44 protein-coding genes and 1 other RNA gene are annotated in these 44,227 nt (G+C 55.2%); 13 read left to right on the plus strand and 32 right to left on the minus strand.

Going from position 1 to position 44,227, the window contains the following annotated elements; translation table 11 throughout:
* Positions 1–246: 246 nt before the first annotated feature.
* Positions 247–4,596, minus strand: coding sequence for an activase (locus HQL65_09110; protein MBF0136385.1), 4,350 nt, complete (start codon positions 4,594–4,596; stop codon positions 247–249).
* Between the two features lie 190 nt (positions 4,597–4,786).
* Between HQL65_09110 and HQL65_09115 the strand changes: the two genes are divergently transcribed.
* On the plus strand, positions 4,787–5,320 hold the full coding sequence (locus HQL65_09115) for a hypothetical protein (GenBank protein MBF0136386.1): 534 nt from the start codon (positions 4,787–4,789) through the stop codon (positions 5,318–5,320).
* Positions 5,321–5,384: 64 nt separating this feature from the next.
* Positions 5,385–6,746, plus strand: coding sequence for an ImmA/IrrE family metallo-endopeptidase (locus HQL65_09120; protein MBF0136387.1), 1,362 nt, complete (start codon positions 5,385–5,387; stop codon positions 6,744–6,746).
* 33 nt (positions 6,747–6,779) lie between these two features.
* On the opposite strand, the gene HQL65_09125 is transcribed toward HQL65_09120, so the two are convergent.
* From HQL65_09125 to HQL65_09160, 8 genes are all read right to left on the minus strand, one after another.
* Positions 6,780–7,610 (minus strand): M48 family metalloprotease, encoded by an 831-nt coding sequence (locus tag HQL65_09125; protein ID MBF0136388.1) that lies wholly within the window; start codon positions 7,608–7,610, stop codon positions 6,780–6,782.
* Between the two features lies 1 nt (position 7,611).
* Positions 7,612–8,175: a YqgE/AlgH family protein gene (locus HQL65_09130; GenBank protein ID MBF0136389.1), complete on the minus strand. Its 564-nt coding sequence runs from the start codon at positions 8,173–8,175 to the stop codon at positions 7,612–7,614.
* A gap of 3 nt (positions 8,176–8,178) precedes the next feature.
* Positions 8,179–9,582, minus strand: a complete 1,404-nt coding sequence (gene mpl / locus HQL65_09135) for a UDP-N-acetylmuramate:L-alanyl-gamma-D-glutamyl-meso-diaminopimelate ligase (protein MBF0136390.1) — start codon at positions 9,580–9,582, stop codon at positions 8,179–8,181.
* Between the two features lie 281 nt (positions 9,583–9,863).
* Entirely contained in the window at positions 9,864–10,115 is a 252-nt protein-coding gene (locus tag HQL65_09140; protein ID MBF0136391.1) for a SemiSWEET transporter, read from the minus strand.
* A 25-nt stretch (positions 10,116–10,140) separates the two neighbouring features.
* Positions 10,141–10,881, minus strand: a complete 741-nt coding sequence (gene hisA, locus HQL65_09145) for a 1-(5-phosphoribosyl)-5-[(5-phosphoribosylamino)methylideneamino]imidazole-4-carboxamide isomerase (GenBank protein MBF0136392.1) — start codon at positions 10,879–10,881, stop codon at positions 10,141–10,143.
* A gap of 1 nt (position 10,882) precedes the next feature.
* Positions 10,883–11,518: an imidazole glycerol phosphate synthase subunit HisH gene (gene hisH, locus HQL65_09150; GenBank protein MBF0136393.1), complete on the minus strand. Its 636-nt coding sequence runs from the start codon at positions 11,516–11,518 to the stop codon at positions 10,883–10,885.
* Positions 11,515–12,111 (minus strand): imidazoleglycerol-phosphate dehydratase HisB, encoded by a 597-nt coding sequence (hisB, locus tag HQL65_09155; protein ID MBF0136394.1) that lies wholly within the window; start codon positions 12,109–12,111, stop codon positions 11,515–11,517. The genes hisH and hisB overlap by 4 nt, the downstream gene beginning before the upstream one ends.
* A gap of 344 nt (positions 12,112–12,455) precedes the next feature.
* Positions 12,456–12,728, minus strand: a complete 273-nt coding sequence (locus tag HQL65_09160; GenBank protein ID MBF0136395.1) for a hypothetical protein — start codon at positions 12,726–12,728, stop codon at positions 12,456–12,458.
* A gap of 252 nt (positions 12,729–12,980) precedes the next feature.
* Between HQL65_09160 and HQL65_09165 the strand changes: the two genes are divergently transcribed.
* Entirely contained in the window at positions 12,981–13,124 is a 144-nt protein-coding gene (locus tag HQL65_09165; GenBank protein ID MBF0136396.1) for a hypothetical protein, read from the plus strand.
* 159 nt (positions 13,125–13,283) lie between these two features.
* Here the strand turns inward: HQL65_09165 and HQL65_09170 are convergent, their stop codons facing one another.
* The 7 genes from HQL65_09170 to HQL65_09200 form a co-directional block, all read right to left on the minus strand.
* A complete protein-coding gene (locus tag HQL65_09170) occupies positions 13,284–14,507 on the minus strand; it encodes an EAL domain-containing protein (GenBank protein ID MBF0136397.1) in 1,224 nt (407 codons plus the stop codon).
* A gap of 148 nt (positions 14,508–14,655) precedes the next feature.
* Positions 14,656–15,795, minus strand: coding sequence for an ankyrin repeat domain-containing protein (locus tag HQL65_09175; protein ID MBF0136398.1), 1,140 nt, complete (start codon positions 15,793–15,795; stop codon positions 14,656–14,658).
* 154 nt (positions 15,796–15,949) lie between these two features.
* Positions 15,950–16,522 (minus strand): [NiFe]-hydrogenase assembly chaperone HybE, encoded by a 573-nt coding sequence (gene hybE, locus HQL65_09180; protein MBF0136399.1) that lies wholly within the window; start codon positions 16,520–16,522, stop codon positions 15,950–15,952.
* Entirely contained in the window at positions 16,515–17,039 is a 525-nt protein-coding gene (locus HQL65_09185; GenBank protein ID MBF0136400.1) for a molecular chaperone TorD family protein, read from the minus strand. The genes hybE and HQL65_09185 overlap by 8 nt, the downstream gene beginning before the upstream one ends.
* Before the next feature lie 10 nt (positions 17,040–17,049).
* On the minus strand, positions 17,050–18,006 hold the full coding sequence (gene nrfD / locus HQL65_09190; protein MBF0136401.1) for a polysulfide reductase NrfD: 957 nt from the start codon (positions 18,004–18,006) through the stop codon (positions 17,050–17,052).
* Positions 18,007–18,015: 9 nt separating this feature from the next.
* On the minus strand, positions 18,016–18,615 hold the full coding sequence (locus HQL65_09195) for a 4Fe-4S dicluster domain-containing protein (protein MBF0136402.1): 600 nt from the start codon (positions 18,613–18,615) through the stop codon (positions 18,016–18,018).
* Between the two features lie 15 nt (positions 18,616–18,630).
* On the minus strand, positions 18,631–21,399 hold the full coding sequence (locus HQL65_09200) for a molybdopterin-dependent oxidoreductase (protein MBF0136403.1): 2,769 nt from the start codon (positions 21,397–21,399) through the stop codon (positions 18,631–18,633).
* Between the two features lie 356 nt (positions 21,400–21,755).
* Between HQL65_09200 and HQL65_09205 the strand changes: the two genes are divergently transcribed.
* The 8 genes from HQL65_09205 to HQL65_09240 all read left to right on the plus strand — a co-directional run bounded on the left by HQL65_09205 (position 21,756) and on the right by HQL65_09240 (position 29,201).
* Positions 21,756–23,183, plus strand: a complete 1,428-nt coding sequence (locus HQL65_09205) for a sigma-54-dependent Fis family transcriptional regulator (GenBank protein MBF0136404.1) — start codon at positions 21,756–21,758, stop codon at positions 23,181–23,183.
* Between the two features lie 125 nt (positions 23,184–23,308).
* Positions 23,309–23,707, plus strand: coding sequence for a hypothetical protein (locus HQL65_09210; GenBank protein MBF0136405.1), 399 nt, complete (start codon positions 23,309–23,311; stop codon positions 23,705–23,707).
* 271 nt (positions 23,708–23,978) lie between these two features.
* The gene (locus HQL65_09215) at positions 23,979–25,001 is read left to right on the plus strand and encodes an RDD family protein (GenBank protein MBF0136406.1); all 1,023 of its coding nucleotides are present in this window, start codon (positions 23,979–23,981) and stop codon (positions 24,999–25,001) included.
* Positions 25,002–25,020: 19 nt separating this feature from the next.
* Positions 25,021–26,070: an Rpn family recombination-promoting nuclease/putative transposase gene (locus HQL65_09220; protein ID MBF0136407.1), complete on the plus strand. Its 1,050-nt coding sequence runs from the start codon at positions 25,021–25,023 to the stop codon at positions 26,068–26,070.
* Between the two features lie 179 nt (positions 26,071–26,249).
* Positions 26,250–27,233 (plus strand): hypothetical protein, encoded by a 984-nt coding sequence (locus tag HQL65_09225; GenBank protein MBF0136408.1) that lies wholly within the window; start codon positions 26,250–26,252, stop codon positions 27,231–27,233.
* A 134-nt stretch (positions 27,234–27,367) separates the two neighbouring features.
* Entirely contained in the window at positions 27,368–28,237 is an 870-nt protein-coding gene (locus HQL65_09230) for an SDR family NAD(P)-dependent oxidoreductase (protein ID MBF0136409.1), read from the plus strand.
* 71 nt (positions 28,238–28,308) lie between these two features.
* Positions 28,309–28,608 carry a hypothetical protein gene (locus HQL65_09235; protein ID MBF0136410.1) on the plus strand — a complete coding sequence of 100 codons (300 nt, stop codon included), beginning with the start codon at positions 28,309–28,311 and terminating at the stop codon, positions 28,606–28,608.
* A gap of 242 nt (positions 28,609–28,850) precedes the next feature.
* On the plus strand, positions 28,851–29,201 hold the full coding sequence (locus HQL65_09240; GenBank protein ID MBF0136411.1) for a nucleotide pyrophosphohydrolase: 351 nt from the start codon (positions 28,851–28,853) through the stop codon (positions 29,199–29,201).
* A gap of 57 nt (positions 29,202–29,258) precedes the next feature.
* On the opposite strand, the gene HQL65_09245 is transcribed toward HQL65_09240, so the two are convergent.
* The 9 genes from HQL65_09245 to HQL65_09285 all read right to left on the minus strand — a co-directional run bounded on the left by HQL65_09245 (position 29,259) and on the right by HQL65_09285 (position 37,660).
* Entirely contained in the window at positions 29,259–29,978 is a 720-nt protein-coding gene (locus tag HQL65_09245) for a phosphoribosylaminoimidazolesuccinocarboxamide synthase (protein ID MBF0136412.1), read from the minus strand.
* A 19-nt stretch (positions 29,979–29,997) separates the two neighbouring features.
* Positions 29,998–30,843 carry a TIGR00282 family metallophosphoesterase gene (locus HQL65_09250; GenBank protein MBF0136413.1) on the minus strand — a complete coding sequence of 282 codons (846 nt, stop codon included), beginning with the start codon at positions 30,841–30,843 and terminating at the stop codon, positions 29,998–30,000.
* A complete protein-coding gene (locus HQL65_09255; GenBank protein MBF0136414.1) occupies positions 30,840–32,597 on the minus strand; it encodes a UDP-N-acetylmuramoyl-L-alanyl-D-glutamate--2,6-diaminopimelate ligase in 1,758 nt (585 codons plus the stop codon). The genes HQL65_09250 and HQL65_09255 overlap by 4 nt, the downstream gene beginning before the upstream one ends.
* Positions 32,594–34,783 carry a penicillin-binding protein 2 gene (locus HQL65_09260; GenBank protein MBF0136415.1) on the minus strand — a complete coding sequence of 730 codons (2,190 nt, stop codon included), beginning with the start codon at positions 34,781–34,783 and terminating at the stop codon, positions 32,594–32,596. Before HQL65_09260 ends, HQL65_09255 begins: the two co-directional genes overlap by 4 nt.
* Positions 34,780–35,058, minus strand: a complete 279-nt coding sequence (locus HQL65_09265) for a cell division protein FtsL (GenBank protein MBF0136416.1) — start codon at positions 35,056–35,058, stop codon at positions 34,780–34,782. Before HQL65_09265 ends, HQL65_09260 begins: the two co-directional genes overlap by 4 nt.
* 61 nt (positions 35,059–35,119) lie before the next feature.
* Complete coding sequence (gene rsmH, locus HQL65_09270; GenBank protein ID MBF0136417.1) at positions 35,120–36,109, minus strand: 16S rRNA (cytosine(1402)-N(4))-methyltransferase RsmH; 990 nt, start codon at positions 36,107–36,109, stop codon at positions 35,120–35,122.
* A 254-nt stretch (positions 36,110–36,363) separates the two neighbouring features.
* Complete coding sequence (locus tag HQL65_09275) at positions 36,364–36,726, minus strand: clan AA aspartic protease (GenBank protein ID MBF0136418.1); 363 nt, start codon at positions 36,724–36,726, stop codon at positions 36,364–36,366.
* A gap of 102 nt (positions 36,727–36,828) precedes the next feature.
* Positions 36,829–37,251 carry a nucleotidyltransferase domain-containing protein gene (locus tag HQL65_09280; GenBank protein ID MBF0136419.1) on the minus strand — a complete coding sequence of 141 codons (423 nt, stop codon included), beginning with the start codon at positions 37,249–37,251 and terminating at the stop codon, positions 36,829–36,831.
* Positions 37,244–37,660 carry a nucleotidyltransferase substrate binding protein gene (locus HQL65_09285; protein MBF0136420.1) on the minus strand — a complete coding sequence of 139 codons (417 nt, stop codon included), beginning with the start codon at positions 37,658–37,660 and terminating at the stop codon, positions 37,244–37,246. The genes HQL65_09280 and HQL65_09285 overlap by 8 nt, the downstream gene beginning before the upstream one ends.
* Positions 37,661–37,767: 107 nt before the next feature.
* On the opposite strand from HQL65_09285, the gene HQL65_09290 reads away from it, so the two are divergent.
* Complete coding sequence (locus HQL65_09290) at positions 37,768–38,172, plus strand: adenylate/guanylate cyclase domain-containing protein (GenBank protein MBF0136421.1); 405 nt, start codon at positions 37,768–37,770, stop codon at positions 38,170–38,172.
* Positions 38,173–38,198: 26 nt separating this feature from the next.
* Here HQL65_09290 and HQL65_09295 read toward each other — a convergent pair whose 3' ends face one another.
* The 6 genes from HQL65_09295 to HQL65_09320 form a co-directional block, all read right to left on the minus strand.
* Positions 38,199–38,990, minus strand: coding sequence for an adenosylcobinamide-GDP ribazoletransferase (locus HQL65_09295; GenBank protein MBF0136422.1), 792 nt, complete (start codon positions 38,988–38,990; stop codon positions 38,199–38,201).
* Between the two features lie 126 nt (positions 38,991–39,116).
* Positions 39,117–39,737 (minus strand): histidine phosphatase family protein, encoded by a 621-nt coding sequence (locus HQL65_09300; GenBank protein MBF0136423.1) that lies wholly within the window; start codon positions 39,735–39,737, stop codon positions 39,117–39,119.
* On the minus strand, positions 39,730–40,794 hold the full coding sequence (gene cobT, locus HQL65_09305; GenBank protein MBF0136424.1) for a nicotinate-nucleotide--dimethylbenzimidazole phosphoribosyltransferase: 1,065 nt from the start codon (positions 40,792–40,794) through the stop codon (positions 39,730–39,732). The genes HQL65_09300 and cobT overlap by 8 nt, the downstream gene beginning before the upstream one ends.
* Complete coding sequence (gene cobU, locus HQL65_09310; protein MBF0136425.1) at positions 40,791–41,312, minus strand: bifunctional adenosylcobinamide kinase/adenosylcobinamide-phosphate guanylyltransferase; 522 nt, start codon at positions 41,310–41,312, stop codon at positions 40,791–40,793. Before cobU ends, cobT begins: the two co-directional genes overlap by 4 nt.
* Before the next feature lie 207 nt (positions 41,313–41,519).
* Entirely contained in the window at positions 41,520–41,801 is a 282-nt protein-coding gene (locus tag HQL65_09315; GenBank protein MBF0136426.1) for a pyrimidine/purine nucleoside phosphorylase, read from the minus strand.
* 199 nt (positions 41,802–42,000) lie between these two features.
* The gene (locus HQL65_09320) at positions 42,001–43,098 is read right to left on the minus strand and encodes a hypothetical protein (protein ID MBF0136427.1); all 1,098 of its coding nucleotides are present in this window, start codon (positions 43,096–43,098) and stop codon (positions 42,001–42,003) included.
* 403 nt (positions 43,099–43,501) lie between these two features.
* Between HQL65_09320 and rnpB the strand changes: the two genes are divergently transcribed.
* An RNA gene (rnpB, locus tag HQL65_09325) (RNase P RNA component class A) lies at positions 43,502–43,907 on the plus strand.
* Between the two features lie 45 nt (positions 43,908–43,952).
* Here the strand turns inward: rnpB and HQL65_09330 are convergent.
* Positions 43,953–44,227: SUMF1/EgtB/PvdO family nonheme iron enzyme (locus HQL65_09330; protein MBF0136428.1), on the minus strand; the 275-nt coding region annotated here is incomplete at its 5' end.

The raw sequence follows: 44,227 nt of genomic DNA on the forward strand, positions 1-44,227 counted from the left end.
TCGGGACCATACCTGACTGGGCCAGAGAAAAAGTGGCCAAGGCTGGTTTGTCATCTTTGGAAGAATGGAGCCTGCGGCTGTTGGATGCCCAATCGCTGGATGAGGTATTCTCCGAAAACAATGAGGATACCATCTAAAAAATCCCCTGGTGGCCTGACACCGTTTCCTTCGACCAATACCTTGTGATATAAAGGTTTCTTCGGTCCGTCAGGCAAAATGTTTGACTTGGCGTGATAGATATGGCAATCAACAACGCATGCGTCGATGCAACCGTTCGGCCTGGAGATAAAAAGCCTCCAGCCTGGCATGGACCACCTGCGCAAAAGGGGCACCATCGGTCTCGATGGCCAAAAAAGGCAAAGAGGGGTGATCCGCCAGCAGGTCCGCCAGGTGGTTTTCACCAGAACAGACCGCAATCTTGTTTTCCGGGGTCATGGCATCACCCAGCACGGCCTCGGCAATCCGGTTGGGAAGACAACCAAACGGGGCAATGGCAATCACCCCACACACCCGTGAGGCCATTTCCAAAACGCTGTTGCCAACCGTGAGAATCGCCTCACCGGCCAGGTTGGGGGAGATGAACTCCTGACCGACCCGCAAAATTTCTGCAATCGGAGGCGGATTCACGGCAATCAGGCCGGACTTTCCCAATATCCGCCGCAAACGGTGTTCATCCCGGGCCATGATTTTTTTGCGCAGGTAAAATACCCCCTTTTCCCAGACCGACATGCGATAATCCACCTGACCGGTCTCCACCAGGGCATCGGAATAGTGGACCCATTCGGCAATACCGCTGCACAGGGTGGCAAAGCCCCGTTCGGCGAGACGTTCGACCAGATGACCACGGGAAAATGGATCACGACGCACATAGATCTCCCCGACCAGGGCCACCAGGGGAACCTCGGACGAAGGCCGCCGCAAAGGAATGGCGGCAAGGACCTGGGCCGTGACCGCCAACTGTTTTTCCAGGGCGGCCAAGGTGCCGGTCGCCAAAGCGGTCAGAATGGCCTGCCACTCCTGTTGCAATATATCCAGGCCGGCTTGCGGATCCCGGGCATTGGCCAGGAGCATGGCGCGGATATCTTCCAGCATGTCGGCCAGAATGATCCCCCACCAGGTATACCGACTGAAGCGCGTCCCCAGACCCCCATAAGAGTTTTCCGAAGTGAGCGACAGCAGGACCACATTGGGCAGGTTGAGACGCCGGATCAGGTCTTCCATGAACACAGAGTATTGACCAAACCGGCAGGGTCCAGAGGCCGTCGGCATGAAGTAGACCAGAATTTCATGCGGATCCGTGCGGGTTTCCAGGTAGCGCAACAGCATGCCGGTGGTCAGGATCAGGGGCAGACACTCCCGCCCCGAAACCTGGGTGCGCCCCTGTTGCAACACCTCCGCATCGGTGGCCGGATGGCTGATCGCATGGAAACCGGACAGTGTCAACGCCGTGGTCAAGGCCGCAGTAAAATACGGACCAACCCAGGGAACAAGTACCTTGACCCGGGGATCCCTGGCTGGAATTTCCTGGCCGGCAGAGGTTGTGATCCAGATCTGGCCGCGTTGAAAATACAATCGTGCCTGCTGGAAGGAATTGACTGGAATTTCAATTTGTTTTGTGTGTTGTTTTGATTTTATCAGCGGCATTTTCAGATGAGTTGCCACAACATCCAGAAATGCCTCGATGCGCGTCTCCAACCCGGCGTCCGCCGTATGTCCATCCACCTCCAGGATGAGGGTCGGCTTGCCCGCCTGCGCCATGATCTCCTGAAAATAACCCAGAATGAATGAATCCGGACCACAGCCGAAACAGGTGACGAACACCCCAAACAGGTGCGGATGCCTGGCCGTCAATCGGGCTGCCTTGACCAGCTTTTGCCCAAACCCCCAATACATGTTTTCCCTGGACAGCTCTTGAGCGGCAGGGAGCATGTCAAAGGGCAGAACGCTGACCCCACGGCTGGCAAACTTGCCGGAGATACCCAGGTTGGCATCCGGAGTCAAGCCGGCATAGGGGCGGGAGAACAGCACGATCCCGATCTGTTCTGGCCGGGCGGCCAGTTCTGCCAATGTCCTCTCCCCGGCATCGAGCAGGCTTTGTTCCCAGGCACGTTGTTTCTGCACGGCCCCCCGTGCAGCCAGTCTGGCATCGGCAACGGCAATTCCCATCTCCCGCGCCATCTCCATCAGGGGAGCAACAGCCCCTTCCACCCCCCCCGTCAAATCCAGAAGCGGCGACAGGAGACCGACGCCCTGCTGTTGCAGCTTCTGCAACTCCTGCCGAAATGCCGCCTGAAGATAAAACGGTTCGGCCTGCACGATGGGACATACCTGGGAAAAGGTATGTCCCGTCTGGGCAGGTACCGCCCGCACATGGGGCAGAAACAGATATTCCGGAGGTGGATCGAGGGTCAACAGCGCATGCAGATAACCATGTGCCAGCTCTGCCGGATGACAGAAAGTGGCCTTGCGTTTGCCGATACCGGCCTCTGTCACTTTTTCCGGCACAACGGGTTGCCAACCCAGGGCCGCAAAAAAATGCGTATAAAGGGGCAAGTACTGATGGACCAGAAAACTCCGGTTCAACCCCACCCGACCACGCGGCACACCCGCCACCTGGCCACCTGCCGCAAGCCGGGTTTCATGACGCCACAGGACCCGGTCAAGGGCCACCTGATCGACCCGGGTTTTATGCCTGGCATTGACATATTTGTTGCAGGCCCCACCAAACGGTACCCGGCGACCCTCCACTTCAAATACGGCGATGGCACAATGCCGGTCACAAACTTCCTGCGTCCCCGGGCAGTTGAATGAACGCCGCCAGATGACATCCTTGGCCACCAACGCCTGCAAGTCATAATGCCGGGCTGCCATCACCCCGGAATGGAGGCGTTGCGCCACTTGCAGGGCCACCCCCAGGGCACCCATGAGGCCGGGTTCCGGCGGCACCACGATGGGTATCCCCAACAAGCCGGCCATGGCCAAAGGCACGGCGCGGTTGTAGCAGACCCCCCCCTGCATGAACACCCGCTGCCCGACCGGACGCTGTCCTTTGACTCGCTGGAGATAGTTGACACCGATGGCATAAACCAGACCGGCCATGATCTCTTCGCGGGTAGCCCCCATGTGAATCGCATGGTGGATATCGGCGGCGATGAAGGCGGCGCATTGATCACTGAACTCCGGAATGCGTTCCCCCTGCATGGCCATGGTGGCGATTTCCGCCAGGGGAATTCCCAAAGTTTCCCAGGCCGCCTCCTCCAGAAAGGAGCCGGTTCCGGCGGCACAGGCCTCGTTCATGGCATAATCGACGGGCATCCCATGGAGCAGACGGGTATATTTGGCATCCTGGCCGCCGATTTCAAACAGGGTTTCCACCTCGGGATCAAAAAAAGCCGCCGCCGTGGCATGGGCGACAATTTCATTGATGATGCCGCTGGTATCGGCATGCAGCCCGGCCAATTGGCGACCGGAACCCGTAATCCCCAGGCCGATGATATCGACCTGACTTCCCATGGGCAGGGCTTCACTCAACCGGGTCTGGATTGTGCGATAGCAGGCCCGGGCCGCCCCGACCGGATCCCCGTTGGTGCGCAGATAGACCGATGCCAACAAGGCCTGATCTTTTTGGCGCAACAAGACCGCCTTGGTGGTGGTGGAACCGACATCCAGACCCAGGAGGCAACGATCTCCGGCACACGGCTCTTGTCGCTGCCAGGTCTTGAACTCCACCCTTGAAGCATGGGTTGCCAATGGCGGGAGATGCCCTCGGGAATGAATGTGCGCCTGGACCACATTGTCCCGAGGCGGCAGGGGCAGCGTCCGTTGTGTCATGGCCCATGCTGCGGCTCCCAACGCCTCGAAACAATGCGCCAGGGGGGCCACTTCCACCTGCGGGTAGTCCTGTCGCAGATAAGCCAGCAACAATCGATTGCGCGTCACCCCGCCCGTCAGCAACACCGGCCCATCCACCCGCGCCTTGACGAGCAGTTCCATGACCTTGCCGGCCATCATCCGGCACAGGCCGGCGACAATTCGTTCCCGTGACACCCCTTTGTTGGCCGCATGGGTGCAATCGGATTTGCAAAACACCGAACACCGTCCGGAAACTGGATAGGAATCTGCCAGTGGTGCCATGGCCACCGCATCTTCCAGGGAAATGCCCAGACGGCGGATTTGCTGCAAAAAAAACTCTCCGGTCCCGGAGGCACATTTGTTGCCGGTCACCACGCCGGCGATTTTTCCATGCTTGTCGAGAGGATAGGCCAGAAAACCTTCGCCACCCAGGCTTACCACGGCCCTTTGGCGTCCTCCCTGCAAACCAAGATAAATCAAGGCCTCTTCCACGGCCCGGGGTTCGGAAATATTCGTTAAATTGACCCGCCGGGAAAAACCGCCGCCGGTGATCGCCACCCCGGCGAAGGGTTCCTTGTGCCAGATGGCCAACAGTTCCTGTAGATGCGCTTCCGGTTTGCCTTGATGGGCTTGTGACGAGGAAGCAAGCACCTGCCACCCCGACTTTCCCGACCCGGCAGCCTGGCGCTCCAAAACTACCGCCGACAGTGTCGCCGCACCGATACAAATTCCCAGACTCTTCATGACATCCTGCGCAAGACTTCAGCAAAAAACGACCCGCCAATGAATCAAGGTCGCGATCATGCCAAATTCCCCTGCCAGGGTCTACTTGTGAATTGATGATTGCTGCGTCAGACGCTCACCCCGATGTGACAATCCTTTTCCACGTCCGTGGCTCCATTGACATATCGTTCCAATCTGCACACAATGCGTTATGAAACCGGGTATTATACCTTTCAATAGATTGATAAAAGACAGAAAATATGGTCTGGATATGGACAGAAACAACCATAAATGGGAATACGATCCTGGAGAACGCAGAAACAAACATAAATGGGATTCTGACCAACCCGGTTTTGTACCTCTGGATGAAAAGAACGCTATCGGAAAATGCCCAAACACCATCACCAACTCTCCTGGTTTGGCAGAGAGGCTGCTGAACGAGGGGGTGGCTTACCCGCCAAACATGTCAGTCCCCGACGAAATTTTCAATGTTTACCAAGGGGTCGTGTATCGGGCCAAACCGACCGTTCCGGGTAAGTCCTATCATGGTTTTCCCGAGAAAGAAGGTAAAGGTCGCAAAATTGCTCTTGAAGTGCTTGCTGAACTGGACAAACGGGCAAAACGAGACGGAATGTATCCTGAGTTCGAAAATTGGATGAAAAAATACCTCCCGGAAGGTTGGAAACGGCTGTTCAAGACCAGACTCAAGAGACGGGCAAGAGACGATGAACCACCTGGATTTTAAATTTACTCCCGATCTGGTCCATTCCGAAAAAAATTTGCCTGTTTTTTCTGGGAAAGGCCGGCTGTTGGTACACATCCTTGGTGATGCCATCTGGAGTGAAGATGGTCATGACGGCGTGACAGGGATTGACGAACATTGGGACGGTTTACTGGATCATCTGGCAAAAAACTGGCATGCCCTTGGCATGGAACAAACTTATCCTCCAGGTCACAACCCGCTCTCCCCTGACCAGTTTCTTGATGAAGCCTTGGCAAGCCTGGACTGGTCATCCGAACCCACGGAAATACTGTACCCTCGGGAGAGAGAAATCATGGCCTTCGCGGACCGCCACAATCTGGCATCTGGAATGCGTGAAATCCATTTAGACCCGATTTACCTGCTGCGTGAGGGCAACACAATGCGGGTGGTTGCAGATGATCACGACTTGTCCATGCCCATCTGGAATGCCGTGCAAACCCTCGAAAACCTTGGCAACAACATCGCCAGATCCGTATCTTCCCACTCTCCCCGGGGAGCAATCATTCTGGAAAATTGGCACAACCGTTCCCAACCCCTGCCAACCGACAGGTGGCTTGCCCTGGTCACAGGCATGTCAAGTGAAAGAATCAATCGCATGACAGTCCATGATAATGTCACTTCGGAATATCTTCATCTTCCATCCATGTCCGAACCGGGACCCGTACAGATTGCAGCCCGAATGACCCATCATGTACTCCTGGATCAGGATTTGAAGGAAGTCTTGAAACTGGTTGCCACACTCAACATGACACCCCTTGGCGGACAATTGTTACAGCTTCGTCAGCAGGCTGAAAATCACCTTGCCAGACTGGCCGGGGAAAAAGCCTACGTGCAAGGGTATGAATTGGCCCGTCTGCTGCGTGAAAAACTGGAACTACCCGATCACGAACCGGTTGACCCGGAGACATTACTAAAACAATGGAACGTATCAATCGAAAAGACCCGAATGGTGGAAGATGTCGATGCCATTGCCCGCTGGGAAGATGACCACGCCGTGATTCTGGTCAATCAGAATGGAAAACACGCACAATACCCCTGGGGACGCCGGACAACCCTGGCCCACGAAATGGCCCACCTGCTCGTTGACACGCTCTCCACCTTGCCAGCCATTGAGGTTCTGGGTGGGCGGGTACCTGCCAGGCTGGAAAAGCGGGCCAACGCTTTCGCGGCAGAGTTCCTGCTTCCCGTCAGTCATGTCGAAACGTTGGTAGCGAACGACAGCAACCCGGAAATTCTCAAGAAATGGCTCGATTCATTGACTCAACAATTCATGGTCAGTCGCACCTTGGCGGCCCGACAAATAGAAAATTTTCTGGCCAAACAGGAAAAACTTTCGCAGGAGTGCCGTCAGTTTCTCGACCGTGAAGCAAACCGTTACCAGCAAGGCAATAACTGGTTGACGGCTTGACATCTTGTAAGCATCTGCATCAAGAACACCACCTCAGCGAAACAATTCTTCAATAACAATGGGAACATCCGGTTCCGTGGCGGAATTCGGTTCGGTTGGCAACCCGGCCTGGGAAAGAAGGGTTTTCAATTGGGCAACCCGTTCCTGACCCGAAGGATGGGTACTCAGAAAGGGAAGGGAACGGTATTTTTCCGGCAGGCGGGCCAGTTTTTCATGAAACAGCACGGCATCGTAGGGGGAAAAACCGGCATCTTGCAGGTAGGTCAGAGAGAGGCGGTCGGCATCCATCTCCTCTTCCCGGGAGTAGGTTCGCTCCAGGGTGAAACCACCCAGATAGACCAGGGCATCCCCCAGGGGAACGCCGGTGAAATTCAGGAGAACCCCGACCAGTCCGAGTTTATCCGCGCTCTCCCGGCGATCCTGGCGGACAGCATTGTGACTCAGCTTGTGATGGGCAATCTCGTGCCCGATGACAAACGCCATCTGACCGGAATGGCCGCGTAAAAAACGGACCATGCCATAATTGATTCCGATTTTCAGCCGGTTGTCATCCACCCAGGCGAAGGCGTTGGGACTCCAGTCGCGCAGGATGGAGAGTTCCACATGAATACCGGCAACCTGCTCGATGCGGTTTTGCACGGATTTGATGTCGTTGAAGGCTTTCTCTCCGAACAAATCCCTGATCTCACTCGGGGCAGCGGCGGAGACCGTGCGGCTGGACGTGGATGGGGTTTTGCGGTTGTGCCGGGGAGCATCCTCGATTTCGACGACGACACCCGAGCAGCCCTGGAGAACGACCCACAACCACAAAGCAATCCAGGCCCACCCATCCCCCACACGGAGCTGGCGCGGTCGGATGATCACCTCAGTTGGCGGTCTGCCCGGCATCCACCAGCAAGGCGGGATCGATGCCCATGCAACGAATGGCGGCATACCAGCGATCTTTGGGGGGGAGGTCGAAGACAATGCGACGATCCATTTGGCCAACCAGCCAGGAGTTTTGGCGCAGCTCCACTTCCAACTGCCCCGTTGCCCAACCGGCATATCCCAGGGTAAACAAAAACCGACCGGTATCTTCGGATTTGGCCAAAAAATGAAGAATTTCCGGATTGGTGGCCATGTAGATATCCGGTGCCACCCGCAGGGAACCGGGAATATCGATCATCCGTTCGTGGAGAATGAACCCCCGCTCGGGCGAGACCGGCCCTCCCTGAAAAACGATGGGCTTGTCGGTCCGATTCCAGGGCAGGGACAATTGGTTGATGACATCGTCCATGGAAGCGGGATGGGGGTGATTGATCACCAGTCCCAGGGCACCTTCCACGGAATGGGCACAGACGAAGATGACGGATCGCTCGAAATTGGGATCCCTCAGGCTGGGCATGGCAATCAGGAATTTGCCAACCAGATTTTGTTCCTGAAGCATCACGGTTCACTCCTTTTGACCAACCCCGGTCAATGTTTCCTGGAGCCGCTTGTGAATACCATCAAAACCACCATTGCTCATGATGACCACATGATCGCCACTGCCAACTCTCTCCCCCAAATATTTCACTGCCTGCCCGGCGTCGTCAACAACAACCGCAGTCCCGGGTGAAAATTCATTCAAACGACGGGCGACGGCCTCCACATCGAGGAGATTGTCCGCGCTCAATCCGCGGGCCGCTGGGCGAGCCAGGATAACATGGTTAGCTGTTTGCAGAGCCCCCGGGAGTTGATCCTGGTGGACACGGGTGCGCATGGTGTTGGAGCGTGGTTCGAGGATGGCCCAGATGCGGGCCTGGCCCACGGCGGCCCGCAAACCCTGCAACGTCGTGGTGATGGCCGTCGGATGGTGGGCAAAATCATCATAGACCGAGACCCCACCGGTTTCATGACGCAATTGCAGACGGCGAGCCACCCCCTCAAAAGACTCCAGACCCCGATGAACCCCCTCTGCGGCCAGACCGTGACTCAAGGCCATGGCGGCGGCGGCCAAGCCATTCATGACATTGTGCCGACCCAGCAGATTCCAGGTTACCGTAAAAAGGGGTCTTCCCTCAACCAGAACCGTCCAGACCCGGCCATCGGGTTGTTCCAGACGGGCCGTGAAGGGAAAGTCGCCCTGGATGCCATAACGCACCACCGGACCAAAAGCATGGCGGGTCAGGGATTCGATTTCCGGATCATCGCCGTTGGCCAGAATGCGCCCCGCAGGCGGCACGATGCGCAACAGCAGGCGGAATTGCCGCCGAATCGCTTCCAGGTCCGGATAAATGTCGGCATGGTCGAATTCCAGATTGTGCAGAAGCAGGGTCTTGGGATGATAATGCAAAAATTTGGGGCGTTTGTCGCAAAAGGCAGTGTCGTATTCGTCCCCTTCCACGACCACCCAGGCTTGCCGGGGAAAGCGGGCACCGACGCCAAAATTCAACGGAATGCCCCCGATCAAAAAGCCGGGTTGCAGGCCGTTACACTCCCACAACCAAGCCGTCAGGCTGGCGGTGGTGGTCTTGCCGTGGGTGCCGGTCACCACGATGGGATGGCGTCCCTCCAGGACATGATCAAAGAGCCATTCGGCACCGGAACGAAATGAGATACCCCGATCCAGGGTGGCTTCCAGTTCCGGATTGCCCCGGGAAATGGCATTGCCGACCAGGACCAGGTCCGGGGCCGGGTGAAGATTTTCTGCCCGGTAACCATCGGCGACGGGAATCCCCCGTTCGGCCAGAAAATCGCTCATGGGCGGGTAGACCGCCGCATCGGAGCCGGTGACGCGCCAACCGCTCTCCTGGGCGTGCGCAGCCAGGCCGGCCATGGCCGTGCCGCAGATGCCGATGATATGCAAATGTTTCATGCCCATGCAAAACCTTCATCAAAACCGTTATTTATGGAACAAGCCGCCCGCAACCCCCTGCAAATGTTTCATGCCCACGCAAAACCTTCGTAAAAACTGTCACTTATGAAACAAGCCGCCCGCACCCCCCCCGGCAGTTGCCACCATACTGTACCAGGGCGTTGGATATTGTGCGCCACAGCAGCCGAACCAACGTCACGTTTGAATCCACGGATGCACGGCAGAGCTGCGGCGGCGTCCCGCTCAGACCGTGCCTGACCGAAACATTCCTTGCCGATCCTTCAATCCGGGGGGCGGCTGAACCTGATTTTCATGATCAACATGGCCGCTGACAGCAACAGAATGACGCCGTTGGTACCGATGATGGGGATGGACCTGACCTGGAAGCCATACCACAACCACAGCCCCGTACCGAGACAGTTGATCAGGAACATGCCCAGGGAAATGTCCTGGACCGAGCGGCTACGCCAGGTATGGACCACCTGCGGCAGAAAGGCGCTGCACGACAACACGCCGGCGACGTACCCCACCATCTCCAGTCCGGAAACCACCCGGCTGTCATCCTTTGGTCAGGGCGACGGCATCGGCCAGATCGAGACCTCCATCATAGATGGCCTTGCCGGTGATGACGCCGGCGATTTTGCCACCGTTGGGGAAGGGGCCTGCATTGGCCATGACCTCACGAATATCCTGGAGGGAGGAGATGCCCCCCGACAGAATCACGGGCACGGAGACGTGACTGGCCAGGGAACGGGTTGCCGGAATATTGGGACCTTTGAGGACGCCATCGCGGCTGATGTCCGTGAAGATGATTTCCGTGGCACCGGCATCTTCGAGACGATGGGCCAGATCCTGGGCGGAAATATCGGTGGTTTCCGACCACCCTTCCACGGCCACGCGCCCGGCGCGGGCATCGATGCCGACGGAGATGCGTCCCGGAAAAGTCCGGCACGCCTCGCGGACAAAATCTGGATTGCGACAAGCCACCGAGCCGAGTATGGCGATGGAAACCCCCATGGCAAAACACTCTTCGATGGTTTGCATGCTCCGCAGCCCTCCTCCCAGTTGCACCGGGATGGTGACGGCGTTCAGGATGGCGCGGATGGCCTCCATGTTGACCGGGCGACCGGCAAAGGCTCCATTCAGATCGACGACGTGCAGTCGTTCTGCGCCGGCTTCCTGCCAACGGGCGGCGGTGCCGCCTGGATCATTTGAATACACGGTGTCGAGGTCCATGGCCCCCTGATAGAGGCGCACACAGAGTCCGTCCTTGATGTCGATTGCGGGAATGACGATCATGTTATATTGACCACTTTAGAAAGTTGTGAAGAAGCCGCAGGCCATGTTTTTGGCTTTTTTCCGGATGAAACTGGGTAGCGAAGAGGTTCTCCCTGGCTGCTGCGGCGGTAAAAGTGATGCCGTGGACGCTTGATCCGGCAACATCCGACGGGTATGTGGTCTGACCGTGGAAGGAGTGGACGAAATAAAAATGGCTGGCGTCCGGAATGCCATTCCACAGGGGATGATCTTTTTCCTGGCGAACTTTGTTCCAACCCATATGGGGTACCTTGAGGCAACGATCCGGGTCAGTGGGATCCGGCATCTCCCGGGAAAAGGGGATCACGGTACCCGGAAGCAGATTCAGACCCGGATGATACCCGAATTCTTCGCCAGCCGCAAAAAGCAGTTGCATGCCGACGCAAATTCCCAGAAAGGGCTTGCCTGCCCGGATGTGGTTCAGGACCGGTTCGGTGAGGCCTCGGGCATCGAGGTTTGCCCGGCAATCCCCGAAGGCACCCACACCGGGCAACAACAGGTGCCCGGCCTGAGGAATATCGGCTGGATTGGCCGTGACCCTGACCTGGCCACCGACGCTTTCCAGGGCCTTGGCCACGGATCTGAGATTGCCGGAACCATAATCCACGACAACAATCATGGGTTCAATGTCCCCTTGGTACTCGGAACCCGGTCTCCCTGGGCTGGATCCGGGGCACAGGCCTCGCGCAATGCCCGCCCCAGGGCCTTGAAGCAGGATTCAATGATATGATGATCATTTTGGCCATAGAGGCTGGTCACATGCAAGGTCATGCCGACATTATTGGCAAAAGCCATGAACCATTCCCGGAACAGTTCGGTTTCCACATCACCCAGACGCGCATGGGAGAAGGTCACTTCCCATACCAGGGTGGGACGGTTGGAGAGATCCACGACCACCCGTGACAGGGCCTCATCCAGGGGAACATAGGCATGACCGAAGCGGTTGATGCCACGTCGTTCCCCCAGCGCCTTGCGAAAAGCCTGACCCAACACAATACCGACATCTTCGGCGGTATGGTGACCATCCACATGGAGATCCCCCTTGGCCCTGATCGTCAGATCGAAGAGTCCATGCCGACCGATTTGATCCAGCATGTGGTCCAAAAATCCCAACCCGGTGTGAATGTCGGTGAGACCACGGCCATCCAGATTGACCTGTACCTGGACCTCGGTTTCACGGGTCTGGCGTTCCACGGTGGCTGTGCGGTTCATGTCATGTCTGCCCCACGCAAAGGTTTCCTTTGTTTGTTTGCGATTTTGACCTGGATGTTGGATTCGGGGATAGGGAAAAAAATTCCCCGTGGCCATTTGTTCCGCCCGATTGCCAAACCGGATGTTGACGAAACACTTTGTCCCACACGTCAATTGACCCGGACCCATTACGGGACAAAATGTCTCATTATTCCTGGCAAAAGTGTCTCACGAGACAAAATGTCCCAGCATTTGAGACGCTCATCCGTTCTGGTGCCAGAATCACGACATGCGCTGCCAGAATTCTGGCAGCGATGTGCGGGGCATGGATATAATAATCTAAAAATAAATCAAACAGATGGATGCTATTCGCTCCGGGTCGCGGCACTTTTTTCGGGCAGCGACTTTTGCTGTTCCATGGTGGCCACCAATTGATTGGCAAACTCCAGGGACACGTCGTGATCAATCCAGAATTGCAGGGCTGCAATGGAACTTTCTGTTGGATTTTCATGGATATCCCGAAACTGATCCACCACCCAGTTTTCGGCATTCAGGCGATAGGAATCGATCATGTCACGGATCAAACCGTGCAGGATGCGGAAATTTTGATCACAGACCGTTATGCCGCGTCGCTTCATGGCTGGTCACCTTGATAATCATAAATAAAAACATTTTGATAGATCAGACAGGCCGCATTTTTTCCCAGGCGCGGAAATCCTGCCGGGTGCCTGTCTCCAATAAATGGCCCACCTATTGCATAATATATTTTCAAATATAACTTTCACCGCCAAGTCCTTCCGTTCGTCTGGTCAGCCGGGGGAGGCACAAGTAGGACAATCTTGAGATCAAGCCGATTGATTCCCAATCGGATCTACAATAGGAGTGAAGCCATGGACACACTGAACGTCAGCAAACCAAATCTGGGTGAAAAAATTTTGGAAAACGTTGGCCTGATTACCGTTATGGGATTGGTGTTTGCGGCGGTGCCCTTGCTGACGGCCTGGTCGGTCAACGGACTGATCCAGATTTTCTGAGTCGCCCATCTGCCACCAGGCAAGCTTTTCCAAACTTCATTCTCCGCATACGATACAGATTGTATGCGGAGAATGCGTTTCAGGGGTTCCATTTTGGTACTCATTCGATCTTTTCCTGTTGGGATTGCAAGTGAATCTTGATATGCCTTATTTCAAGGTTCAGTCATTATATTCGTGGCGGGGTTTTAATGAATTCCGATGCACTTCGTTTTCCAGGTCCTGAAGAAGGCGGATCATTTCTCCTGACAGGGCATTCAAACGCTCCAAAAGACCAAACAGGCTTTCATCGAATCTGTCAATAATAACTTTTCTGAGCAGTTCATTACCGATCCTGTGCAGATTTTTATGGTATCCCTCAAGCTCCTTGTACGATTTATATTCCGAATAATCCATTCCATCACTATAATACCATCTGCCAAGATTGCACTCGGTGTGATCCCCGAGCATTTCCTTGAACTCCTGTTCATTTTCGATATCATCCAAAAATTCATTGTTTCTCACATGGTAGAACAGCTCCATCATATCCTTGCGCCATTGGATGTGATCCATCTGCGCCTGGTACACCAGGCCGATGGGCTTGCCTTCCCACCTTTTTCCGGATTTCACCAGGTCGATAAAACCGTTGAGGGGCAAAGGCCTGGACATGAAAAAGCCCTGACCCTGGTGGCATCCGCTATACAACAATTTTTTGTAGGTGCATTCGTCTTCAATGCCTTCGGCAACGATCCGCATACCCAGTCTTTGGGCCATTCTTATGTTTGAATTGACAATTTTGTTACCCTTGCTTGCAGTCACCCGGTTTCCTGTACAAATATGATTGACCAGGCTTTTATCCAACTTGATCGATGAAAACGGGAACGTGGAAAGAACTTCCAGGGAAGAATAACCTGTACCAAAATCATCCAGAGACAATTGAATTCCCAGCCCGTGCAAATCGTGCATCATGTGAATGGACTGTTGCGTCATATCAACCAAGGTTGTTTCTGTCAATTCAAATATAACCTTATTCTTTTCAAGCATACCTGCCCCGAAAATATCTGCCACCTGCCGGTAAAAACCGGCCACTTTCAAATCGTGACTGGAGACGTTGAAGGAGTAACTCAAGTCGCCGCATTGAGTATTGGCCTCGACGATGTCTGCAACAAACCTTGGCAACATTTTTTCTGTTATTACAGTAATATAGCCTGTACTCTCCGCCAGGGGGATAAAATCGTTCGGCTGGATGAACCCGGACTCTTTCCTCCATCGGATCAGGGCCTCGGCACCAATGACCCTCCCGGTCATGAAAGAAATTTTCGGCTGGTAGTAAAATATGAATTCGTCATTATCCAGACCATTTTTTATGTCATGCAACATGAAACGGTTGTCATCTTGATGGGACATCGCTCTGCTCCACGTCTGTATTCCAGACAGCGTCTGCATCGTTTTCAACGTTCCAGAGAACATGAGGAAGGGCCGAGGCCCTTCCTCCCGGACATGCATTCTGGATTATGACTCAGAAATTTTCCGGTACTTCTGAAGTCTGGGCGTGTCAGTAACAGGTACCGCCAGCCTCCTGCAAGATCATTTCCACCTCATCACGATGATTTTCCAGCGCCATCAGACGCGCCGTCACACCTTTATTGTTTTTTTCGTTCACGCGCGCCCCTTTGGACAATAAAAATTTGACAATATCGATATGACCACCGATTGAGGCAAACATCAAAGCATTCAAACCGTCTTCATTTTTGACATGAATATCCGAACCATGTTCCACCAACAGCTTGACAATTTCCGTATGACCCTTATCGGCTGCGATCAACAGGGCCGTACATCCGCATTGATGATTGCGTTCGGTACTGGCCTTTTTTTCGATCAACAGACGCACGGCGGCAACATCCCCATACTGGGCGGCCACCATGAGGGGGGTATTGCCTTCCTTGTCCTGGGCATCGATTTCAGCCCCGGCGGCAAACAAGGTTGGCAAGAGATGCGCGTTGCCATACTGGATGGCCAGGTGCAGTGCCGTGCGCTGCTTCTGGTTGACGGCCTTGAGGCTGGCCCCCTTGGCAAGCAACATGTCCAGAATTTTCTGGCGCGTCGCCTGCTCGGCGGGATCCTTCAGACGCACAGCAACCAGCTTCAGAAGTGGCGTCCATTGACCCTTGGTTTGAAAGTTGACATTCGCACCATGCTGGATCAGGGTTTCAACCAGTTTGGGATGCATCCACTCGGCGGCAAGAAACAGGGCGGTACATCCTGCACGCTGGTGTTCGGCATTGACATTGGCCCCTTTTTTCAGCAGCAGGTCGACGATCTCTTCATTCCCTTCCTGGGCAGCCATCATCAACAGCGACATGCCGACCGGATTGTACAAATTGGGATCCGCTCCCTGGTTCAGGGCATCGCGAACGACTGACCACTCTCCCTTGTTGGCCGCATCCCAGATCTGGGCATTCGAGATTGCGTAAGCCCCCTGGAATACTCCTGGCTTGGATGCCCCCGGCTGGGAGGCTTTTGGTCGGGAGGCACCCGGCTGGGCAGCACCCGGCTGGGCAGTACCCGGCTGGGCAGCACCCGGCTGGGCAGCGACTGGCTGGGCAGCACCCGGCTGAGCCGATGCCTGGGTGGTCGCAACAGCACCCCCCACCAGGACCGACAACATGCAAACCATGGCAACGTTCTTTTTCATGACGGACCACCTTTGATTGAATGCCCTTTTCCCGGGCAATAACTGCCAAACTCCTCCCAACCTGACCAGATCTTGCCACCGGTTACCCTGGATGCAAGATTTTTTTCCAGAACAATATACTATCCCTCGCTTCCTGACGCAGCGAGTCATCTCGCTACTCTCCCCTGGTGGACGCCCCTCTTCCTGGACGAAAACTGCCGAACATTTCCCGTCGGGTCAGGTCCTGCTGCCAGCGACAGGTGAGGGATCGTTCCCTGCGGACGTTTTCACGAAACTGGATGACATCGGTCCAGGCCGCAAATACCTGATCGGCGGTTTGATATTGCGCCAACCCGATCACCAGTGGCTGGACAAGGAAAAATCCTTGCCGGGCATCATACTGGGCATGGGCCTCCCGGGTCTCCTCCAGCACGGTAACGCTGATTCTGGGACCCAGGGTTGGCAACAAAACCTTTTCCAGACGTTCCATGGCCATTTTTTGCGCCGCATCCGGGACCAGAACCCGGCACAGCATCCAGGGTGTCAGTTGCAGGAACAGGATCCAACCCGCGAGCCGTCGGAAAGACCTCATTTCATGGCCCAGAGCCGGGTTGAAAAAATCCCCGGTCAACCCAGGAACCCCCTGCTCCTGTTGCAGGCGTTCCGAGGCCGCAGCAAAGAGAGTACCATATTCCCGGAGCAGACCCGCATCGTCCGGCACCTCAGCCTCCTGTCCGGTTTCATGCATGACTCCCTCCAAACAAATCCCGAAGCCTGGATCCCAGCATGCCATACAATGCCAGGGAAGTGGAACTGACAAGTCTTGCTGCAAATTGGGGCACCCAGACGGCCAGATGATCTTCCCACAATTCGCGCAGCAGGTCGGCATGCTCCGCAGGCTGCTGGCGCAGGTGAACCACCAGATCCAGCATGGAACCCAGATAATCCGGCGGAATTTCCGGGTTTGCCTCGACACCGGCACGCTGGAACAGGCCGGCTATGACGGGTACGAACTCTCCGCCCATGGACCCCTGCCGCCAGTAGCTCTCAAAAGGCGGACAGAGTGTCCTGGGAATGCCGTTGACAAACAGACGGGTGTGTTCGGCCTGCCATTCTGTCAACGGTGTTTGACGCAATTCCGGCAACGCGGACTGGAGCCAGGGAAACTCAGAGGCCATCTCTTCGACTGCGGCCAGAGACTCTGGCTCGGGTTGCCCCAGCAACCCGGCCAGTACAGTCAACTCATGTTCCAATGATGTCGTCATGGAGCGAATGTTACCATGGATAGGCGTAAACGCCAGCGGCCATGAAATAATGCCGCAGGAGGTACCCTCCAGACAACACCAGCACGGATGCGGTGACAATGGGCACCTTGCCACCCCATTTGCCAAAGACGCATTTCAATTCCATGGCCAGCGGAATCATCAAACCGCACACCACAAACCCGATGAACCAGCCGGAATCGTTCCACAACAACGCCGCCGACCGGTAACCAGCTTCCGAGCCGGAGAGGGTGAAGTTGAAGAACGAGTAGATGACAACCAGTTCCGCCGTGATCAGGCCAATGTCCACCCGTTCATAGAGGGCACGAATGGAGTGATCCACCCGATGGTAGATGAACATGTACATGACGATGAGCAGCCAGGCCATGGAGGTGGAAAAAGCAGAGACCGTGAACAGAATGGGCACACCCGGATTGTGCCACAAGACCACTGCCGGAAAACTTTGCAGCAACAACCCGGTATAGACAGCCGTTCCCAGTCCCGTGATGATGGCGATCCAGCCCAGGATGGGTTGAAATTTCTGGGCTGTTTCCGCCACATCGCGGGTGATTTTCATTTTCAGGAAGGCACCCATGACGGGCCAGTTCAGAAGGCGGGGCTTTTCCACCATGAAGGGCAACGCAAACAACACGGCGGTCAGTTGGAGCCAGAGGATGAACTGGGAACCCCAGGCAATCCAGGAGTCGGGTTTATGGAAGATGCCCCAGGGGGTCAGAATGTAAATGGCGGCCCATTTGTGGAGCAGATGGAGAAACAGCAGCCCCGACCCCAGCGCCAGCATGGCCGTGCCAGAGAGCGCCCCCCACATGACCAGCTCTTTTTCCTCACGCAGATACATGTGGGTCAGAAAGCTGACCACAATGACGGCAGCGCCCATGCCGCCCAGAAACAGATACAACGCAAACCACCAGGTCCACATATCCTGAGTGGCATAAGTCATGATTTCCATGCGACTCTCCTACCTTTGGGGAATATAGTAGACATTGGGACGAGTCCCCAGATGGGCCATGAGAGGCTTGGCCGTACCATTGCGGACCAGTTCCGTGGCCGGATAGGCCGGGCTGTCCAGGTCACCCAACATTCTGGCCTCTCCCGGGCAGGTACGCACACAAGCCGGCAGTTCACCCAGTTTGAGCCGGTGATGACAGAACGAGCATTTATCCATGCTGGGTGCCTTGCGTTTCAGATCCCCGTAATACTCTTTGCCGGTCTTGATGTCGTCATGCGTGTAGGGAAAACGTGCCTTGTAGGGACAAGCCAGGGCACAGGCCTGGCACCCCATGCACAAGGTTTCATCCACCAACACCACCCCATCCGAGGTCCGGTAGGTTGCCCCCGTCGGACAAACGGTCATGCACGGCGGGTTGCTGCAATGGTTGCACAACCGCGGAATGAAATGCCGCCGTACCTTGCTGCCGGTTCCTGTTTCCCGGTCGTGAACATAGGTCCGCCAATGGTCGGACCAGACTGGCGTTTGATTCTCCAGTGAACAGGCCGCCATGCAGGCATTGCAGCCTACACAGGTGTTCATATCGATTACCATGACGTAATGGGTCACGATGCCACTCCTTTTTTAGATTTTTTGGATCCGCACGGTAAATTCCTGAGAACGGAATCCCGCAACAACAGGTTCTACCAGATAGGGGATCAGTTTGTTGGTGGCCGTGCCAATACCCACGCTGAGATGCAGAGCCTTGTTCTCCACCCCGAACGAGGAGTGCAGAAAGATGGAATCCGGATGCAATTGGTTGGTCACATAGGCCGTACCCTCGGCCTGCTGCGCAGAGAGGGTGTTGGTCAACAAAATCCGATCACCGGTGCGAATTTCCAATGCTTCAGCCCGGTCAGGATGGATCCAGACGCCGGTGTAGATATCCTTCTTGAAACGGTTGATGGCCGCCAGCACCGGGTTGTTGCTGTTGGTTGAACCATAGGAAATCGTTGGTGTCTTCCCGTAGGTGAAATAGAACTCGTCCTTGTTCAGGGGCTGGTCCATGGTCTTGCCGTGCCGACAGGTGGCCGGAATGGATGCCGCCAGAACGTTGAAAGAAGGACCTTTTCCACCCATGCCATCCCGGAGCCAGACAAAGAGGGTGCCAAAAAACTCCAACCGGCCACTGGTCGTGGGCAGGGCCATCTGGCGCGGCATGGAGTGATGCGCCAGAATCTCCTCGGCAGGAATTTCCAAATGCACACCATGCCGCTTGAGACTTTCATGCAACTCCTTGGGCGTGGTATGAATTCTCGCCGCCGTGGTCTCGAAGGCCACATCACGACAAGCCTTGGAATAGGGACTCTTGGCTCCAAGCGCCCGGTACTTTTCATAGGCAGCCATGGTGGACTTGGCCGGGATGCCGCTCAATACTTCCAGCGTCTTCACAAACGGCTCAATCGATCCCGAAATGACCTTGCTGAGACCCAGCAATATATCGGGAGTCTCCAGGGTATCATACAGGGAATCGATGGCACTGAACCGGGTCGTCAAAGAGAGATCGTGATTGACCCCGTTGCCGTAGATGGTCGGCTCATCCCGTTCCAGATAGGTGGGGTTGGGCAGGATGACGTCGGCGTAGGGCACGGTATCCGAAGGAAGAACGTCCACCACCACCACCAACTCCATGTTGGCATGGGTCAAAATGGTCTTCCACTGGGTGTCCGGATAGTAGTGACGGACCGGATTGGCGGCGTTGATCACGATGGCCCGGGTCAGGTATGGCTCGCCGTTGTAGATCAACTTGCCGGTGACCGACTCCAACAGACCGGTGTCGGCCAGGGCCGGCACGGCCACGGCTTCCCGACCGGCGGCCCGTTCCTGGGCGGAAAAGGCAAAGGCCCAGGCGGGATGTCCATGGGGGAAGGTTTTGGGATTGGAGATGGCTTTGATCAACTCACCCACGAAAGGCACACCCGCCATGCTGGTCATGAGGGGTCCCGGGGAACGCTTGGCCTTGTTCGCTTCATGCCAGTTGGCCACCTTGTGGTGATATTCACCGCTCATGATCCAGCCACCCTTGCGGTCGATCCCACCGACCAGGGCCTGCAACATGGCCTGTACCCGCCGCAACATGTTGATGTTGGTATAGCGGGCACCATGCCAGCCCGGATCCACAATCGGGCGTCCGGCCGTGGCAAAGTCACGGGCCGTCTTGATGATCACCTGGGCAGGCACGCCGGTCGTCTTGGCGGCCCATTCCGGAGTATTGGCCGCAATCTCGGCAATCTGGGCCTGCAACACCGTCATCACCGGACGCCCTTCCAGGGTCAGACCATCCGGGGCAAACAGGGCCGGATGGACCGGTGCCCCTTGAATGTCCACCACGTTCTGATGGCTGAAGGGAGGAATGGAAACAACCCCCCCGGAACGATCCTGGACAACCCGCGGATTGCCCGCTGCATCCGTGGCAATCGCCCATGCCCCATTGGCATCCCGGGCCAGAAGGAACGGCATGTTGGTGTGCTTCTTCAGGAAATCTTCATCATAAAGCTTTTCCGTCAGGATCACATGCAGCATGGCGACCATGAAATCCAGGTCGGTACCCGGGCGGATCCGGATCCACTCATCGGCCTTGGCGGCTGTTTCCGAGAGGCGGGTATCGAGGGCAACAACCCGGGTCCCCTTCTTGCGTCCCTCGGCAAAACGCACCATGCGGGAGGTGGAAATGGCCCCGATGGAGGCATTGTTGGCCACAAACAGGATGTAGTTGGCATTGTCGTAGTCGGGCAAAACTTCATCGTGAATATTGAAGTTTCCGGTGACCGAGTCGGTGCCCAGATGCCCGGATGCCACGCAATGCTGCATGGGGGAGGCCACAATGTTGGGGACCCCGTTGGATATGGCAAAGGGAACGGCCCAGTACATGTAGAACACGCAGGAGGTCCAGCCCCCGACCATGGTCCATTCCCATGGTTTGATGTTTTTGGCCTTGGTTTTCGCCTCGATATAGGCCCAGGCCTCGTCCCATGTGACGGCGCGAAACTTGCCTTCACCCCGTGGGCTTCCTTCCACCCGGATCATGGGACTCTTGATGCGATCCACCTCATAAACCTGCCGCATCCCGGCCTGGCCTCGGGCACACATCTTGCCCCGGTTCAGGGTGGAGTGGGGATTGCCATCCAGTTTGACAATGCGCTTGACCCCGTTGACCGTTTCGGTGGTCACCTGCACATTGCACAATGACGAGCAGAAGTTACAAATGCTGTAAACCTGTTCCTTCGTTGCCTCATTGCCACTCCGGGCCTCCTTGCCAACAAGACCTGTCGGGGCCAACAAAGACAAACCCGCCACCCCCCCACTGGATTGAAGAAATCTACGTCTGGTCAACTTTGGGAATCGCCAGGACATGTGTACTCCTCTCCGTTGTTCAATGGACATACCTGCCACGCAGACAAAGCTCTCCCGATCACCATAGTTCAATTTATGGTGTCATTCCGCGAGCCAGCTTTTGGAATTTACAAGGGCAACAATCGTGCCTCTTGCCACCTTTTTTTGCCAAAAATTTATAACAAATTGTAATTTATTACGCTTTTTTTTACAATCACCCCCGCATCATACCTGGACAAACAGGACTGCCACAGATTTTCTTGCCATTTATGGCAGACAATCTATCCTCGTTTGCCACATATGACAAACACACCCTGTGTCACCCCATGGTCCGGCACTGTCCTGAATTGACCGCTACCTCGGAGAGGTATTCCTGCATGACCACGATCCACGCACCTGCCATCCCATCCATCGATGCCAAGACCTTTTTGAGCATCCATCCCGTGCCAACCATCCTGGTGGATCTGGAGTACCGTGTCCTGGCCTGCAATAAATTGTACGAGGAAAATTATGGACCCATAACCGGGTTGGGCAAGGCACGCTGTTATGAAATTTCACACTCATATTCCAGACCTTGTGATCAAGAGGGCGAATCCTGTCCCCTGCATGCCTGCCTGGAAACCGGCGTCAGCCAGCGGCTGCTGCATGTGCATCAAACGCCTGAAGGCAAGGAATATGTCGATGTGGAAATCCGTCCCATCCACGATCATGACGGCAAAATTGTCTACTATCTGGAAATCCTGACCCCGGTCCGGATTGCATCCGCCGACCCGGCACCGGTTGGATTGGTCGGTTCGTCACCGGCGTTTCAACACATGTTGCAGATGATCCAGAGAGTTGCCAACAGCAAGGTGTCCGTTTTGCTGCTGGGGGAGTCCGGTACCGGCAAGGAGGTGGTGGCCCGGGCCATTCATCAGGCAAGCCCCAGGACTGCCATGCCTTTTGTGCCTGTCGAATGTTCCGGACTGACCGAAAGCCTGTTTGAAAGCGAGCTGTTCGGTTACGAACGGGGCGCGTTTACCGGTGCCCATCTGCGCAAAATCGGTCTGGCCGAGGTTGCCCACCAGGGAACCTTGTTTCTGGATGAAATCGGCGACATTCCCCTGCCGCTCCAGGTCAAATTGCTGCGTCTGTTGGAGACCAAGAGCTTTCGCCGGGTGGGAGGGATCAATACCCATTATGCCAATTTTCGCCTGATCTGTGCCACCAACCGGGATTTGGCCGCCATGGTGGCACAGGGAGAATTCCGTCTTGATCTCTACTATCGCATCGGGGTGTTTCCCATTTACATGCCCCCTTTACGGGATCGTCGGGATGATCTCCCAGTGCTTGTCCAATCCCTCCTGAACCGCACGGAAGGGGGGCAGGGAATTCATCTGGCCCCGGAAACCATGGAGTGGCTCATGAACCATCCCTTCACAGGCAATATCCGGGAATTGATGAACATCCTGGAACGGGCCATCATCATGATGGATGGTCAAACCATGTTGCCCGAGCATCTTCCCGACCATGGCCATCTCTTCCCCTCCTCACCAGGCCACACCAACGCCCCCCATCTCAACCCGGACCCGACATCCTGCCCGGATACGGATCAACAACATGTTGCCCCGCCTGTTTCATTTCAGTTACAAGAAATCCTGCCTCTCGATCAGGTGGAAATGCTCTATCTGGACCAGGTGATACGCCAGTTCGGTTCCGACAAGGCCCTGTTGGCCGACAAGTTGAAAGTCAGTCTGCGCACACTCTACCGGAAGATTGAAATGATGGAAAACCTGAAAAAAACGAGCGATTTCCAGAATGCTTGACATGAGCAGAACACTTTTTCTGCCATTTTCTTGATCCAAATCATTTTTGATCGCTTCCGGATCTGTTAGATTGCGGATATTTGGAGTTCTTGTATCGATCCCTCTTTTGCCTTGGAGAAAAAAGCATGAACAAATTGTTGTTGGCCGGCATCCTGGGTCTGGGCCTCTCTTTTTCCGCCTCCGCCGCTCTTGCCGGTCCCGTGGCAGAATCCGTCAAGGCAGCCATGGGTGAAGCCCGCGAAAATCTGGTTGCCCTGCTCGGTACCACCGACAAGGACGGCCAGGCCAAACGGGTCGAGGCCATCAAAGCCGCATCTGCCAAGGTGGACGCAGCCGTGGCCAAGCATGGCGATGCCTTGAAGGTCTTCGGTGCCGTCTGGAGTGAATTCAAAACCACCCGCGATACCCAGATCATTCCGCTCATCAAAGAGGGCAAAGTGGTCGAAGCCAAGGCCCTGGCCACCGGTGTCCAGGCCGAGCGCGTCAAGAAAATGGGTGAAATCCTGGGTTCAATGGCCCAGTAATCAGGTACCTGACCCGGCTTGATCGGGTACCTGTCCCGGCTTGATCAGGTACCTGTCCCTGCCTTCATTGCCCTTCCCGTTTTTTATTCCATGATTCTCCACGACCCGCAAAACCAGATTCCCTGGCCAGTGCGGGCGTGGAGAAACACGGAATGAATGTCCCCCCTGCCAACAGGCAGATGGATATTTTTTTTGACAAACTCTTTCTTTTGTGAAATTTTTCCCAGGTTGATTTTTCCACTCGGTCTACGAAAATCGGCCTGGAGTCGTCATGTTTTGCGCGAAATGTGGTATTGCCTTGCCAAGAAATCCCAGATTCTGCCCGGAATGCGGTGAACAGAATGCCGCTTTCACGCAATCCGAATCGCCCGTTTCACTCACCAAACCGGCCATGCCCGAGGACAATCGTGCCCGGTCCGCTTCCGAACCGGTCAGTTATGCCGGTTTCTGGATCCGGCTTGCGGCCACGTTTTATGATTCCCTGATCATGTTCATTCCAGCCTTGATTGCCGGATTTGCTTTGGCCCTGGCCAGCCCTGCCTTACTTGTAAAATCTCCCGGAACCGAGGCAGCCTTGAATCTCTTCAGTATCATCCTGGGCTGGCTCTACGCAGCCCTCATGGAAAGCTCTGCCAAACAGGCAACCCTCGGTAAAATGCTCCTGAAAATCAAGGTAACGGATTTGTCGGGAAACCCGATCTCGTTCGGCAAGGCCTCTGGACGGTATTTCGGCAAGATTGTTTCGTATATCCTCCTCGGAATCGGCTTTTTCATGGCTGGATGGACCGAGAAAAAGCAGGGCCTCCACGACAAGATGGCCGGGTGTCTGGTGGTCAATAGAGAGACCAAAGGACGCACGGTCTGGGTGGTCGTTGCTTTTTTTTTCATGATCCTGATTCCTGTCGGGGGTATTGTGGCCGCCGTTTCCATTCCAGCCTTGATGACCTATGAACCCCGCTCACAAGTGTCTGCCGTCGTGTTACAGCTTAACGCCACCAAAGCCCCTCTTGCCGCATGGTACGCAAGTCATGGACACTGGCCAAGAGAGGGCGTTGATATTCAAGCCACTGACCCGGGAAAATATCTGGAAAGCCTCGACCTGAGCCAATCCGGTCCCGATGCCACTACCCCCGACCTTGTGGTCACGGCAACCTTCAAGTCAGAAGGGGTTGCCGATGCTCTCAAAGGCAAGACCCTGCATCTATCCACTACCGATGGCGGCACGACCTGGAAGTGCAGTCGAGACCCGCAAGACGGTGTGGATGTCAGTTATCTACCTGTGGATTGTCGTTGACAAGAAGTGAATACTCAACATGACCGACCATGATGGCATCTATCATGAACTCTATTCAAATCCACACATGATGGCTGATCTGCTGCGGCAGTTTGTAACAGAACCGTGGATTCAGAATCTTGATTTGGCCAAAATGGAACCGGTCAAAACCAAATTTCACGTTCCTGGACTACCCAAACGAACCAGCGATGTGATCTGGCGGATTCCTGCCCGGTCGGAATCCGATGTCTACTTGCTCGTCTTGTTGGAGTTCCAGTCCAAATCAGACCAATGGATGGTCTTGAGGGTGGTCGTCTATATGTGCTTGTTGTGGCTGCAATTGCTGCACGAAAAACGCATTCCGGCCCAGGGACCACTTCCGCCGCTTTTCCCGGTAGTCCTCTACAACGGCGATACTCCCTGGCTGACACCCGTAAGTTTGCGGGATTTGATTGGCTTGCCAAATGATTCGCCACTTTGGAAATATCAACCGGATGCCAAGTTTTTCCTGATAGACGAAAACCGTTTTCCAATCGAGGATTTGCAACAGCGCGATTCATTGTCGGCATTGGTGTTCCTGGTTGAACAGTGCCGTTCCCCGGATGACTTGCCAACATTGACCGAAACCATCATAAAATGGCTCGAATTCCATCCGGAATTTGCCGAGTTGCGCCAATCCCTGGCCACCATGATCCTGAACGCCATGAATGTTCTGAGTGGCGACACTTCGTTGTCAACTGATCACCCAATTGATTTACTGAAGGTGCCGACCATGTTACAAACCAGAATGGAAGCCTGGAGAGATGCAAAATTAAAAGAGTACACTCAATTCGGCTGGATGGATGGTGTTCAGATCGGCGAGCTTAGAGGTCTCCATGAAGGTGAAAAAAAAGGCCGCCAAAAAGAAAGAGCCAGTGCCCTATTGCGCATCCTCAATCGTCGTTTTCCCAACCTGCCTGCCTGGGTCGAGCCAAAAATCCTCGCCGCCGACCTCCAGACCCTGGATGTTTGGATGGACCGGGCGTTGGACACCGACTCGTTGCAATGTGTTTTTGATGACACAATGGCCAATGAAATATTGTTATTATAATATACCGAATATTTAATTTGCATTGTATTGTGCTTAAAAAATTACACAAATGGGGGTAATACTCAAAGAATAAAGAACTTTTCCATCTATATATATCGCAGATGATTCGTAAGTATTTAAAATTTTATAAATCTAATTCATGTTATGTTAATTTTAACTTTTAATACTTTGTAAAATATATGGAAACTATACGTTTTAAAATAAAGTCAGCTCTTAATGTGTTAATAGAAGAAAAAAATGGTATTAAATTTCAACGTATTGCCATACATTGTCTTCGTTCAAAATGGCCATCATTGATAGCGGCTGCTGAATATAGCGATGCTGGGGAAGATGCATTAACGGTTACCAGCGAAGGAACAGACAAAACGATACGATCTTTATCTTGCTCTTTAACAGCAAAAAAATATAAACTAATCAATGATGCTAAACGAATCAGAAGTCATCGGTCTAATGTCCAAGAATATATCTTTGCTACACCAAAAATTGTCAATCGTCTAACGCAGATCAAATGGGAATCGGAGATTTTTGAAAAGTTTGGCTGGAAACTTATAGTAATAGAGCAAACAGAAATATTAAACATTTTGGAACGGCCAGAGTCTCAATTTATATGCAAACAATTTCTTGGATTAAATTTTCAATTATCCGAATTAATAAATGATATTTGCGACAGAACAAAAAGATGGGTGGAATATAATTATTTAGCCCGGGGAGGAACACTAATCAAGTATGATGATTTTTTGAAAATTAATAAATATCGTTCAAATTTAATAGTTGAACTCGGAAACAACGAAAATGCTTTTTTACTACGTTGCGCAATTCAGAATGGGATGGGTGGAGAATGGGGAAAATGGGTGCCTTACAACACAAACAACGAGAAAATCATCCTTCCGCTCATAGCATCTTTAGATTATTCATCTGGATGGAAACCTGCTTGGCGTTCTGCTTTCGTTCTTGAAAGATTATATAATATAAATATTTACCGAATAATTGAAAAAAATGCTATTAAATTATCAGACGATATAGCAACTAAATTTTTCATAGAAACAATATTTGACAACAACGTTGTGAAATTATTATTTTTAGAAACAGAAAACGGACAACACAAAAAAGATGCCATTTTGGTTAAACAAGAAATTGATTGTTTTTTTAATAATGAACAATAAACAAAAAGCATATTTGTGTAAAAATAGTCTATTCCACAAATAGATAATAAAAAAAACTCTGGAGAATAAGTTCTTCAAGCAAGTTACCTGCAACCTGAAGCTCTTTCGAGGCAAAAAAGGAGCCGTGTTCATTCATGGAAAACACCTCATTACAACAAAATCATCTGGATGTCCCCAGAAATGTGTTGATCACCGGTTGTGCCTCGGGTATCGGGCGGGCGGTGGCGTTGGGATTGAAGCAGAGAGGACATCGGGTTTTTGCCACGGTACGTAACCCGAAAGACGTGGAGGCCCTTGAAGCGGAACGCATCGAAACCCACCACCTGGACCTGCGCGATGCGGAATCCATGGATGCCACCCTGGATTGGGTGCTGACCCGGACCGGCGGAACCCTGGATGCCCTCTTCAACAATGGTGCCTATGCCCAGATCGGGGCTGTGGAAGACCTGCCGGTTGCGGCCTTGCGGGAACAGTTTGAGACCAACCTCTTCGGTACCCACGAACTGACCCGTCGGGTCATCCCCATCATGCGGCGACAGGGATTCGGGCGCATCATCCAGAACAGTTCGGTGCTGGGGTTTGTCGCCATGCCCTACCGGGGGGCCTATGTGGCGAGCAAATTTGCCCTGGAGGGATTGACCCATGCCTTGCGTCTGGAATTGCAGGGAAGCGGCATTCATGTCGCCCTGATCCAACCGGGTCCCATTCTCAGCCGGTTTCGTTTGAATTCTTTGCCATATTTTGAGCGTTATATCGACTTGGCGGCATCCCCCCACCGGGAGGTTTACCAGGGGGTGGCTGAGCGCTTGCGCACCGATGGGGCGGTCACGCGCTTTACCAAACCCCCGGAAGCCATCATCAAACATGTGGCCCATGCCCTGGAAAGTCCCAACCCCAAGGCCTGTTATCCGGTCACCTTTCCCACCCACCTTTTCGGCTGGTTGCTCCGGATCCTCTCCCGTCGCGCTATGGATCGAATATTGCGCATGGCGAATAAAGCCTGATTATGGATCCCGTGACATGCCGGCATGAATTGGCAATTGACCACCCAATTGATTTACTGAAGGTGCCGACCATGTTACAAACCAGAATGGAAGCCTGGAGGGATGCCAAATTAAAAGAATACTCTCAATTCGGCTGGATGGATGGTGTCCAGCTCGGCGAACTCAGAGGCATCCATAAAGGCCGCCAGGAAGAAAGATCCAGTGTCTTGCTGCGCATCCTCAACCGTCGCTTTCCCAACCTGCCTGCCTGGGTCGAGCCAAAAATCCTTGCTGCCGACCTCCAAACCCTGGATGTCTGGATGGATCGAGCGTTGGATACCGACTCGTTGCAACATGTATTTGATGACAAGGCATCCAACGAAGCACTGTGATTTCGGCAGGCTTACCGTCACACCCACCTTTTCGGCTGGTTGCTCCGAATCCTCTCCCGTCGCGCTTTGGATCGAATATTGCAGATGGCGAATAAAGCCTGATTATTGATCCCGTGACATGCCGCCTGGCCAGACTGGAAAACCTGGTCGAAAGCCGCAGGTCACATCCGCGACGGAGCCTATCGGCCATGATTCAAGAGGACCTGCTCGACAGCGACCACGACGACCTGCTCGATAACGATATGGAGCGTTTGCGGCTTCTGCTGCGCAAGTTTGCCCGGGAACGGGAGTGGGACCAGTTTCATACCCCAAAAAATCTGGCCATCTCCCTGGGCATTGAAAGTGCCGAAGTGATGGAACTGTTTCAGTGGTTGACCCCCGAGGAGAGTCAAACCCTTTCCGCCACCAAACAAGACGCCCTGGCCGACGAGATTGGCGATGTCATGATCTACCTCGTCATGCTTGCCGACAAGTTTCAAATGGACCCCCTGGCCGCAGCCCTGGCCAAGGTGGAAAAAAACAATGCCAAGTACCCGGCTGCCAAGGTGCGGGGTCAGGCCCGCAAATACAGCGAATACAGCAGCAGCAAGTGATGCAGGCCAGACCCATGCGCCGGGCAATTTCTTGACAAAACCCCACCTGAAATGAATTCAGGCCACCAGACCCATGCGCCGGGCAATCTCCTGATAGGCTTCCTCGACACCGCCAAGATCCCGACGAAAACGGTCCTTGTCCAGCTTTTTGCCGGTCGCCATGTCCCAGAGACGACAGGTGTCCGGGGAAATTTCATCTGCCAGGACCAGGGAATGATGACCCGAGGTTGGGCGGCCAAATTCCAGTTTGTAATCGACAAGATGGATATTGATGGAAGCAAAGTAGGCCAGCAGGGCATCGTTGATGCGATGGCTCATCTCCACGATGCTTTCGACCTCTTCGTCCGCAGCCCAACCGAACACATCGATGTGATCCAGGGTGATCAGGGGATCGCCCAGGGCATCTGATTTCAGATAGAATTCCACCACGGGCCGGGGCAGAATTTCCCCCTCCTCCCGACCCAGGCGCTTGGCCATGGAACCGGCAGCCCGATTGCGCACGACCACTTCCACGGGAACAATCTCCACCTTCTGGACCAACTGTTCCCGGGGACCGAGCTGTTTGACCAGGTGGGTCGGGATACCCACTGCCGACAGAATGGTCAACAACCGGGTTGACACCATATTGTTGACCACGCCTTTGTCAACGATGGTACCCCGTTTTTCGCCATTGAAGGCGGTGGCATCATCCTTGAAATACTGGATCACCAGATTGGGATCATCCGTGGCAAAGAGTACCTTGGCTTTGCCTTCGTAAAGTTTCTGCCATTTTTCCATGGGTCTTATTCTCCACCATCTAGGTTCCGGAATCGAATCCGGTTTCCGCGAGGCCGGGTCCCCGCCGTACCGGACGCATGGCACGACACCGTCCATCCGCAACATTCACCCGTACCAGGCAGCCGCACAGGGTACCCGTTCCCTCTGCCGGCTGCAACTTGCTGGGCAAATGGGTTATGAATTTTGGCATGACCGTGTTCACACGCATGCCGATGATTGAATCATAGCATCCGGTCATGCCAAGATCACTGATGAAACCGGTGCCACGCGGCATGATGCGCTGATCGGCGGTGGGAATATGGGTATGGGTCCCCAATACCGCCGAAACCCGACCATCGAGATGCCAAGCCATGGCAACCTTTTCGGAGGTGGCTTCGGCATGGAAATCAACGAGGAGAACATCCACATCCCGTCCCAACCGCACCGAGGCCAGGAGTTTGTCCGCCCCCTGAAACGGACAATCCACTGCATCCATGTAGACCCGTCCCAGGAGATTGAGGATACCCACCCGCACCCCATGCGCCGTGTCGATCTGCACATAGCCCTGCCCGGGTACCCCGGGGGGATAGTTGGCCGGTCGCACGAGCCGCTTGTGAGTGGCCAGATAATCATGAATTTCCGCATACCGCCAGATATGGTTTCCCGAGGTGATGACATCCACCCCGGATTTGAACAATTCATCGGCGATGGCGGGGGTGATGCCGATTCCGGCGGCGGCATTTTCCCCATTGGCCACCACCAGATCCGCCCCCAGCGTTTGCCGCACATGTCCCAGATGCTGCCGCAAGACAAGCCGACCCGGCTTGCCGACCACATCACCGATCACCAGAATGGAAAGTTCCTGACTGGATTGGGTAGTCGTCATGACAGGACATCCATTCTGTGACGCAAGTGCCGCCGCGCCACCTCGGCATCATCAAAGGGCAAGACCTGACCGGCGACGATCTGGCTGGTTTCGTGACCCTTGCCGGCCAGCAAGACCGCATCCCCGGCTTTGGCCAGGGTGATCGCCCGGGCAATGGCCTGGTCGCGATCCCCGATTTCCAGACAAAGATGTTGGCCTTGATCATCCTTTCGGCTATTTGGAAAACGTCCATCTATTGGGGCTTCGCCCCAAACCCCACCAGGACTCTGTCCTGGACCTGCCAGGGAGCCAGCCCCCTGGACCCCGTTTTTGAAAAGCCCCCGCTGATGGCCGACAAGATGATCATGGCCAAAATGTTCATGGTCAGCAACCGCCCCGGCTACCCCATCCAGAATGGCCCGCCGAATGGTGGCAGGCTGTTCACTGCGCGGATTGTCATCGGTCACGATGGTCACATCGGCCCGTTGGGCACTGATGCGACCCATCATGGCCCGCTTGGTTTTGTCCCGTTCCCCGCCGCAACCAAACAGGACAATCAGCCGCCCCGGGGTCATCTGCCGGGCCGTCACCAACAGGCGTTCCAGGGCATCCGGTGTGTGGGCAAAATCGACCACAACCGCAAAAGGCTGTCCCTGATCAATCACCTGCATGCGACCTGGAGGGGGTATGAAACGGGCCAGCCCCTCCCGGATCACCGGCAAAGGCAGGGCCAACTGCCAGGCCGCCGCCGCCGCTGCCAGGGCATTGGCCACGTTGAAATAACCCGCAACCGGCAGATTGATTTCCAGTTCACCGGCAGGCGTGTCCATGCGAAAACGGGTTCCCTGCCAGCCGGTGGTGATGGAATCTGCCCGAAATGGACATTCATCCTGGCCGACTTTTTCCGTGGTCAGGATGGTCCGGGTGGCAGAATCGGCAGCGAAAGTGACAAAAGGGATGCCATCCATCCGACACTGCCCCGCCACGCCAGCCCCATGCGGATCATCCCGATTGATGACGGCATGTTTTGTCTGGCCATTCTGGAACAGGCGCAATTTGGCCGCAAAATAGGCCTCTTCACTGCCATGGTAATCCAGATGGTCCCGGGTCAGGTTCAAGAACACCCCCACGTCAAAGCAGATTCCGGCAACACGCTGCTGATCCAGGGCATGTGAAGAGACTTCCATGACGCTGGCCGTACACCCGGCGGTCTGCATGTCCCAAAGCAGGGATTGCAGGGTCACGGGGTTGGGTGTGGTCATGGTGGCGGCCTGCTGCATGCCGGGCCAACGATTGCCCGTCGTGCCCAAAACCCCGACCCGTTCACCAGCCACGGTCAGGATGGACTCCACCATGGCCGCCACCGTGGTCTTGCCATTGGTGCCAGTGATCCCCACGGTACGCAAAGCACGGGCCGGATGCCCGAAAAAAGCGGCTGCCAACCGTGCCCATGCCTGGCGCGGTTCGGGATGCACGAGCCGACACACCCGCTCGGCCACCGCCGGTTCCGGACTCCAGGTGCCATCATCCAGGATGGCCACGGCCCCCTGCGCCAAGGCCTGATCCATAAAAAGCCGGCCATCCGTGCGACTGCCCGGCAAGGCCGCAAAAAGATCCCCCGGTCTGACCTGACGGGAGTCGGCGGTCATGCCGGACGGCACGGTATCCGGCCCGGAACATACCAGACCCGGACACCCCTCTCCCAACGCCCGGCACCCCAGTCCATGACCTTTTGACAACGAGTGCGTCACCGGCTTCCGACTTGTTGGACTCATTGCAGCTCCAGACGGATTCCCCCATCGGGAAGCGTCACCTGCCGCACCACCTGCCCGGAACCTTGCACCTGGGGAACGATGCCCTTTTCGGAAATCACTTCCAATGCCTGCCACAGACTCATATTGATCAGGCTGTCCGTAGCGGGTTGTTGATCCTTGGACTGATCGGGATTGAAGACATGCCCGGCAATGGGGGGCATGGGAGCATTTTTGGGGATTTCCGGCAACACTGCCAGCAAAGGCAGCACTTCCTGGGCGATCTCCTTGAAGACAGGTGCCGCGACGACACCTCCATAGTATTGTCCCTGGGGTTCATCCAGACCCACATAGATCAGCAGACGCGGGTGGTCCGCCGGTACAAAACCGAAAAAGGACGAAAAATAGCGCCCGGCGGCATATCCCCCGGTGGGAGAGGCTTTTTGGGCCGTTCCGGTCTTGCCGGCTGACACGTAGCCATCCACCGCAGCCTGGGGGGCGGTTCCATCCGGTCCCACCACACCTACCAGAATTTTACGCATGATCTGGGATGTCGCTTCGGAGATCACCTGTGTCGGAGGGTTACGTTTTTGTGGCACCAACCGACCGTTGATGACTCGACCGGCCGCGAGATGGGGTTGATGGAGCAAGCCGCCATTGACGACAGCAGCGGCGGCGGCACTCAACTGAATCGGCGTGGTGCTGATGCCCTGACCGAAAGATCGGTTGGCAAGCCCCACCCGCACATAGTGTTTGATATCCGGAAAACGACCGCTGGCTTCATAATCGAGTTCGATACCGGTGGGACGGGCAAAACCGAAGCGATACAGATAGGGTTCCTGGCGTTCGTTGCCAACGGACAACCCGATTTTGGCGGCACCGACGTTGGAACTTTTTTGCAGGATTTGCGACACGCTGAGCAACTGATTTTTTTTATGGGTATCCCGGATGCGTCGCCCCCCCACGATGATTGTACCGCCTTCGACGTCAATGAGGGTATCGGGACGCACCACACCCATATCCAGGGCTGCGGCAACGGTAAATACCTTGAAGGTGGAACCCGGTTCAAAGGCATCCATGACAACCCGATTGCGGCGATCTTTTGGTTCGCTGTCGGCCAGATTGTTCGGGTTGAAGCCAGGCTGGTTGACCATGGCCAGAACATCGCCATTGTCAGGGTCCAGGACCACGACCAGGCCGGATTTCGACTTGGTACGGGTCATGGCCTTGAGCAGGGCGCGATAGGCCACGTATTGGATGGTCGTGTCGATGGTCAATACGAGATCGGTTCCAGGTTGTGCCACTTCGAGGGTTTGGGCCTGGGGCATGGGACGCCCCAAACGATCCCGGACAATGATGCGGCTGCCCGGTCTGCCACGCAGCACGGTTTCGAATGAGCGTTCCAATCCTTCCACGCCAAGACCATCAAAATCCACAAAGCCGATAACATGCGCGATCAGCTCCCCCAGTGGATAAAAACGCTGCACTTCCGGCACGAAAAACAGTGCCGGTCCTTCCGGCTCTTCATCGGTTCGTGCGGCCTTTTCCCGCATCAGGGACTCTTCCATGGTCTGGATTTTTTCGACGACATCCGGAGAGATGCGGCGCTTCAAGACGGGATAGCTTCCTGGTCGCGCCCGGCGCAACCGTTTTTCCAGGACATCAGCGGGCATATCCAGGAGGGGTCCCAACCAGCGGGCCATTTCGACCGGATCACCCATGCGATCCCGATCCAGCGAGACGGTTTTCACCGGCAGACTGGTGGCCATGGTTCGGCCATGGCGATCCAGGATACGACCGCGCACACCGGGTATGGCCACTTTTTTCTTGTGCTGGCTTTCTGCCCGTTCCCGCAGGGTATCTCCCTGAAGGATGGTCAGATCCAGGGCACGGATGGCCAGAAGGGCAAAGCTCAGGAGAAACGTCCCCACAACAAACCGCATGCGACTCTGAAAATGGGCTTCGCTGTCGCGGGGAACGAGCGGATTGGGCAACCGGGCCAAAATACCGGCGCGTCCACCCGACGATGCTGCGGGTGGCCGGACGGCACGCCTGGGTCGCACGGGTGCCGGGGCTGGACGCGGGGCAGGCGTCGGGGCCGGACGCGGAGCAGGCTTGCCCTTGCGACCAAAAGAAAACGTAAACTTCGGTTTCCGAATGGTGGCCGGTGGTCGTGCGGAGGCATTATCTTTGGATTTGCTGAATTTCATGGATCATCCTGGCGCCAGACCCGCCACTGATCGGGACGCGGGGGTTCCATGCCCAACTCCTGGCGTGCCCGACGTTCCACGGTATTCAATCCGGTTCGATAGACCCATTCTACCTGCAAAGCCTGCTCTTCATCCAGGAGACGCAAGCGCTCCTTCTGGGCTGCATCCAGGGTGCGATGGGCGGCCAGCATCAAGTTGCGCGAGGCCACCGTTGCCGCAGCTGAAACCGCCAACAGAACGGCCAGAAATACCGACAGCAACCAAAAAGGCTTCATGGCCGGTTCCTCATGGTTGGCAACAGAACGGCCCAAGATATCGACAACAACCAGCAGGGCTTCATGGTCGATCCATCCTGGTCGGCAACCGCTCGGCCACGCGCATCCGGGCACTGCGGGCACGCGGATTTTTTTGGACTTCGGCGGCGGTGGGCAACCACGGTTTGCGGGTGATCAGGCGCACGGTTGGTTCCGGGACCACGCTGGTGAGGGGTGGCGGCAATTTCGGATCTCCCACATGGGATGGCCGGGCACCCTGGCGAAAGGTTTCCTTGACCAGACGATCCTCCAATGAGTGAAAACTGATAACGGCCATGCGCCCGCCGGGTTTGAGGCAGGCCAATCCAGAGACCAATCCCGAGCGGAGTTCTCCCAGTTCATCGTTGACGGCAATACGCAGGGCCTGGAAAGTCCGTGTTGCCGGATGAATATCGCCCCGTTTGCCCGGTACCGTCCGCTCCAGGAGTTTCGCCAACTGGCGCGTGGTGGTCAATGGTGTCTGACGACGGGCCGCGATGATGGCGCGTGCCACCCGCCGGGCATATCGTTCTTCCCCATTCCGGAACACCAGATCGGCCAGTTCGTCCTGGCCCAGGCGGTTGACCAGATCGGCGGCAGAGGCACCCCGGGCAGGATTCATGCGCATATCCAGGGGGCCATCCGTCTGGAAGGAAAAACCGCGCTCCGGTATATCCAACTGCCGGGAAGAGACTCCCAGATCGAACACAATCCCATCCACCTGCCTGATCCCCAAACCCCGCAAATGTTCCGCCAATTGGCCAAAGTTGCCATGGAGCAGCGTCAGCCGTCCCTGCCAGCTTTGCACAGCTTCAGACCCATGGGCAATGGCTTCCGGATCCCGATCCAGGGCGATTACCCGTCCGGCTGGGGCTGTTGCGGTCAACAGGCAGGCACTGTGTCCACCTCCCCCAAAGGTGGCATCCACATGGACCCCCTCCCCGATCCCCTCGTGCTGTGGTACCAGTGCCGTCAATACCTCCGTGGCCATCACCGGAACATGGTATCTTGCGGGATCTTTGTCCGCCGCCATGCACGGACCCGGACAGATATCCAGGACTCCTTGCGCGACTTGACCGCAGATGCTGGCTCCTTCCTGCACCGGTTCTCCCTCCACAGCGTTGTACGTCACATCCACCATCTCCGCCCATGATATCGCCAAACGCCCCTGCGGTTCATTGTTTTTTCTTTGCCCTCAGGCTCCTTCTTTTTTGGCTGCGTCGGTCAGGATACGTCATCTTTCGATCCAGCCATGGGAACGGGGGCATTCCCTCGACATTCTGTCTTTCATTTCAACGAAATGGCGGACAAGCGTCGGAGTGACTGCGTGACCGGATCAACACCGACACCTGTATTTTCCAGGGCCACAACACCCAACAGGGGTTCACACCCTTCTGGTCCAAAAATCACCTGGGCGACCGTTTCCATGCCCATGAACAAAATTCTGGCAAATCCATAGGAAAATTCGCTCCGGCTGCCATCCGCCAACTCACAGGTGGCCCTGCCTTCCTCACCAATACCGGCCTTGCGCAGATGCGACGCAGCAGCCAGACAGTGAATGGCTCCTGTATCGACCAAAAAATTGTCTTTATAGGGTGGTTGATCGGCGGCCAGATTTTTTATCTCAACCATGACATGTGTGGTACCCATCGTCATCGCTCCCTGTTACTCCGCATGAAATAATTTCTCCAGATAACGCTTTTCAGAATCCGCAAGAATGCTCCTGTCATGGCCTCCACCACCTTTCTGGCATCACAAACCTGAATCCCGCTGCTGATCACTCCGGGCAGGTGCAGGTTGCAAAGCCTGCAATCCCCAAAGAGCATCAAGCACAACAGGATCGCGATCTTCAAGCTGCTGCGCTCCATTCTCCTCGCGCTGGTAAATGGTCACCCCCACCCGGCGGATCTGTTCCAACAATGGCGGATAACGGATGCTGTCGCCGGCTTTGACATCAAACTTGCATGGCATGGGCAACTGGTCCAGCGCATCGGCCACCGTTTCCGCCCTAAGTTCATCCGCGACACCTACCAAAACCAAATCCACATCCGACTGGGGCCGATAGTTCCCCTTGGCACGGGAACCAAACACAACCACGGCACGTATTTCCGGAATCCCCCGGAAAACCGCCTGCATCCAGGCCAATTCCCGTTGACTCAGGCCCGTGTCACGCATCTTCCACCGATCGCATCAGGAAAAACTCATGCAAACGATCAAAGGCCGGAAAATAACGGTCAGCAACCTCCCTGAGCGCCGCATCAAAGGTTTTGGAGTCATACGTGTGGGAAAGCAGATTCCGATGTTGCAACATCTCCATCCAAACCTGCGCATCCTCCAGAATACCAACGGAAAAAGCCTCCTTGATCACTTTGCGCGGGGAGGCTTCCTTGAAGACAACCCCCTGTTCTTCCAGGTAGTCTTTGAGGGTCTTCCAGGCCATTTCAAAGACAAACTCGAAACGCTGAATCGCTCCCTCCTTTTCCAACCGGGAAAGCGAGTCCATGCCCTGTTCCTGAACTTCCCGCAGCAAAACAAAGGCCCGGTCAAAGTTATCAAAACGCTGTTTCCAGCGGATATCTTTCATGACTGCTCCTCCATAATCACCAACCGCTCCAGACTTTCCGGCATCCGTTTTGTCAATCCTGACCCGTCAGTGAAATGAGTGTATCTCGAAACAAGCAAACCAGTCCATTGCATGATCCAATAAACCCTGCCACAACTCTTTATAATGACGCCCTTCAGGCTGTCCGGACCGCACAAAAATTTCGCCTGGAATTTCCTGAACTCCTGGAACGTTGGATCCCCGAATGGAACCTCTATGTGGCGGACAAAATTGATATCGGTCTGGGGTGTGGTATTCATACCGGCGACGTAATCGTGGGCAATGTCGGCACCCGTTTTCGGGATCAATTTACGGCACTGGGTCCTCCCGTCAACCTGGCCAGTCGTATCGAATCCCGTGCCCAACCTGGACAAATTCTACTCTCCCAATCCACGGCCCTGCGCATCCGGGATGCCATCCGGATCCACCCAGCCGGAGAGATTGTGGATATCAAAAACATTCCGGGCAGATTTGATCTGTTTGAGGTTGTCTGACCAGGACGGCAACCACAATGGATGGCTCACACCTGGGGCAGACAGATCGATGGATGGATGGCACTCCACCAGGCCAGGAGGATCAGGAGGGTGGTTTCGGTGGTTTCGCACAAGGCACCGGCCATGTCCCCGGTAAATCCTTGTACGCGCTGCATGAATATTCGACGCATGACCACAAAGGTCGCTCCAGCCACAATCAGCAACAAAAGGCCCAGGGGAAAGGGCTGAATGGCCGTCGTCAGGAGAGCAATCAGCAGCAAAACCCAATTGGCTGTCATTTGGGGAAAATGCTGGGCGGCTTCGGCGGCCATGCCGTGGGGGTTGGCATAAGGAGTGGTGCGGAACAAGGCCACCAGGACCGCACGCCCCAGTGCGGGAACAACGGCCAGAAGCCACCAACTGGAAAAGTTCTGCTGCAAAAACGTCTGCAAGGCAGCCCATTTCAGGATGAGAAGCAGGGTCAGGACTGTTATGGCCGCCGGACCGCTGCGGGGGTCTTTCATGATTTCCAGGGTACGTTGCCGGCTGCCCATGCCACCCACGGCGGCATCCGCCCAATCGGCCAGACCGTCCAGATGCAGGGCACCGGTCAGCGCAACCCAGGCAACCAGGACCAGGGCGGACTGCATCACCACCCCGGCAAAGTGTGTTGCCATGGCCACACCGACCATTCCCACCCCCACCAGCAAGCCTGCCAGGGGATAGAACAGGACCGAACGTCCCAGATCCACACCTGAAACCGGTGTCGGAACGGCGGCTGTCGGCAAACGGGTGAGCAGCCCCAAAGCGAGGTTCCAGGCACGACCGACTGCTGTCATGATCCTGGGCCGATACAGGTCGAGAGGCGACGCTGTGGATGGGCGACAATCGGCAAACAGGCACCCGCTTTCGAAGCCAGACACCGAACATGACCGACCACTGTCATGATTACTGGCCGGTGCAGATCAAAAGGTGGCGCTGTGGGAGACCAGTCGCGGCAGGGGTTGACCTGCCACCTGATCAGCCGTGATGCGCGTCACACATGCATAAGGAACCACCAGACGCGACAGGTGTTCCAAAGGCATGACCAGAACCACTCCCATGATGACCCGGATCACCCCACCATGCACCACCACCAGAACATGTCGATGTCCCTTGATGCGGGTCAGGTCATTCCAGGCCTGTTCCACCCGGTCGCGAAAATGGGTCAGATGCTCGCCATCAGGTGGGGGATGGTTGAGGGGATCCCGCCAAAAATTGGCCAGATGCTCGGCTTCGGTGGCCATGATATCGGCGGCGGTACGTCCTTCCCAGCGACCAAAGGACATTTCCCGGAACCGTTCATCGACCTGGACGGCAAGCCCCAGATCATCGGCAACTTCCCGGGCAAACTCGGTACAGCGGCGCAGGGGAGATGACACGATATGGGTCCAGGGGGGATGGCCAATGATGGCTTGCCGCATTTGCCGCCAGCCGGTGTCGCTCAAGGGGTCATCCAGGGTCCCCCGATAGCGCTCCCCGCCGGATGGTTCACCATGCCGCAACAGGTCGATACGGGTGGCGGCGGGATCTCCGGGGCTATTCATGGGCAGCCGACTCCCGACTGACGGAGGCTTCCTCAAAAGTGGCCATATCCTGTTGCATAGCACAAGCCAGACGCAGGGTTGCATAGGCAATGGCGGCACCAGAACCTTCACCGAGGCGCATTTGCAGATCCAGGAGGGGATGTTTGGCGATCATGCGCAGGATGGGAAGTTGACCGGGTTCGGAAGAGCGATGAGTGAAGATCATCCAATCCTTCATGGCGGGGTGCAGGGTAATGACCACCAGGGCCGCCGCCGTGCAGATGACGCCATCGACAAGAACCGGCAGGCCTTTTTGCGCACAATAGATATAGGCCCCACACAGGGCTGCGATTTCAAATCCTCCCAGGCAGCGCAATATTTCCAGGGGTGAGGTCAGATACATTTCATTCTGGGTCCATGCCTCCTGGATGATGGCCGCCTTGCGGGCCATGCCGGCCTCGTCGATACCGGTCCCGGGACCGGCGACCGATTCGGGGGGCAGCCCCAGCAAGGCCACCGTGATTGCCGCCGATGCCGTGGTGTTGCCAATCCCCATTTCACCGCCTATGAACAAACGACTCCCTGCCGCCAGGGCACGCTTCACGGCAGCCCGACCGGCATCCAGGGCATTGTAGAGTTGATTCGGGGTCATGGCCGGCTCAAACCGGAAATCGGCGGTCCCTTCACCCACCCGATTGCTGACGACCCAGGGCAAGGGACCCGGATCGGTCACCGCTCCCACATCCACCACCTCGAAGGGAATCCCTTGTTGCCGGGCCAGAACCGTGATGGCGGCACCTCCCCGGGAAAAATTGCGGATCATTTCGACCGTGACCGATTGCGGGTAGGCGGAAACTCCCGCCCGTGCCACACCATGGTCCGCAGCAAAAACGGAAATCCAACCCGGTTCGATCATGGGGATCGGGGTATCCTGCATGGCGGCCAGGTGGGCCACCAGTTCTTCCAGCAGACCCAAAGATCCCCGAGGCTTCGTCAATTGATCCAGCCTCTGCAAGGCTTTTTGGCGTGCGGATTCCGAGAGGGGACGTGCAGGGGACAACCACCAGGATTGAGTCACGGTTCAGCACCTTTCAAGCATAAGGGAAGTCCTGCCACCAGAAAGGTGACCCGGTGACACAAGCGGGCCAGATCCTGGTGTAACCTTCCGGCTTCATCGATAAATTGTCGTGTCAGGCGTCCCATGGGGACCACACCCAGGCCGGTTTCGTTGCTGACCAGAACCACCGTACCGGGAAGCGTTGGCAATGTGGCCAATAAATTCAAGCGTTCCGCTTCCCAGAGGCTGAGATCATCGCCATCCAGGAGATTGGCCAGCCAGAGGGTCAGGCAATCCACCAACAGAAAACGATCCGGGGCGGCAAGCCGGGCCAGATGGGGAGCCAGGTTGCTGGACACTTCAGCCAGATGCCATGTGGCTGGCCGTCGTTTCTGGTGATGCGTGATACGGGCAACCATTTCAGCATCCCTGGCCTGCGCGGTCGCCACATAGGTGACGGACAGACCACTCTTCATGGCCAACTCTTCCGCGTATTGGCTCTTTCCAGAACGTGCCCCTCCCAACACCAGTTCGATCATGGGGCAGATTTCTTGACCAGGGAAGCACGCACCGGATGATCCAATCCTGTCAACGGCCAGCAAGACCATAAAAAACAATCGCCGCATGGTCAACCACCATCGGGTTGCCAAGCCGTGCATGGTAACCCAGAAATCCCCCGCAAGCCACCCTTCGCATGGCCGGAATTTTCTGCTGTCTGTGCCGTTTCGGTGGCGCTGGGAAAAAAATTATTCGTAAGTACACAGATAGGCGGTATCTGTTGCAACCTGAAGTTGAAATTTTTGCTGGGCTGCGACCACGAACGATTGTCCTGACTGAAACGTTTCCCAGGCAGAGCGCCCCGGGAGTTTAACGGTCAGGGCACCGCTGATGACGGTCATGGTCTCTTTTTGGCTGGTGCCGAATTCATACTCCCCGGGTGCCATCACCCCAACCGTGGAGGGAAGGCTGGGCCCCTGGAAAGCAATGGATTTGACCTTGCCGGAAAAATATTCGTTGACCTTGAACATGGGTTAAGTCACTCCCTGGAAAATCAATCAACCTGGTTGGTATTCTGTCAGAACCGGTACGGGCTGTTCAAATCGAACGAAATACCGGTCTTTCCCAATCTGGACTACGATAGAAACGGATTCTGGAACCTGACGCCCTCAAGCAGGCGTCCGTGTTGGAAATCTTCACTGATCACCACTTCACAACCGGCTTCCTGGATCAGTATATTGTCGGAATCAGAAATCTGCACATGAAATCCGTATTATCCCCGTTAATTTTGTAAACCCGCCTGTCAGTTATTGTTGAGATCTTTTCTTTTGAGTCGATGTACGTCTCTCCATTAAAGACGAAAATTTTAGCATGTACCCCACATGGAGAGCCTCCTCCGATCTCGACAAGCAACAAGTCATTTAATGCTGTTTTAGTAATTTCCGGAGGCGAATTTTCAACGACAGCGAAATGGCTCCCTGTGCAACCACGACCGGCGGAACTATCACCACTGATACTGATAACGTCTTCCTCACGACCGTCATTGTTTATATCGATTTTCGCCATCTTACCGATGTAGTAAAAATGGGGATCAATGTTGTCATAAAGAAATTCTATATTTCCGGGATCCTGTGTAAATTTAATGTAATTTAAAGGTTTCACGCCTTCGTTTGCAACTGCTTTACAAACATCCAGATGCCTCCCTTGTTCAGTCACAACAACGGAGCCGTTCTTATTTAAGAACGAGCAAGGGACTTTTTCAAACTCCCCCGCCTTTGAAAAACGCCACAAACTTCCAAGATCACTCATATGATGGCTTGCAATAAAATAATATTCTCCATTGATACTGATGAGATTGAAATCTGGCTGTTCATCTCTGAACAACGAATCTAATCCCTCCAGGGAAGCATGCTGCTGTTGCGATCTGATATAAATGCCTGGATAGTGAGCAGTACCATCAGATATAATCGCCACATGTTCGTTTACGCCATCTCCATTCAAGTCAAGATTCCAATATCCTTCAAGCATACTAATACTAAAAAACGATTCTGTCGTTTTGTGGTTAAAAAAATCTGGTATTTTTTTCAGAGTTTCGAGGCTAACCTTCTCATTCATACGCACAAGGTCATTCACAATCGACCCATTGTTGAAATGGGAAATAACTACATCACAAATTTTACGCTCATCGGCAGTGTGCGCGACTCCATGCGATTTGTCAGGCGATCCTGACACGATGTTTGTTGATAGTATAAGCAATTGAATTCCTAACCCGAGGATAGTTATCATCCTCAAGAAAAACTTCGGCATTGGCTGGTTCAAATTGATCATGGGAATCCATACACTGAGGTAAACGGCCAATAAACCCCTGGAGTTTACAAAAATGAAGGGAAGCCTTGTTCATTCTGCGGGATCGCCAAGACCAGCCTGGCGGGAATATCCCATTCGTTACAGAATAGAGAATATAACAGTGTCCTATTTATGGCAAATCAAATCCAGGATCCACCTTCAGATTTTCCATCCAACTGTTGGTCGGTGAAAATTGAAAATTCCTTCACGCAATCAGCGAAAAAAATAATTAAAACTGATTCATATCAATAAATTACATGATCTGATTGGAGGTCATGGAAAGGGTCCTCTCTTGTCTCAGGCAAGGGAACGCCCTACACTGGCCGGCGGGACAACTTCGGAACTGGACGGTGAATGCCGTGCCGGATCCGGGGTTGATCTGTTTGGAGCGGGTTGGACCGTCGCTGGTAGTCGGTGTGGCTGATGTTGGCTGGACCGGGTACGGGAGGAAAGTCCGGGCTCCGCAGGGCAGGGTGCCGGGTAACACCCGGCGGGGGCAACCCCAGGGAAAGTGCCACAGAGAGCAGACCGCCGGCCAGGAAGCCATTTCCGCCGGCAAGGGTGAAAGGGTGCGGTAAGAGCGCACCGCGCCATCCGGTAACGGAAGGCGGCACGGAAAACCCCACCTGGAGCAAGACCAAATAGGGGGAGACCATGGGTGGCCCATCCACTCCCCGGGTCGGTCGCTGGAGGTGGTCGGTAACGACCATCGTAGAGGAATGACGGTCATACCGGTCGTGACGGGGAGCGCGACCGGGAGACAAAACCCGGCTTACAGACCCGCTCCAAATCCCCACATCAACCCGCGCAACCCTGGCCTGGAACAGTCAAAAAAATCAAAGACTCCTGGCAAGTCGGGCACCGATGTCGAAGCTGCGCATGTCGGGTGGCGCGTCGTAGCGATGGACACAATGCGCATAATTGGCAATGAAGTCCCATGCACCTCCACGGAGTATGCGTGTAAATCCTTTATCGTTCAGAGGATTCTTCTGCGACGAACTGGTGTAGGGTGCCCTGGCATCCTCGACCCACTCCCAGACATTCCCGCTCATGTCATGGATTCCCAGTTTATTGGCCGCTTTTGTCGCCACCTGGTGCGTTCTGTTTTCAC

Source organism: Magnetococcales bacterium, assembly GCA_015228935.1.
In the GTDB taxonomy this organism is placed as follows: Bacteria; Pseudomonadota; Magnetococcia; order Magnetococcales; family DC0425bin3; genus HA3dbin3.

Excerpts from the sequence above, each read along its gene's own strand:
- HQL65_09265 (MBF0136416.1), bottom strand. The coding sequence starts at position 35,058 with ATGAAGCCTTTTTGGTTGCTGTCGGTATTTCTGGCCGTTCTGTTGGCG.
- mpl (MBF0136390.1), bottom strand. The coding sequence starts at position 9,582 with ATGAAACATTTGCATATCATCGGCATCTGCGGCACGGCCATGGCCGGC.
- hybE (MBF0136399.1), bottom strand. The coding sequence starts at position 16,522 with ATGCATGAAACCGGACAGGAGGCTGAGGTGCCGGACGATGCGGGTCTG.
- HQL65_09235 (MBF0136410.1), top strand. The coding sequence starts at position 28,309 with ATGTTACAAACCAGAATGGAAGCCTGGAGGGATGCCAAATTAAAAGAA.
- HQL65_09170 (MBF0136397.1), bottom strand. The coding sequence starts at position 14,507 with ATGTCCCATCAAGATGACAACCGTTTCATGTTGCATGACATAAAAAAT.
- HQL65_09165 (MBF0136396.1), top strand. The coding sequence starts at position 12,981 with ATGGACACACTGAACGTCAGCAAACCAAATCTGGGTGAAAAAATTTTG.
- HQL65_09240 (MBF0136411.1), top strand. The coding sequence starts at position 28,851 with ATGGAGCGTTTGCGGCTTCTGCTGCGCAAGTTTGCCCGGGAACGGGAG.
- HQL65_09315 (MBF0136426.1), bottom strand. The coding sequence starts at position 41,801 with ATGTTCAAGGTCAACGAATATTTTTCCGGCAAGGTCAAATCCATTGCT.
- nrfD (MBF0136401.1), bottom strand. The coding sequence starts at position 18,006 with ATGGAAATCATGACTTATGCCACTCAGGATATGTGGACCTGGTGGTTT.
- HQL65_09185 (MBF0136400.1), bottom strand. The coding sequence starts at position 17,039 with ATGACGACATCATTGGAACATGAGTTGACTGTACTGGCCGGGTTGCTG.
- HQL65_09205 (MBF0136404.1), top strand. The coding sequence starts at position 21,756 with ATGACCACGATCCACGCACCTGCCATCCCATCCATCGATGCCAAGACC.
- HQL65_09295 (MBF0136422.1), bottom strand. The coding sequence starts at position 38,990 with ATGACAGCAGTCGGTCGTGCCTGGAACCTCGCTTTGGGGCTGCTCACC.
- HQL65_09200 (MBF0136403.1), bottom strand. The coding sequence starts at position 21,399 with ATGTCCTGGCGATTCCCAAAGTTGACCAGACGTAGATTTCTTCAATCC.
- HQL65_09115 (MBF0136386.1), top strand. The coding sequence starts at position 4,787 with ATGAAACCGGGTATTATACCTTTCAATAGATTGATAAAAGACAGAAAA.
- rsmH (MBF0136417.1), bottom strand. The coding sequence starts at position 36,109 with ATGGCGGCGGACAAAGATCCCGCAAGATACCATGTTCCGGTGATGGCC.
- HQL65_09140 (MBF0136391.1), bottom strand. The coding sequence starts at position 10,115 with ATGGTGGGGTACGTCGCCGGCGTGTTGTCGTGCAGCGCCTTTCTGCCG.
- HQL65_09215 (MBF0136406.1), top strand. The coding sequence starts at position 23,979 with ATGTTTTGCGCGAAATGTGGTATTGCCTTGCCAAGAAATCCCAGATTC.
- HQL65_09175 (MBF0136398.1), bottom strand. The coding sequence starts at position 15,795 with ATGAAAAAGAACGTTGCCATGGTTTGCATGTTGTCGGTCCTGGTGGGG.
- HQL65_09220 (MBF0136407.1), top strand. The coding sequence starts at position 25,021 with ATGACCGACCATGATGGCATCTATCATGAACTCTATTCAAATCCACAC.
- HQL65_09230 (MBF0136409.1), top strand. The coding sequence starts at position 27,368 with ATGGAAAACACCTCATTACAACAAAATCATCTGGATGTCCCCAGAAAT.
- HQL65_09280 (MBF0136419.1), bottom strand. The coding sequence starts at position 37,251 with ATGCGTGACACGGGCCTGAGTCAACGGGAATTGGCCTGGATGCAGGCG.
- HQL65_09320 (MBF0136427.1), bottom strand. The coding sequence starts at position 43,098 with ATGATCAATTTGAACCAGCCAATGCCGAAGTTTTTCTTGAGGATGATA.
- HQL65_09285 (MBF0136420.1), bottom strand. The coding sequence starts at position 37,660 with ATGAAAGATATCCGCTGGAAACAGCGTTTTGATAACTTTGACCGGGCC.
- HQL65_09245 (MBF0136412.1), bottom strand. The coding sequence starts at position 29,978 with ATGGAAAAATGGCAGAAACTTTACGAAGGCAAAGCCAAGGTACTCTTT.
- hisB (MBF0136394.1), bottom strand. The coding sequence starts at position 12,111 with ATGAACCGCACAGCCACCGTGGAACGCCAGACCCGTGAAACCGAGGTC.
- HQL65_09225 (MBF0136408.1), top strand. The coding sequence starts at position 26,250 with ATGGAAACTATACGTTTTAAAATAAAGTCAGCTCTTAATGTGTTAATA.
- HQL65_09275 (MBF0136418.1), bottom strand. The coding sequence starts at position 36,726 with ATGGGTACCACACATGTCATGGTTGAGATAAAAAATCTGGCCGCCGAT.
- HQL65_09260 (MBF0136415.1), bottom strand. The coding sequence starts at position 34,783 with ATGAAATTCAGCAAATCCAAAGATAATGCCTCCGCACGACCACCGGCC.
- HQL65_09250 (MBF0136413.1), bottom strand. The coding sequence starts at position 30,843 with ATGACGACTACCCAATCCAGTCAGGAACTTTCCATTCTGGTGATCGGT.
- HQL65_09210 (MBF0136405.1), top strand. The coding sequence starts at position 23,309 with ATGAACAAATTGTTGTTGGCCGGCATCCTGGGTCTGGGCCTCTCTTTT.
- HQL65_09300 (MBF0136423.1), bottom strand. The coding sequence starts at position 39,737 with ATGAATAGCCCCGGAGATCCCGCCGCCACCCGTATCGACCTGTTGCGG.
- hisA (MBF0136392.1), bottom strand. The coding sequence starts at position 10,881 with ATGATCGTCATTCCCGCAATCGACATCAAGGACGGACTCTGTGTGCGC.
- cobU (MBF0136425.1), bottom strand. The coding sequence starts at position 41,312 with ATGATCGAACTGGTGTTGGGAGGGGCACGTTCTGGAAAGAGCCAATAC.
- HQL65_09160 (MBF0136395.1), bottom strand. The coding sequence starts at position 12,728 with ATGAAGCGACGCGGCATAACGGTCTGTGATCAAAATTTCCGCATCCTG.
- HQL65_09110 (MBF0136385.1), bottom strand. The coding sequence starts at position 4,596 with ATGAAGAGTCTGGGAATTTGTATCGGTGCGGCGACACTGTCGGCGGTA.
- hisH (MBF0136393.1), bottom strand. The coding sequence starts at position 11,518 with ATGATTGTTGTCGTGGATTATGGTTCCGGCAATCTCAGATCCGTGGCC.
- HQL65_09255 (MBF0136414.1), bottom strand. The coding sequence starts at position 32,597 with ATGAGTCCAACAAGTCGGAAGCCGGTGACGCACTCGTTGTCAAAAGGT.